This is a genomic window from Rhodococcus sp. BP-316 (assembly GCF_019836105.1).
GTDB lineage: Bacteria > Actinomycetota > Actinomycetes > Mycobacteriales > Mycobacteriaceae > Rhodococcoides.
On sequence record NZ_JABUEE010000002.1, the window covers coordinates 1 to 57,671 of the forward strand.

At 68.4% G+C, this 57,671-nt stretch carries 51 protein-coding genes and 2 tRNA genes (1 of these 53 running past the window's edge); 21 read left to right on the plus strand and 32 right to left on the minus strand.

The features are described from left to right. The 4 genes from HQ312_RS03355 to pknB all read left to right on the plus strand — a co-directional run. A partial coding sequence (locus HQ312_RS03355; protein ID WP_261782032.1) for an FtsW/RodA/SpoVE family cell cycle protein occupies positions 1-1,449 on the plus strand: 1,449 nt, incomplete at its 5' end. Then, positions 1,446-2,933: a penicillin-binding protein 2 gene (locus tag HQ312_RS03360; protein ID WP_222637829.1), complete on the plus strand. Its 1,488-nt coding sequence runs from the start codon at positions 1,446-1,448 to the stop codon at positions 2,931-2,933. The genes HQ312_RS03355 and HQ312_RS03360, both read left to right, overlap by 4 nt. 7 nt (positions 2,934-2,940) lie before the next feature. Then, positions 2,941-4,353: a serine/threonine-protein kinase gene (locus HQ312_RS03365; protein ID WP_222637830.1), complete on the plus strand. Its 1,413-nt coding sequence runs from the start codon at positions 2,941-2,943 to the stop codon at positions 4,351-4,353. After that, positions 4,350-6,284, plus strand: a complete 1,935-nt coding sequence (gene pknB, locus HQ312_RS03370; protein ID WP_222637831.1) for a Stk1 family PASTA domain-containing Ser/Thr kinase — start codon at positions 4,350-4,352, stop codon at positions 6,282-6,284. The genes HQ312_RS03365 and pknB overlap by 4 nt, the downstream gene beginning before the upstream one ends. Positions 6,285-6,302: 18 nt before the next feature. On the opposite strand, the gene HQ312_RS03375 is transcribed toward pknB, so the two are convergent. After that, entirely contained in the window at positions 6,303-6,935 is a 633-nt protein-coding gene (locus HQ312_RS03375; RefSeq protein ID WP_222632479.1) for an aminodeoxychorismate/anthranilate synthase component II, read from the minus strand. A 126-nt stretch (positions 6,936-7,061) separates the two neighbouring features. On the opposite strand from HQ312_RS03375, the gene crgA reads away from it, so the two are divergent. Next, the gene (gene crgA / locus HQ312_RS03380) at positions 7,062-7,325 is read left to right on the plus strand and encodes a cell division protein CrgA (protein WP_027505930.1); all 264 of its coding nucleotides are present in this window, start codon (positions 7,062-7,064) and stop codon (positions 7,323-7,325) included. A 75-nt stretch (positions 7,326-7,400) separates the two neighbouring features. Further along, complete coding sequence (locus HQ312_RS03385) at positions 7,401-7,862, plus strand: PH domain-containing protein (protein ID WP_222632477.1); 462 nt, start codon at positions 7,401-7,403, stop codon at positions 7,860-7,862. Here HQ312_RS03385 and HQ312_RS03390 read toward each other — a convergent pair. Together HQ312_RS03390 and HQ312_RS03395 are read right to left on the minus strand one after the other, a co-directional pair. After that, positions 7,859-8,752, minus strand: coding sequence for a rhomboid family intramembrane serine protease (locus HQ312_RS03390; RefSeq protein ID WP_222637832.1), 894 nt, complete (start codon positions 8,750-8,752; stop codon positions 7,859-7,861). The two genes, HQ312_RS03385 and HQ312_RS03390, sit on opposite strands and share 4 nt — an antisense overlap. Before the next feature lie 39 nt (positions 8,753-8,791). Continuing rightward, on the minus strand, positions 8,792-9,319 hold the full coding sequence (locus HQ312_RS03395) for a peptidylprolyl isomerase (protein WP_222637833.1): 528 nt from the start codon (positions 9,317-9,319) through the stop codon (positions 8,792-8,794). Positions 9,320-9,360: 41 nt separating this feature from the next. Between HQ312_RS03395 and HQ312_RS03400 the strand changes: the two genes are divergently transcribed. Further along, the gene (locus tag HQ312_RS03400) at positions 9,361-9,723 is read left to right on the plus strand and encodes a hypothetical protein (RefSeq protein ID WP_056695686.1); all 363 of its coding nucleotides are present in this window, start codon (positions 9,361-9,363) and stop codon (positions 9,721-9,723) included. A 14-nt stretch (positions 9,724-9,737) separates the two neighbouring features. On the opposite strand, the gene HQ312_RS03405 is transcribed toward HQ312_RS03400, so the two are convergent. The 14 genes from HQ312_RS03405 to dnaA all read right to left on the minus strand — a co-directional run bounded on the left by HQ312_RS03405 (position 9,738) and on the right by dnaA (position 26,618). Continuing rightward, positions 9,738-11,054 carry an alpha/beta hydrolase gene (locus HQ312_RS03405; RefSeq protein ID WP_222637834.1) on the minus strand — a complete coding sequence of 439 codons (1,317 nt, stop codon included), beginning with the start codon at positions 11,052-11,054 and terminating at the stop codon, positions 9,738-9,740. Between the two features lie 110 nt (positions 11,055-11,164). Continuing rightward, entirely contained in the window at positions 11,165-12,160 is a 996-nt protein-coding gene (locus HQ312_RS03410) for a GGDEF domain-containing protein (RefSeq protein ID WP_231476347.1), read from the minus strand. A gap of 121 nt (positions 12,161-12,281) precedes the next feature. After that, positions 12,282-12,354: transfer RNA gene (locus HQ312_RS03415), tRNA-Ala, on the minus strand. 132 nt (positions 12,355-12,486) lie between these two features. Beyond that, positions 12,487-12,560: transfer RNA gene (locus tag HQ312_RS03420), tRNA-Ile, on the minus strand. Positions 12,561-12,658: 98 nt separating this feature from the next. Next, complete coding sequence (locus HQ312_RS03425) at positions 12,659-13,624, minus strand: DUF3566 domain-containing protein (protein ID WP_222637835.1); 966 nt, start codon at positions 13,622-13,624, stop codon at positions 12,659-12,661. Then, positions 13,621-16,143 (minus strand): DNA gyrase subunit A, encoded by a 2,523-nt coding sequence (gene gyrA / locus HQ312_RS03430; protein WP_222637836.1) that lies wholly within the window; start codon positions 16,141-16,143, stop codon positions 13,621-13,623. Before gyrA ends, HQ312_RS03425 begins: the two co-directional genes overlap by 4 nt. Before the next feature lie 37 nt (positions 16,144-16,180). Further along, a complete protein-coding gene (gene gyrB / locus HQ312_RS03435; protein ID WP_027505936.1) occupies positions 16,181-18,220 on the minus strand; it encodes a DNA topoisomerase (ATP-hydrolyzing) subunit B in 2,040 nt (679 codons plus the stop codon). Between the two features lie 253 nt (positions 18,221-18,473). Further along, on the minus strand, positions 18,474-19,568 hold the full coding sequence (locus tag HQ312_RS03440) for a PDR/VanB family oxidoreductase (protein WP_222632697.1): 1,095 nt from the start codon (positions 19,566-19,568) through the stop codon (positions 18,474-18,476). A gap of 26 nt (positions 19,569-19,594) precedes the next feature. Then, positions 19,595-20,458: a metal-dependent hydrolase gene (locus HQ312_RS03445; protein WP_231476351.1), complete on the minus strand. Its 864-nt coding sequence runs from the start codon at positions 20,456-20,458 to the stop codon at positions 19,595-19,597. A 154-nt stretch (positions 20,459-20,612) separates the two neighbouring features. After that, the gene (locus HQ312_RS03450; RefSeq protein WP_027505939.1) at positions 20,613-21,158 is read right to left on the minus strand and encodes a DUF721 family protein; all 546 of its coding nucleotides are present in this window, start codon (positions 21,156-21,158) and stop codon (positions 20,613-20,615) included. After that, positions 21,155-22,420: a DNA replication/repair protein RecF gene (recF, locus tag HQ312_RS03455; protein WP_222637837.1), complete on the minus strand. Its 1,266-nt coding sequence runs from the start codon at positions 22,418-22,420 to the stop codon at positions 21,155-21,157. The genes HQ312_RS03450 and recF overlap by 4 nt, the downstream gene beginning before the upstream one ends. Next, positions 22,421-23,326, minus strand: coding sequence for a phosphogluconate dehydrogenase (NAD(+)-dependent, decarboxylating) (gene gnd / locus HQ312_RS03460; protein ID WP_027505941.1), 906 nt, complete (start codon positions 23,324-23,326; stop codon positions 22,421-22,423). It abuts the gene before it with no gap. 46 nt (positions 23,327-23,372) lie between these two features. Further along, positions 23,373-24,557, minus strand: coding sequence for a DNA polymerase III subunit beta (gene dnaN / locus HQ312_RS03465; protein WP_027505942.1), 1,185 nt, complete (start codon positions 24,555-24,557; stop codon positions 23,373-23,375). A 498-nt stretch (positions 24,558-25,055) separates the two neighbouring features. Then, complete coding sequence (gene dnaA, locus HQ312_RS03470) at positions 25,056-26,618, minus strand: chromosomal replication initiator protein DnaA (RefSeq protein ID WP_222637838.1); 1,563 nt, start codon at positions 26,616-26,618, stop codon at positions 25,056-25,058. A 549-nt stretch (positions 26,619-27,167) separates the two neighbouring features. Here dnaA and rpmH point away from each other — a divergent pair. The 9 genes from rpmH to HQ312_RS03515 all read left to right on the plus strand — a co-directional run bounded on the left by rpmH (position 27,168) and on the right by HQ312_RS03515 (position 33,769). After that, on the plus strand, positions 27,168-27,311 hold the full coding sequence (rpmH, locus tag HQ312_RS03475) for a 50S ribosomal protein L34 (RefSeq protein ID WP_027505944.1): 144 nt from the start codon (positions 27,168-27,170) through the stop codon (positions 27,309-27,311). A gap of 24 nt (positions 27,312-27,335) precedes the next feature. Beyond that, on the plus strand, positions 27,336-27,758 hold the full coding sequence (gene rnpA, locus HQ312_RS03480) for a ribonuclease P protein component (RefSeq protein ID WP_222637839.1): 423 nt from the start codon (positions 27,336-27,338) through the stop codon (positions 27,756-27,758). Positions 27,759-27,823: 65 nt separating this feature from the next. Further along, positions 27,824-28,147 (plus strand): membrane protein insertion efficiency factor YidD, encoded by a 324-nt coding sequence (gene yidD / locus HQ312_RS03485; protein WP_374198278.1) that lies wholly within the window; start codon positions 27,824-27,826, stop codon positions 28,145-28,147. Positions 28,148-28,151: 4 nt separating this feature from the next. Further along, positions 28,152-29,255 carry a membrane protein insertase YidC gene (gene yidC / locus HQ312_RS03490; RefSeq protein WP_027505946.1) on the plus strand — a complete coding sequence of 368 codons (1,104 nt, stop codon included), beginning with the start codon at positions 28,152-28,154 and terminating at the stop codon, positions 29,253-29,255. 71 nt (positions 29,256-29,326) lie between these two features. After that, the gene (locus HQ312_RS03495; RefSeq protein WP_222637841.1) at positions 29,327-29,932 is read left to right on the plus strand and encodes a protein jag; all 606 of its coding nucleotides are present in this window, start codon (positions 29,327-29,329) and stop codon (positions 29,930-29,932) included. 187 nt (positions 29,933-30,119) lie between these two features. Then, positions 30,120-30,824 (plus strand): 16S rRNA (guanine(527)-N(7))-methyltransferase RsmG, encoded by a 705-nt coding sequence (gene rsmG, locus HQ312_RS03500; RefSeq protein WP_222637842.1) that lies wholly within the window; start codon positions 30,120-30,122, stop codon positions 30,822-30,824. Between the two features lie 37 nt (positions 30,825-30,861). Further along, positions 30,862-31,857 carry a ParA family protein gene (locus tag HQ312_RS03505; protein ID WP_027505949.1) on the plus strand — a complete coding sequence of 332 codons (996 nt, stop codon included), beginning with the start codon at positions 30,862-30,864 and terminating at the stop codon, positions 31,855-31,857. Next, entirely contained in the window at positions 31,854-32,846 is a 993-nt protein-coding gene (locus HQ312_RS03510; RefSeq protein WP_027505950.1) for a ParB/RepB/Spo0J family partition protein, read from the plus strand. Before HQ312_RS03505 ends, HQ312_RS03510 begins: the two co-directional genes overlap by 4 nt. Before the next feature lie 212 nt (positions 32,847-33,058). After that, positions 33,059-33,769, plus strand: coding sequence for a hypothetical protein (locus tag HQ312_RS03515; RefSeq protein ID WP_056440849.1), 711 nt, complete (start codon positions 33,059-33,061; stop codon positions 33,767-33,769). Positions 33,770-33,799: 30 nt separating this feature from the next. On the opposite strand, the gene HQ312_RS03520 is transcribed toward HQ312_RS03515, so the two are convergent. The 8 genes from HQ312_RS03520 to HQ312_RS03555 form a co-directional block, all read right to left on the minus strand. Further along, positions 33,800-34,984 carry an N-acetylmuramoyl-L-alanine amidase gene (locus HQ312_RS03520; RefSeq protein WP_027505952.1) on the minus strand — a complete coding sequence of 395 codons (1,185 nt, stop codon included), beginning with the start codon at positions 34,982-34,984 and terminating at the stop codon, positions 33,800-33,802. 187 nt (positions 34,985-35,171) lie between these two features. Then, the gene (gene trxA / locus HQ312_RS03525; protein ID WP_027505953.1) at positions 35,172-35,504 is read right to left on the minus strand and encodes a thioredoxin; all 333 of its coding nucleotides are present in this window, start codon (positions 35,502-35,504) and stop codon (positions 35,172-35,174) included. A 45-nt stretch (positions 35,505-35,549) separates the two neighbouring features. Further along, a complete protein-coding gene (gene trxB / locus HQ312_RS03530) occupies positions 35,550-36,539 on the minus strand; it encodes a thioredoxin-disulfide reductase (RefSeq protein WP_056440853.1) in 990 nt (329 codons plus the stop codon). A gap of 134 nt (positions 36,540-36,673) precedes the next feature. Beyond that, on the minus strand, positions 36,674-37,351 hold the full coding sequence (locus tag HQ312_RS03535) for a hypothetical protein (RefSeq protein WP_222637843.1): 678 nt from the start codon (positions 37,349-37,351) through the stop codon (positions 36,674-36,676). A 60-nt stretch (positions 37,352-37,411) separates the two neighbouring features. Next, positions 37,412-37,990, minus strand: coding sequence for an RNA polymerase sigma factor SigM (sigM, locus tag HQ312_RS03540; RefSeq protein ID WP_056440861.1), 579 nt, complete (start codon positions 37,988-37,990; stop codon positions 37,412-37,414). 76 nt (positions 37,991-38,066) lie between these two features. Beyond that, positions 38,067-41,888 (minus strand): murein biosynthesis integral membrane protein MurJ, encoded by a 3,822-nt coding sequence (murJ, locus tag HQ312_RS03545; protein ID WP_374198279.1) that lies wholly within the window; start codon positions 41,886-41,888, stop codon positions 38,067-38,069. A gap of 126 nt (positions 41,889-42,014) precedes the next feature. Then, complete coding sequence (locus HQ312_RS03550; protein WP_261782034.1) at positions 42,015-44,429, minus strand: DUF6049 family protein; 2,415 nt, start codon at positions 44,427-44,429, stop codon at positions 42,015-42,017. After that, the gene (locus HQ312_RS03555; RefSeq protein WP_222637845.1) at positions 44,426-45,088 is read right to left on the minus strand and encodes an NUDIX hydrolase; all 663 of its coding nucleotides are present in this window, start codon (positions 45,086-45,088) and stop codon (positions 44,426-44,428) included. The genes HQ312_RS03550 and HQ312_RS03555 overlap by 4 nt, the downstream gene beginning before the upstream one ends. A gap of 78 nt (positions 45,089-45,166) precedes the next feature. Here HQ312_RS03555 and HQ312_RS03560 point away from each other — a divergent pair, with 78 nt between their 5' ends. Further along, on the plus strand, positions 45,167-46,618 hold the full coding sequence (locus HQ312_RS03560; RefSeq protein WP_222637846.1) for a CCA tRNA nucleotidyltransferase: 1,452 nt from the start codon (positions 45,167-45,169) through the stop codon (positions 46,616-46,618). Here the strand turns inward: HQ312_RS03560 and HQ312_RS03565 are convergent. Further along, positions 46,563-47,903, minus strand: a complete 1,341-nt coding sequence (locus tag HQ312_RS03565) for an MFS transporter (RefSeq protein WP_308123784.1) — start codon at positions 47,901-47,903, stop codon at positions 46,563-46,565. The two genes, HQ312_RS03560 and HQ312_RS03565, sit on opposite strands and share 56 nt — an antisense overlap. A gap of 73 nt (positions 47,904-47,976) precedes the next feature. On the opposite strand from HQ312_RS03565, the gene HQ312_RS03570 reads away from it, so the two are divergent. Beyond that, complete coding sequence (locus HQ312_RS03570) at positions 47,977-48,582, plus strand: YqgE/AlgH family protein (RefSeq protein WP_027505973.1); 606 nt, start codon at positions 47,977-47,979, stop codon at positions 48,580-48,582. Between the two features lie 14 nt (positions 48,583-48,596). Here HQ312_RS03570 and HQ312_RS03575 read toward each other — a convergent pair whose 3' ends face one another. Together HQ312_RS03575 and HQ312_RS03580 are read right to left on the minus strand one after the other, a co-directional pair. After that, on the minus strand, positions 48,597-49,973 hold the full coding sequence (locus tag HQ312_RS03575; protein ID WP_222632460.1) for a glutamate decarboxylase: 1,377 nt from the start codon (positions 49,971-49,973) through the stop codon (positions 48,597-48,599). 49 nt (positions 49,974-50,022) lie between these two features. Further along, on the minus strand, positions 50,023-50,652 hold the full coding sequence (locus HQ312_RS03580) for a UdgX family uracil-DNA binding protein (RefSeq protein ID WP_222637847.1): 630 nt from the start codon (positions 50,650-50,652) through the stop codon (positions 50,023-50,025). Positions 50,653-50,725: 73 nt separating this feature from the next. Between HQ312_RS03580 and HQ312_RS03585 the strand changes: the two genes are divergently transcribed. Together HQ312_RS03585 and HQ312_RS03590 are read left to right on the plus strand one after the other, a co-directional pair. Next, entirely contained in the window at positions 50,726-51,619 is an 894-nt protein-coding gene (locus HQ312_RS03585) for a glucose 1-dehydrogenase (RefSeq protein WP_204869424.1), read from the plus strand. Positions 51,620-51,701: 82 nt separating this feature from the next. Continuing rightward, positions 51,702-52,103, plus strand: coding sequence for a hypothetical protein (locus tag HQ312_RS03590; RefSeq protein WP_222637848.1), 402 nt, complete (start codon positions 51,702-51,704; stop codon positions 52,101-52,103). Here HQ312_RS03590 and HQ312_RS03595 read toward each other — a convergent pair. Both HQ312_RS03595 and HQ312_RS03600 read right to left on the minus strand, forming a co-directional pair. Further along, the gene (locus tag HQ312_RS03595; RefSeq protein WP_308123785.1) at positions 52,078-53,076 is read right to left on the minus strand and encodes a bile acid:sodium symporter family protein; all 999 of its coding nucleotides are present in this window, start codon (positions 53,074-53,076) and stop codon (positions 52,078-52,080) included. The two genes, HQ312_RS03590 and HQ312_RS03595, sit on opposite strands and share 26 nt — an antisense overlap. Before the next feature lies 1 nt (position 53,077). Continuing rightward, positions 53,078-53,491 (minus strand): SdpI family protein, encoded by a 414-nt coding sequence (locus HQ312_RS03600; RefSeq protein WP_027505979.1) that lies wholly within the window; start codon positions 53,489-53,491, stop codon positions 53,078-53,080. A gap of 66 nt (positions 53,492-53,557) precedes the next feature. Here HQ312_RS03600 and leuS point away from each other — a divergent pair, with 66 nt between their 5' ends. Beyond that, positions 53,558-56,413, plus strand: coding sequence for a leucine--tRNA ligase (gene leuS / locus HQ312_RS03605; protein ID WP_222637850.1), 2,856 nt, complete (start codon positions 53,558-53,560; stop codon positions 56,411-56,413). Positions 56,414-56,470: 57 nt separating this feature from the next. Here the strand turns inward: leuS and HQ312_RS03610 are convergent, their stop codons facing one another. Both HQ312_RS03610 and HQ312_RS03615 read right to left on the minus strand, forming a co-directional pair. Continuing rightward, positions 56,471-57,265 (minus strand): DNA/RNA non-specific endonuclease, encoded by a 795-nt coding sequence (locus HQ312_RS03610; protein ID WP_222637852.1) that lies wholly within the window; start codon positions 57,263-57,265, stop codon positions 56,471-56,473. A gap of 141 nt (positions 57,266-57,406) precedes the next feature. Then, a protein-coding gene (locus tag HQ312_RS03615; RefSeq protein ID WP_222637853.1) for a tripartite tricarboxylate transporter permease crosses the window boundary here: on the minus strand, positions 57,407-57,671 show its end. It continues 1,241 nt past the right edge of the window; 265 of the gene's 1,506 nt are visible here — the last part of the coding sequence; its start codon lies off the right edge, out of view; its stop codon occupies positions 57,407-57,409.

Sequence of the window (57,671 nt, forward strand, 5' to 3'; positions counted from 1 at the left end):
ACCCCCAGCCAGTCGTCCGCCTCGTTCCCCAGCCCGCCCGGTGGGTTCGCCCCCGCCCCGCCGCAGTCGACGAGACGCGGTGTCGAGGCGGCACTGCTCGGCGCGGCCGCGGTCATCACCACGGTGTCGCTGGTGCTCGTCGAGGCGAGCCAGGAGCAGGCCATCACCTGGGACCTGGCGAAGTACGGCCTCGCCTACCTCGCGATGTTCGCGGTCGCCCACGCCGCGGTCCGTCGATTCGCCACCCACGCGGATCCGCTGCTGCTCCCGGTCGTCGCCATGCTGAACGGGCTCGGACTGGTGCTCATCCACCGGCTCGACCTCGCGGCGCAGCAGTCGGCGGTGTACCTCGGCATCGAGGAGCCGTCGGCCGACGCCACGCAGCAGGTGCTGTGGACGGCCCTGGGCATCGCCGGGTTCATCGCTGTCCTCGTGCTGATCCGCGACTACCGCACCCTCGCGCGGTACGGCTACACCCTGGGCCTCGGCGGTCTGGTGTTCCTGGCCCTGCCGGCCGTCCTGCCCTCCTCGTTGTCCGAGGTCAACGGCTCGAAGATCTGGATCCGGTTGCCCGGCTTCAGCATCCAACCCGGTGAGTTCTCGAAGATCCTGCTGCTCATCTTCTTCGCCTCTGTGCTCGTGGCGAAGCGCGAGCTCTTCACCACCGCGGGCAAGCACGTGCTCGGCATGGACTTCCCGCGCGCCCGCGATCTCGGCCCCATCGTCGTCGCGTGGATCGTGTCCATCGGCGTCCTGGTGTTCGAGAAGGATCTCGGCACGTCGCTGCTGATCTACTGCACGGTCCTGGTGATGATCTACGTCGCCACCGAGCGCGTCGGCTGGATCGTCGTGGGTGTGGCGCTGCTCCTGCTCGGCTTCCTGCTCGCGTACCAGTTCTTCGGGCACGTGAAGATCCGCACCGACACATGGCTGGATCCGTTCGCGGACTACAACGACACCGGCTATCAGATCTCGCAGTCGCTCTTCGGTCTGGCGACCGGCGGCATGGGCGGTACCGGGCTCGGCAGTGGCCGGCCGTCGCAGGTGCCGTTCGCGAGCACCGACTTCATCATCGCGACCATCGGCGAGGAGCTCGGCCTCATCGGCCTGGCCGCCGTGTTGATGCTCTATCTGGTCTTCGTGTTGCGTGGGCTGCGCACCGCCCTCGCGGTGCGCGACAGCTTCGGCAAGCTGCTCGCCGCCGGACTGTCCGTCACCATCGCGGTGCAGCTGTTCGTCGTCGTCGGCGGCGTCACCAAGCTCATCCCGCTCACCGGTCTCACCACACCGTTCATGTCCTACGGAGGATCCTCGCTGCTCGCGAACTACGCTCTGGTCGCCCTGCTCATCAAGATCTCGGACGCCGCACGGGCGCCCGTCGTGCCGCAGAAACGCGGACCGGCGGCTCCGATCGGTGACGCTCCCACCGAGGTGGTGAAGCGACCGTGAACACACCTCTGCGCAGAGTCGCCATCGGGGTCATGGCGATGATCGTCGTCCTGCTCGCGAACGCGACGTACGTCCAGGTCATCAAGGCGGACGACCTCCGAACGGATCCGCGGAACTCGCGGGTGCTGCTCGACGAGTACGCACGCCAGCGTGGGCAGATCTCGAGCGGCGGCCAGGTGCTCGCGGCCTCCGTCGCGACCGACGATCGCTACAAGTACCTGCGGACGTACCCCGCCAACCCCGCGGCACCGTCCAGCCCGGCCGCCAACGCACCGGTCACCGGCTTCTACTCGATGCTGTACTCGAGCACCGCTCTCGAACGGTCCGAGGACGCAGTGTTGAACGGCTCGGACAACCGACTGTTCGGCAAGCGGTTCTTCGACCTGCTCTCCGGTCGCGACCCCCGCGGCGGCAACGTCGTCACCACGATCGATCCGGTGATGCAGCAGGTCGCCTACGACCAGTTGACCTCGAAGGGCTACACCGGCTCCGTCGTGGCCATCGAGCCGTCCACCGGCAAGATCCTGACGATGGTGAGCACGCCGAGCTACGACCCCAACGAGCTCGCGACGCACGACGGCGAGACGTCGACGCAGGCGTGGGAGCGACTGAGCAGCGATCCGGGCGAGCCCCTGGTCAACCGCGCGGTCTCCCAGACCTACCCGCCCGGTTCGACGTTCAAGGTGGTCGTCACCGCGGCGGCGCTGGCGGCCGGCTCCACCCCGGACACCCAGCTCACGGCGGCGCCGACCATCACGCTGCCCGACACGTCGACGACGCTCGAGAACTACAACGGCTCCACGTGCGGCGGCGGCGCCACCGCGTCGTTGCGCGAGGCGTTCGCGCGCTCGTGCAACACCGCCTTCGTGGAACTCGGTATCGACGCCGGCACCCAGAACGTCAAGGACACCGCGTCCGCGTTCGGCATCGGCGAGGCGAACCAGGCCGTGCCGATCCCGGTCGCCGACAGCACCGTCGGGGAGATCCCCGACGACGCCGCCCTCGGTCAGAGCAGCATCGGCCAGCGCGACGTAGCACTGACACCGCTGCAGAACGCCGAGATCGCCGCCACCATCGCGAACGGTGGCGTGCGCATGGCGCCGCACATGGTGGCCCAGCTGCAGGGTCCGGATCTGTCGACCCTCGACACCACCGAGCCCACGTCACTGGGCCAGTCGATCTCTCCCGAGGTCGCGTCCACGCTCACCGATCTGATGGTCGGCTCGGAGAACAACTCCGGCGGCGAGGGCAAGATCGCGGGGGTGCAGATCGCATCCAAGACCGGCACCGCCGAGCACGGCAGCGATCCGCGCAACACCCCTCCGCACGCCTGGTACATCGCGTTCGCGCCGGCACAGGACCCGAAGATCGCCATCGCGGTCATCGTCGAGAACGGTGGTGACCGCGCACTCGCCGCCACCGGTGGGTCCGTCGCGGCACCAGTGGCGAGAGCAGTGCTCGGCGCCGGATTGCAGGGGAGGTGAGCCCCGCATGAGTGGAGGCCTGGGTAACGGAGCAGTGGTCGCCGACCGCTATCGACTGCTCCGACTGATCGCGACCGGTGGAATGGGACAGGTCTGGGAAGCGACGGACAACCGGCTCGATCGCCGCGTCGCCGTCAAGATCCTCAAGCCGGAGTTCTCGGACGACCCCGAGTTCGTCGAACGGTTCCGTGTCGAGGCGCGCACGACCGCGCTGTTGAACCATCCCGGCATCGCCAACATCTACGACTACGGCGAGGTGCGGGACGCCAACGGGCAGTCGCTCGCGTATCTCGTCATGGAGCTCGTCATCGGCGAGCCCCTCAACACGGTGCTCACGCGCATGGGTCGGCTTCCGCTGGTCCACGCACTGGACATGCTCGAGCAGACCGGCCGCGCCCTGCAGGCCGCGCACCGCGCAGGCATCGTCCACCGTGACGTGAAGCCGGGCAACATCATGATCACGCCCGACGGGACGGTGAAGATCACCGACTTCGGCATCGCGAAGGCCGTGGACGCCTCGCCCGTCACGCGGACCGGCATGGTCATGGGCACCGCGCAGTACATCGCCCCCGAACAGGCGCTGGGTCAGGACGCGACGTCCGCGTCCGACGTGTACTCGCTCGGCGTCGTGGGCTACGAGGCCATCAGCGGGACCCGTCCGTTCGTCGGCGACGGCGCGCTGACGGTCGCGATGAAGCACGTGCGGGACGCCGCGCCGCCGCTTCCCGGCGATCTGCCGCAGCCGGTGCGGGAGCTCATCGAGATCACCATGACCAAGGACCCGGCCGCACGGTACGAGAACGGCGGGGAGTTCGCCGACGCGGTCGCTGCCGTGCGCGCCGGCCGGCGCCCGCCCGCCCCGGGCACGGCGTCCGGTACCGGTCGGGTCGCCCCGCCCGTCGGCGCCGTCGGTGGGCCGTCCAGCACCCGCATGATGACCACGTCCGCCACCGGCTACGCCGCCGCGGCAGCGGCCACACCACGATCACCGGAACCTGATCGTGACCGCGAATCGGGCATGACCCCCGGGCAGAAGGCCCTGGCCTGGGCTGCCGGTGGACTGCTCCTGCTCGCCGCCGTCGTCGCGTTCGGGCTGTTCGTCTTCACCGAGAGCAACGGTTCGACGCCCGTCGTCACCTCGACCACCACGGCGGCGCCCACCACGGAGCCGACCACCACCACGACGCGGCCGACGACCACCACCACCGAGCCCACGACGACGACCACCACCACCACCACGACCACCACGACGACGGAACCGACGACGACCACCACCGAGCCCACGACCACCGAGCCGACGACCACCACCACGACCACGACCGACGGGGGACTGTTCACCATCCCCGGTCTCGGCGGCGGGAACGGCAACGGCAACGGGGACGGCAACCCCTTCAACTACGCACCGGGAGGATCGCGATGACCACACCGCGCAAGCTCTCGTCCCGGTACGACCTCGGGGAGATCCTCGGTTTCGGTGGCATGTCGGAGGTCCACCTCGCGAAGGACGGCCGTCTCGATCGCGACGTGGCCATCAAGGTGCTGCGTCAGGATCTGGCACGCGATCCCACGTTCTACCTGCGGTTCCGCCGCGAGGCACAGAACGCTGCGGCACTGAACCATCCGGCGATCGTGGCGGTGTACGACACGGGTGAGGCGGAGACCGAGACGGGTCCGCTGCCCTACATCGTCATGGAGTACGTCGACGGCGACACGCTGCGCGACATCGTCCGCGCCGAGGGGCCGATGGCTCCCAAGCGTGCGATGGAGGTCATCGCCGACGTCTGCGCCGCCCTCGACTTCAGCCACCGCAACGGCATCGTGCACCGCGACGTCAAACCGGCCAACGTGATGATCAACCGCGCGGGTGCGGTCAAGGTCATGGACTTCGGCATCGCGCGGGCCATCGCCGACAGTTCGTCTCCGATGACGCAGACCGCTGCCGTCATCGGTACCGCCCAGTACCTGTCGCCAGAGCAGGCTCGCGGCGAACAGGTCGATGCGCGATCCGACGTCTACTCGCTGGGCTGCGTGCTGTTCGAGATCCTGACGGGCGAGCCGCCGTTCACGGGTGACTCCCCGGTCGCGGTCGCGTACCAGCACGTCCGGGAGGATCCGCGACTGCCGTCGTCGGTGAATCCGGACATCCCGCGGGAGCTGGACTCGATCATTCTCAAGGCAATGAGCAAGAACCCGGCCAATCGGTACCAGAGCGCCGCGGACATGCGCACCGATCTCATCCGCGTCCTCGGTGGCCAGCGACCCAGTGCGCCGATGGTCATGAACGATGAGGATCGCACCACCATCCTCGGCTCGATGGACGCGCCGCGGCCCGGCGCTCGGTCGGCGTCCGACAACTCCGGCGAGCCTCGCCGGATCGCCCGCCACGCGCACCCCGACGCGGACGACGACGGAGACCGACCGCGCCGCAAGGGCGTGCGCGTCGCCGTCATGGCGCTCGCCGCCCTCGTGGTCGTCGGCATCGTCGGCGTCTTCCTGTGGAATCTCGGCCCCGGTGCGGAGGCCCGTTCGGTGACCGTCCCGGACGTGTCCGCGCAGACCGCCGACGCCGCCCGCACCACCCTCGAGAACGCGGGCTTCCGCGTCGACGTCCAGCAACGCTCCGACGCGACGGTGCCCGAGGGGTCCGTCATCGGCACACGACCCGTGTCCGGCACGACGGTCGACGAGAACAGCACCCTCGTTCTCGAGGTGTCCACCGGTCCGGAGCAGATCCAGGTCCCCCAGTTGGCAGGACTGACGCAGAGCGCTGCGGAACAGGCACTGGTGCAGGCCGGTCTCGCTCTCGACCCGTCGATCGGCCGGGCCGCGTCGTCTCGCGCGGACGTCGACAAGGTCATCGGTCAGGAGCCGGCTCGCGGATCGTCGATGGCTCAGGGCTCGTCGGTACGCATCACGCTCGGATCGGGACCGCGTCAGGTGCGGGTACCCGACGTGGTCGGTCAGAACATCGAGGTCGCTCAGCCCAACATCGCGGGTGCCGGTTTCCTCGTCGACCGCCAGAACGTCGACTCGACGCTCCCGGCCGGTCAGGTGGTCGCCACGACGCCCGCGGGCGGCAGCAACGCCACCGACGGCGACACCGTGGTGGTGCGGGTGTCCAACGGATCGCAGTTCGAGATCCCGGACCTGGCAGGCCAGACCCCGGTCCAGGCCGTCGACCTCCTCCGCGCCGCCGGCTGGGAGGGCACCATCGCCGAGATCGACCAGGTCGACGTCCAGACGTCGGACCTCACGCAGGTCAACCGCGTTCAGCAGCAGGCGGTCGCGCCGGGGACGGCCATCGCCAAGACGGCGCGCGTCAACGTGACCGTCGGCAAGTTCGGGCTCTGACCCGACGCGGCGCCGTGCTCAGACGCGGGCGGCGCTCTCGAGCTCGGCCACCAGGCCCGGTTCGGGAGCCTCGCCGCACACGGCGAGCCAGTTCGCCAGCATGCGGTGACCACCCTGCGTCATGACCGACTCGGGGTGGAACTGCACGCCGTGGATCGGCAGCTCCCGGTGGCGCATCGCCATGACGATGCCGCTCTCGGTGCGCGCGGTCACCTCGAGGTCGTCCGGGATCGTGTCCTCCCGCACCGTCAACGAGTGGTAGCGCGTCGCGGTGAACGGATCCGGCAACCCTGCCAGCACGCCGTCTCCGGAGTGGTGGACGACGCTGGTCTTGCCGTGCAGAAGTTCCGGCGCGCGTTCGACCACGCCGCCGAAGGAGGCACCGATGGCCTGGTGTCCGAGGCACACGCCCAGCAGGGGCGTTCCCGACGAGGCGCAGGCCTGCACCATGTCCATGGTGACGCCGGCACGCTGCGGCGTGCCGGGTCCGGGACTGAGCAGCACTCCGTCCACCTCCGCCACTGCGGCCTCGACATCGAGCACCCCGGGGTCGTCGTTCCGCAGCACTCGGGCCCGTGTCCCCAGCTGGCCGAGGTACTGGACCAGGTTGAACACGAAGCTGTCGTAGTTGTCGACGACGAGGATGCGCATGTCACAAGACTAATGCCGCACGGGTGGGAGCTCGGCTGCAGGTTATCGTGGACGTGAGCAGTGAGCGTCCCCACCGTGGCTCACACCCGCCCGCCTGCAGTCCGGTACGAGAGTTCGAGGTCATCCATGCCCAAGTCGAAGGTCCGCAAGAAGCCCGACTACACGATCGATCCGGCGTCGCGGACGCCCGTCAAGGTCAAGGCCGCGCCGTCGAGCACGCTGTATCTGTCGGTCATGTTCGGTTTCATGGTGCTCGGTCTGGTGTATCTCATCGTGTACTACCTCGCCCAGGACAGCATCGGCTGGATGTCGGATCTGGGGGCCTACAACCTGCTGATCGGCTTCGGTTTCTGGATCGTCGGTCTCGTCATGACGATGAAATGGCGCTGACCGGGCCCTCCGCCATGCGCGCCGAAATTACACGCGTGTTGTTCATCCACACTGTGGATAACTTCTGTGGATAACTTGTCCACAGGTGGCCGCGAGGCGCCGCAGTCCTGGTCCACACCCCTCGCCGCCGTGGCCGCGCTGGCGGTGGGAGCCGCTGCACTCGCCGCCGCTGCCGTCGCCACGACGGGTGATCCGGCCGGCCGCGCGCTCATCGGACTCGCCGCACTGGCAGCCCTGGCGCTGGCTGTGCTGGCCGCGGTCCAACGTCCGAAGTTGAGTGTCGACGGCGACGTCCTGCGCATCAGAACTCTGCGCGGAACCCGCGACTACGGGCGCGACGACGTGCTCTCACTGCGTCTGGTCCCGTACCCGCGGCTCGGTCGAAGGGTTCCGATGCTGGAGATGGACGTGACCGACGGCGACGACGAGCGACTCGTCATCTTCGGTCGCTGGGACCTCGGGGCCGATCCGCGCGCCGTGTTCGACACCCTCGAGCTGCACGGGTGGGTCGACGCGGGCTGGTCGCAGCGGGACTAGCCCACCACGAGAGTCGGAGCGAGCGTCGCGGCACGCAGACCGATCAGCGCCAGGGCGAGCAGCCCGACGCCGGCGATGCCGAACCATCCCAGTCGGCGTGACCGACGAGCGTCCGAACCGGTGACGAACAGCACCGCGGCCGTGGCGGCGGCACCGGCGGCGAGCCCGCCGAGGTGTCCCCACAGGGAGATACCGGGGATCGCGATGCTCAGCACCACGTTGAGCCCGATCACGACGAGCACCGGGGTGGGGCTGCGGCGCAGTCGGACGAGGATCACGGCCTGTGCACCGAGGAGGCCGAACACGGCGCCGGATGCTCCGACCGTCGCCACCAGGGGGCTGGACAGCCACATCACCGCCGCGGCGCCGCCCAGCAGCGCGACGACGTACACGGCGAGGTATCGCGAGCGTCCGAGCACCAGTTCGCAATCGCGCCCGATGACGTACAGGGCGAACATGTTCACGGCGAGGTGCACGATGCCGGAGTGCAGGAAACCACTGCCCAGGATGCGGACGACATCGCCGTCGGCCACCAGGAGCGGAACGAGCTGCCAGCTGCGGAACAGCGAGCTCGACTGGTTCGCCAGGCCGCCGGACTGAGCGGCCGTGAGGGCGAACACGAGGATGTTCAGTGCCATCAGCGCGTAGGTGACGACGGGGGTGGAGACGGTCCTGCTGACACCGCCGGCCATCGTGCGGGCACGCGGGATCGACCCCGCAGCCTGTGCCACGCACTCGACACAGTGCTGACCCACCGCGGCCGGCCGCAGGCATTCCGGGCAGGCCGGTCGGTCGCACCGGGTGCAGGACAGGCCGGTGGGCCGATCGGGGTGGCGCACGCAGGTAGGGAGGGGCGGCACCGGAGCGCCGCCCCATCCTGGTCCTGTCATGTCACACCGATCTCGCGACGGGGGACCGTGTCGGTCGAATCAGGCAATGGTGACGGATTCGATGACGACGTCGTTCACGGGGCGATCGCCGCGGCCGGTCGCGGTCGAGCCGATCTCGTCGACGACCTTCTGCGACGCGGGATCGATGACCTCGCCGAAGATGGTGTGGCGACGGTTGAGATGCGGAGTCGGGCCGACGGTGATGAAGAACTGCGAACCGTTGGTGGCGGGGCCCGCGTTCGCCATGGCGAGCAGGTACGGACGGTCGAACGACAGCTCGGGGTGGAACTCGTCACCGAACTTGTATCCGGGACCACCCGTGCCGGTGCCGGTGGGGTCACCACCCTGGAGCATGAAGCCCGCGATGACGCGGTGGAAGATCGCGCCGTCGTAGAAGGGTCCCTCGGAGGAGCCCGACGCGTTCTTCGTGCTGTAGTCCTTGGTGCCCTGCGCGAGACCGACGAAGTTCTCGACCGTCTTCGGCGCGTGGTTGCCGAAGAGGGCGATCACGATGTCGCCGTGATTCGTGTGCAGGGTCGCGGTCTGAGTCTGTAGAGGTGAGGTCACAACACCATCGTGCCACCCGGGGAATGTGCAAGGGTGAACGGATGACGTCAACACCCGACAGTGCCACCGCCAAGAAGGCGCTCGGCATCGCCCGTGACACCGCCCTCACGCTCGCGAAGGGCCCCGCAGCAACAGGTTTCGTCGTCACTCGCAAGGGGGTGTCGGTCCTCCGGTCACGACGCGCCCAGCAGCGTGCCGCTCGTCCCGCACCCGTGCGTGCGGCGGCGCCCGTTCGACGCGGTCGGTTCGTGCCCGGCCGCCGCGCCGGCGTGATCGGACTGCTCGTCCTCCTCGGCGCCGGCGCTGTCGCGTTCTCCCGCTCGCGCCGCACCGAGCTGCCCCCTCCCGCCGCCGAGCCGCCGAGCCTGGGCACGCCGACGACCAACGGTCACCAGGCGCCCTGACACTGCTCCGCCGGTCAGAGCATCCCGAGCACGAACCGCGCCACGTCGGCCAGGTCCATGGTTCGTGGGGCGGGTGGGCTCGGCACTCCGGCCACCACCTCGGCCACGGCCCGTGCCGACACGCTGCCCGGTTCCAGGTAGTCGGCATGGCCCACGGTGCCCGCCGTGTCCAGCGCCTCGGTCTCGGGTCGCTCGCTGGGATCGGGCCCGAACCGTCCCAGGTCGGCGACGGGGTCCCACGCCGCCTCGGCGACGTGCACCGGGCCCGGCGCGGCTGCGGCGGCGCGGTCGCTCCACCCGGGCGAGCCCATCACCACCACGGCGTCGACGGGGGCACCGGCCTCGATGGCCTGCGCCGCGACGACGGTGCCGTAGGAGTGCGCCACCAGCGTCACCTCCGGAGCGTCACCACCGTGTCGACGATCGCCGAGCGCCTCGAGAACGCCGACGAGTGCCGGCGCGCCGGCCGCGGCCGGTGCGGTCGAGGCGACGCTGCGCCCGGGCTCGATGAGCTCTGTGTTCCATTGCGGCGCCTCGTATCCGAGCCACGACACACCTGCGGTGACGGAGCTGGGTGACAGCGCACCCGCCTCGGTGACGAGTGCCGCCGTCTCGCCGTCGTGTCGCGCGATCGACCCCGCCACCGTGGTCCCGGCGCCCGGAACCACCACCGCCACCCGATCCGCACCGTCGAGGTCGCCGACGGACACCGCCGCCAGGGTGCGGCGCGCACCCGCCTCGTAGTGCACCAGACGGCGCTCGGGTCGCGCGAGCACCTCGATCAGCGCGTCGATGGCCGCCAGGCGCTGCCGCGTCTCGGCGAGTCCCGCGTCCACGTTCGAGAACGCGCCCCCGAACGCGGCGTCGTCGAGTCGCGCGGACAGGTCCCGTTCGGCGACGACGAGGCGCTCACGGTCCTCGGCCATCCGCGCCCGGTTGGCGGTGTCGAGCACCGCCGCGGCCCTCGTGGGCGCCGAGTCCGGCGGCGCGTCTCCGCCTGCCCTGGTCAGGTCCTCGGCGACCGTGCGATCCAGTTCGGCGAGGGCGCCCGTCCGATCCGCGGGATCCCATCGCGACAGGGCTGCACGGTCGTCACCCGCGCGGGCGAGGACGTCCGCGATCCGACCCAACACGTCCGCTCGCGTCGACAGCTCCTCCGCCGTACCCACGACGGCCGACCGAGCGGCGTCGGCCGCCGCTCCCTCCCACCCGGGCAGCCGCCCGATCGCGGTCGTGCGATCGACCAGCACGCGCAGGCGAGTCCCCGCGGACACCACCCTCGTGTGCATGTTCCACATGTCCGGTGCTGTCCAGACCACCGACTCGCTCACGCCGACCCCCGTCGTTCCCGGACGGCACGTGGAGGCCGCCTCGAGCGGACAGTGGACCAGATGGAGCCGGCGGGCCTGGCTGCGTCGTCCACAGCCCGGGGAACGAGCCGTCAGCGCCGCTCGGCGGGCACTCCGGTGTCCTCGATGACGGCCCTGGGCACCGGCGTGGACATCTGCTGGGCACCTCGGCTGCGCTTGGCCTTGTAGAGCTCGGCGTCGGCGGCCCGGTAGATCTCCGACCACTTGCGCACGGTGGGCATGCAGACCAGTCCGACGCTCCACTCGGCCGAGTGCGCTGCCCGCAGCCGCTCCAGAAGGGTCGCCGCCTCGCCCTCACCGGTTCCCGGCATGAACAGCACGAACTCGTCGCCGCCGAGACGGCCCAGGACGTCGCCCTTGCGCAGCTGACCGCGCCACGCTGCCGAGACCCGCTCGAGCAGTACGTCGCCGGCGATGTGCCCGTAGATGTCGTTCACGGTCTTGAAGTTGTCGAGATCGAGAACCGCCATGCTCACCGGCAGACCACGAGAGGCGAAGACCGGGAGCAGTTTCTCGACGCGGTCCTCGAGGCCCTGGCGGTTGAGGAGTCCGGTCAGGGCGTCCCGCGACGCCGAGTGCCGCATGCGCCGCGAGTGGGAGCCGAAGAACTCGGCGGCGGCCACGATGCCCAGCGCGGTGAGGACGTAACCCACCATCGGCATGGTCGACGGCGACAGCGCGGCCGCCACGACCGATCCCACCGTCAGCACGCTCACCCACACCCAGCCGCCGCGCTCACTCCAGTACCCCGCGAGCTGCATGCCCAGGAACATCGCCGCCTGACTCAGCAGCAGGTACGCCACCGGTCCGTCCGACGTGAGGAACATCGCGCACAGCGACGCGACGGCGCCGCCCGTCACGATGCCCAGCGTGCGAGGCGAGGTCGGACGCGGGCCGAAGTGCAGGACGGCCGCACCGAGGAGTTGGAGACCTGCCGCGAGGACCATGACCACGGTTCCGGTGGTCGTGCCCGAGAACGCGACGGCACCGGCGATGAAGAGAACGGCGGTGGGACAGAGATAGACCACCATCGCGGTGCTCGCTTCTGTTCCTCGTCCGGGGTTCACGCGTCAAGTATCGACGATGAGGCGCGCAGTGGTGGACGAAGCATCGCCGGTGGGCATGGTGACATGTCCAGAGACGAGAACACCCTGCTCCGGCATGCGGAACAGGGTGTGGTCGTGACTGTGGAGCCTAGGAGATTCGAACTCCTGACATCTGCCTTGCAAAGGCAGCGCTCTACCAACTGAGCTAAGGCCCCGGATCGACATCCGGCAGACGATGCCACCGCGTACTCTCCACGCGGATCGCGCGAACAGTGACGGCAACGACGACCGACGTCACGAGGGCGGGGAGAAGAATCCTCACGGACATCCTTTCTCGCTCTCGTTCGTGGGCCTAGGAGGACTTGAACCTCCGACCTCTTCCTTATCAGGGAAGCGCTCTAACCGCCTGAGCTATAGGCCCGCACTCGGCTCGCAGAGCACGGTGGAACGTGCTGTGCTGACCGAGGAACGAGATTACCGCACACACGGCGCGAGACCAAAACGCCGGTGTGCGGTGGGTCAGTCCCGGTCCGCCAGCGTCACTTCCAGGCCACCGACGAGGTCGGAGCACAGGTTGTAGATGAACGTGCCGATGGTCGTCAGTGCTGTGAACAGCACCACGTTGATGAGACCGATGACAGCGGCGTAACCGAAGATCTGGCCGGCCGACACCAATCCGGACTCGCCGGACGTGGCGACGATGTCGGAGAACGCATTGTTCAGTCGATCCCACACGCCCATGCCGTCGAGCACCATGTATAGCAGCCCGACGGCCACCATCCAGACGAAGAACAGCGACACGGAGATCACGAGCGACAGCTTCAACATCGACCACGGATCGATCTTGCGCACCTGGACGGTCGCGCGCAGCGGCTCACCGGACTCCGACGGTCGCGCCGTCATCATCGGGGTGGCGCGCTCGGTGCGCTGCTCCTCCTGCTGCGGGTGACGGACCGTCGAGAGGTCCGGCATGTCGGTGGGCAGGTCGTTCCGCGCGATGTTGCGCGTCGGCCCGTCGATCACCGCAGCCTTGGCCGTCGCCTCGGCGGGACGCCCCTGGCGGGGACGGTCCTGACCGTCCGTCGGACGTGCAGCGGGCTGCACGGTCGTCCGGGCCTGACCCTGGTCCGGACGAGCCTGCTCGGGAGCGCGGCCCGTCGGAGAGGGACGGCTCTGCAGGTTCGTCTGCGGCTGCCGCTGAGGTGGCTGCTGCTCCCGCACGGGAGCCTGCTGGGAGTCCGGTGTCCGAGCCGGACGGGGACCCTGATGGGCGGGGTCCTGCCGAGCAGGGTCCTGTCGAGCGGAGTCCTGCTGCACCCCGTCCTGGCGTGCGCCGTCCTGCTGGGCAGGCGGCCACGCCGCGGGCGGGCGAGGTGCCGGGGGTCCGCCGGCAGGCCGTGGGGCCTGACGGTCGGACGTGGTGCTCGGCGCGGGGCGTCCGTTTCCGGTGGACCCGGGCTGTTCGGGAGTACTCACTGCGCTCATGACTCCTTGGATCCGTCGGCCTCGGCGATCGCGAGGTCCTCCGGCTCGTCCGCGTTGCGTGCGATGGCCAGCAGGTTGTCGCCGTCGCCGAGGTTCATCAGCCGAACGCCCTTGGTCTGGCGTCCTGCCTTGCGAACCTGACGAGCCGCGGTGCGGATGACACCGCCGCTCGAGGTGATGGCGTAGAGCTCGTCGTCGTCCTCGACGATGAGCGCTCCCACCAGGGTGCCACGACGCTGGTCGTACTGAATGGTCAGCACGCCCTTGCCACCGCGGCCCTGCGGGGGGTAGTCCTCCATCGCGGTGCGCTTCGCGTAGCCACCGGACGTGGCGACCAGCAGGTACGTGCCGTCCTTCACCACGTTCAGGGAGAGCAGTGCGTCCTCGCCGTTGAAGCGCATTCCCTGGACACCCGAAGTGGCGCGGCCCATCGGGCGCAGCACCTCGTCGGTGGCCGAGAAGCGGATCGACTGGCCCTGAGCGGACACGAGCAGCAGGTCGTCCGAATTGGTGCACAGCACGGCTCCGACCAGCTCGTCGTCGCCACGTAGGTTGACGGCCACGATGCCACCGGAACGGTTGGAGTCGAAGTCGGCCAACTTGGACTTCTTCACCAGACCGGCCTTCGTCGCGAGCACCAGGTACGGCGCGTCGTCGTAGGTCTTGATCTGGATGATCTGCGCGATGCGCTCGTCCGGCTGGAACGCCAACAGGTTGGCGACGTGCTGTCCGCGGGCCGTGCGGTTGGCCTCGGGGAGCTCGTACGCCTTGGCCCGGTAGACCCGGCCCTTCGTGGTGAAGAACAGGATCCAGTCGTGCGTCGAGCAGACGAAGAACTTGCTGACGATGTCGTCCTGCTTGAGACCCGCGCCCTGCACACCCTTGCCGCCGCGCTTCTGCGATCGGTAGAGGTCGGTCCGCGTGCGCTTGGCATACCCCGTCTCCGTGATGGTGACCACGACGTTCTCACGCGCGATCAGGTCCTCGTCGCTGACGTCGCCGTCGGCCGCGATGATCCGGGTACGACGATCGTCGCCGAACTTGTCGACGATCTCCTTCAGCTCCGAGCGCACGATCTCCCGCTGACGCTCCGGACGGTCCAGGATGTCCTGCAGGTCCGCGATCTCGATCTCGATCGCGGCGAGCTCGTCGACGATGCGCTGCCGTTCGAGCGCGGCGAGGCGCCGCAGCTGCATCGCGAGGATGGCGTCCGCCTGGATCTGGTCGACGTCGAGCAGGTCCATCAGGCCCTGGCGTGCGACATCGGCGTCGGCGGACCGGCGGATCAACGCGATGACCTCGTCGAGGGCGTCGAGCGCCTTCACCAGTCCGCGCAGGATGTGGGCCCGCTCCTCGGCCTTCCGCAACCGGTACCGCGTACGACGGACGATCACGTCGAGCTGGTGGGTCACGTACAGCTTGATCATCTGGTCGATCCGCAGGGTGCGCGGAACGCCGTCGACGATCGAGAGCATGTTGGCGCCGAAGCTCGTCTGCAACTGGCTGTGCTTGTAGAGGTTGTTCAGCACCACCTTCGCGACCGCGTCGCGACGTAGCTTGATGACGATGCGCATACCGACGCGGTCGGAGGACTGGTCCTCGATGTCGGAGATGCCGGCGATGCGGCCGTCCTTGAGCTGCTCGGCGATCGAGGCGATCATGTTGTCCGGGTTCACCTGGAACGGCAGCTCGGTGACGACGATCTGCGTGCCGCCGCGCTCCCCCTCCTCGATGTCGACCACGCCGCGCATGCGGATCGATCCGCGACCGGTGCGGTACGCGTCCTCGATGCCCTGCGATCCGACGATGAGACCGTGAGTGGGGAAGTCGGGTCCCTTGATCCGCTCGATCATCGCCTCGAGGGCGACCTCTTCACTGGCCTCGTAGTTGTCCAACATCCAGTACACACCCTCGGCGAGTTCCCGAAGGTTGTGCGGCGGAACGTTGGTCGCCATGCCGACCGCGATTCCGCCACTGCCGTTGGCGAGCAGATTGGGGAAGCGGGCGGGCAGCACGGTCGGCTCGAGGGTGCGGCCGTCGTAGTTCGCGATGAAGTCGACGGTCTCCTCCTCGATGTCCGCGAGCATCTGCATCGCGAGAGGAGTGAGCCGACACTCGGTGTACCGCATGGCCGCCGGGCCGTCGTTGCCGCGGGAACCGAAGTTGCCCTGACCGTCGACGAGCGGGTACCGCATGGACCACGGCTGCGCCATGCGCACGAGGGTGTCGTAGATCGAGCTGTCGCCGTGGGGGTGGTAGTTACCCATGGTCTCGGCCACCGGTCGAGCCGACTTCACGTATCCGCGATCGGGCCGATATCCGTTGTCGAACATGGCGTACAGCACGCGGCGGTGCACGGGCTTGAGACCGTCGCGCACCTCCGGGAGTGCTCGACCGACGATGACGCTCATCGCGTAGTCGATGTAGCTGTTCTGCATCTCCTGCTGGATGTCGACCAGCTCGATGCGGTCGGACGTGGGTCCGTCGCCGCCGGTGGGGGGCAGGGTGGTGTCTGTCATTGCATTCTCCTAGCGCGGCGCTCGGGGCGCGGAGCGCCTATACGTCGAGGAAACGAACGTCCTTGGCATTACGGGTGATGAAGCTGCGGCGGGCCTCGACGTCCTCACCCATGAGGATGGAGAAGAGTTCGTCGGCGGCGGCAGCGTCGTCCAGAGTCACCTGACGCAGCACGCGCACGCTCGGATCCATCGTGGTCTCCCACAGTTCCTTCGCGTTCATCTCGCCCAGGCCTTTGTAGCGCTGGATGCCGTCGTCCTTGTTGATCTTCTTGCCCGACGCCAGGCCGGCCTCGATCAGTCCGTCGCGCTCCCGATCGGAGTAGGCGAACTCGGGATCCGCACCTCGCTGCCACTTGAGCTTGTACAGCGGCGGCATGGCCAGGTAGACGTAGCCGTGCTCCACGAGAGGCCGCATGAAGCGGAACAGCAAGGTGAGCAACAGAGTCGAGATGTGCTGGCCGTCGACGTCGGCGTCGGCCATCAGCACGATCTTGTGATAGCGCAGCTTCGCGATGTCGAACTCGTCGTGGATGCCGGTGCCGAACGCCGTGATGATCGACTGGACCTCGGTGTTCTTGAGGACACGGTCGATGCGGGCCTTCTCGACGTTGATGATCTTGCCGCGCAACGGAAGAATGGCCTGATACATCGAGTCGCGACCGGACTTGGCGGAGCCGCCGGCCGAGTCGCCCTCCACGATGTAGATCTCGCACTTCGACGGATCGTTGGAACGGCAGTCCGCGAGCTTGCCCGGCAGTCCACCGATGTCGGTGGCGCTCTTGCGCCGCACCAGATCTCGCGCACGACGAGCAGCCGTGCGCGCCTGCATCGAGGCGACGGCCTTGGAGATGATGAGCTTGGCCTCGGCGGGATTCGCCTCGAACCAGTGCGTGAGGTGTTCGCCGGCGGCCTTCTGCACGAAGGACTTCACCTCGGTGTTGCCGAGCTTGGTCTTCGTCTGGCCCTCGAACTGCGGCTCACCGACCTTGACGGAGATGATGGCGGCGAGACCCTCGCGGATGTCGTCTCCGGTGAGGATGCCGTCCTTCTCCTTGACGAGCTTCTTCTCGTTGGCGTACTTCTTCACGACGTTGGTCAGCGCGGAGCGGAACCCCTCTTCGTGCGTACCGCCCTCGTGCGTGTTGATCGTGTTGGCGAACGTGTGCACGGACTCCGCGTACGTCGAGTTCCACTGCATCGCGATCTCGAGTTCGTGGCCCGGGCCCTTGGCCGAGAAACCGATGACCGACGGATGCTGCGGCGTCTTCGCACGGTTGATGTAGCGGACGTAGTCCTCGAGACCACCGGGGTAGTGGTAGGTCCGGGTCTTGATCTTGGCCGGTGCTCCCGACGGCTCCTCGGCGTCCGCCTTGGGCGTCTCCGCCAGCTCGCTCTCGGAGGCCTCGTCGGCAATGCGCTCGATGTCCGAGGCGCGCTCGTCGGTGAGGACGATGGTGAGTCCCTTGTTCAGGAACGCCATCTCCTGCAGGCGACGCGCGACCGTGTCGAACTTGAAGACGGTCTCCTCGAAGATGTCCGCGTCCGGCCAGAACGAGATCGCCGTACCCGTGCGCTTCGTCGGCTCGCCCTTGATCAGCTCGCCGGGGACGGATCGCGTGTAGGTCTGCTCCCAGTGGAAGCCGTCGTTGTCGACCTGCGCGAGCAGGGTCGTCGACAGAGCGTTGACCACGGAGATACCCACGCCGTGCAGGCCGCCGGACACCGCGTAGGAGTCGGAGTCGAACTTGCCGCCGGCGTGCAGCTGAGTCATGACGACCTCGATGGTCGGGATGCCCGAGGAGTGCATGCCGACGGGGATACCGCGACCGTCGTCGACGACCCGCACGCCGCCATCGGCGAGAAGGGTGACCTCCACCGTGGTGGCATGACCTGCCATCGCCTCGTCGACGGAGTTGTCGACGACCTCCCAGATCAGGTGGTGCAGGCCGCGCTCTCCGGTGGAACCGATGTACATACCGGGTCGCTTGCGTACCGCCTCGAGTCCTTCGAGGACGGTGATCGACGACGCGTCGTATTCCTTCGGCTTGTCGCTCTTGCCTGCCTTGGGGTCAGCCACGGTCAGCTGTTCTCCTTCTCGACTACGCTCCCCCGACACTCACCTCGCTCGGTGAGGACGGCAGAGGACCTCGACCCGAAAAAATGCGCTCGGGGACGCATGCCCCTCGCGCTCGGTGGTCTTTACCGGTCCATCGTACCGGTAAAGCGTGGGTCGCGGCTCACGTCGACACCCGAAACGGCCCCTCATTGCGTCGGAGACGGACTTTTCTCGTGTTCCGCGGCTCATTTCGTGGGTACGAGGGCTCCGCGCGTCAGAGATCGAGCGTCAGCCGCTCGCCCGCGGAGCGCGACACACAGATCAGCATGTGATCCTCGCGCTCGTCGTCGGCGAGGCGTCGGTCCCGGTGCTCGGGAGCGCCGGCCAGAACCTTCACCTTGCACGTTCCGCAGAAGCCCTGGCGGCACGAGTACGGCACACCCGGGACGACCTCGCGGATCACGTCGAGTGCCGTCCGGTCCGCCGCGACGTCGAGCACCGTCCCGGACGACGCGAGTTCGACACTGAACGGGGATCCGGCGACGACGGGCGGCGGCGAGAACCGCTCGTAGTGCAGACGCGTCGCCCCCGTCGCCGGGACACCCTCGCGCACCAGAGCCAGCATCGGCGGCGGACCGCAGCAGTAGACGGATCCGCCGTCCGGCGCGTGGCGGAGAAGATCCGCTGCGGTGGGCAACCCGTCGACGTCGTCTGTCCGGACGGTCACACGCTCCTGGTCCCACGTCGACACCTCGTCGAGGAACGGCATCGACTGCCGTGAGCGTCCGCTGTAGACCAGATGCCAGTCCATGCCGAGGGCACGGGCCCGCCGCACCATCGGGATGATCGCGGTGATGCCGATACCGCCGGCCACGAACAACGCGGATCCGGACGCGTAGAACGGAAAAGCGTTGCGCGGACCGGTGACCGAGAGTCTGTCTCCCACCTCGAGGGTGTGCATCTCGGCCGAACCGCCGCCGCCGTCCGGTACCAGTCGCACCGCGATCGAGTACGCGTCCTTCTCGAGCGGGTCACCGCACAGCGAGTACTGCCGGCGACGCCCCGAGGGGAGCACGAGGTCGAGGTGGCTGCCCGGATGCCACGGCGGGACGTCGCCGCCGTCGACTCGACGAAGCGTCAGCCCGACCACGTTCTCGTCCCGGCACAGCGTGAAACGCTCGGAGACCGCCATCGTGTGCGTCCGCGTCTGGACCGGCGCCGCACGCGCCTTGTACTTCGAGTGATCCAGGATGGCGAACAGCTTGTCCAGCCCGTCCGTGATCTGCGCCAGCGACTCGTCCATGCCGCCCTTGCCGAGCAGATCCTCGGGAATCGTCCGGGACGCGCGGTACTCGCGCACGGCCGCCATGGCTCGTGCGAACGTGCGATCGCCCATCAGACCGTGGCGGCCCTCGCCGCCGGGGAGGTGGCGAGGTACGCGACTGCCAACGAGGTGGATCCCTCCTTGGACGGGTGGTAGTCCTTCCGCAGGTACCGCACGGACGCCTTGCCGACGGCCTTGGCGGTGGGGAACAACCCGCGCTGCGTGACGGCCCTGATCTGCTTCAGCGTGTAGCTGCGCTGATCGTCCGTCAGCGTCGGATCGTTCTTCATGAGGAAGCGGAGACCGCGGCCCCACATGACCACGACGGTCGGTGCGACGAGAAGGTAGGTACGCGTGCGGCGGAACCGTCGCGTGTCGAAGTACTGCAGCACGTCGTAGGCCACGGCGCGGTGCTCCACCTCCTCGGCCCCGTGCCAGCGCACGAGGTCCAGCATGCGGGGATCCACGTCCGCCTCGTCCAGGCCCTTCTCCGTCAGCACCCACATGCCGAGGAACGACGTGAGGTGCTCGATGGCGGCGATGAGAGCCAGGCGCTCGACGAGGCTGTTCTTGGTGTTCGTCGACCTCTTGTCGAGAGCGACCCGGAAGACGTACTCCATCTGCTTCACGTACGGCGCCGGGTCCAGGCCCTGGTCGGCCAGGAACGTGTGGATGCCGGAGTGCGCCTGCGCGTGCATGGCCTCCTGGCCGATGAAGCCGATCACGTCGGCGCGCAGCTTCTCGTCGTGGATCAACGGCAGCGCCTCCTTGAACACGCGCACGAACCACTCCTCGCCCTCGGGGAGGAACAGGTGCATCACGTTCATGAGGTGCGTGGCCAGGGGGTCACCGTCCATGTAGTGCATGCGCATGGACTCCCAGTCGAACGAGACGTTGCGCGCCTGCAGGACGACGGGTCCTGGATCGTCGTTCATCATCGGGTCCTTTCGTGGCTGATCATTCGATCATTCGCCGCAGAGCGCGAGTTCGGATCGGATCCACCGTGACGCTGTCCCCGATCACCACGTCCGGTCGTTTCCCCGTGAAACGCTACGCACCCTCGTGACATCGATCAATGGGCCCGGGGGTTCACCCGTAGGTGTCACGAGGTCCGCGACCCGACACGTGACGGTCGCCCTTCTTCCAGCTGGGCGCAGCCGGGCCGGTGATACGGAGCGACGTGACCACACCGTGGCCCACGGACGCGGCGATCTTCGCGAGGATCTGCGACTGCATCAACCGCAACTGGGTCGCCCACGCCGTGGACTCCGCCGACACCGCCAGCACGCCGTCCCGGACGGACACCGGCTCCGCGTGTGCCGCGATGTCCTCACCCACCACCTGGGGCCACCGGCCGAGCACCGTGCCCTCGTCCACCTTCGCCGACCAGCCACGCGACGCGGCGAGCGTCTTCGCGAGCGACCCGAGTGCCTGCGGATCACGGTCGTCGGGCCTCGAGCCGGACCAGGTGCGCGACCGTCGCGGCCGGCGTTGCGTCGACGCGCGACCCTGCCCCACGGCCTTGCCGTTGGCCTTGGCCGCCGCACGCGCGTTCTCGAGCGCACGCCGCGCGATGTCCGCTCCGCGCAGCGGGGGCTCGGCCGGATCGCTGCCGGACGGCGTCTCGTCCGTCATGACTCCTCCTCCACGTGGCTCGTGTCGACATCAGTATCGGACGTGCCTCCGACAGAATCCGACCCGGACACCTCGGTCAGTTCCGATCTGCGTGCACCCTCGGTCTCGTGGGCACGCACGTCCATGCGGCGCGCTCGCAACTCGGGCGGCACGTCCTCGGGCACTGCCGCGGTCACCAACACCTGCTCCGCCGTCACCGCGACCCCCGCCAGGGCGGTCCGCCGCGCACGATCGAGTTCGGCGAAGACGTCGTCGAGGAGGAGCACGGGATCCGAACCCTCGGAACGCAGCAACTCGAAAGCGCCGAGCCGCAGGGACAGTGCGAAGGACCACGACTCGCCGTGACTCGCGAACCCCTTGGCAGGATCGGTTCCGAGTACGAGGTCGAGATCGTCACGATGCGGGCCGACGAGGGTGACACCGCGTTCGATCTCCCGTGTCCGCATCACCGAGAGCTGTTGCAGGAAGGCTGCTTCGAGCACCTCGACGTCGTCCGGTTCCTCCGTTCGATCCAGCGCGAGCATCTCGGGGGGCATGGCGTCGGCGAGACTGCTCCGGTACGCGATGGCCGCAGGCCGCGACGACGGTGCGATCCGGCGGTAGGCGTCGACGACGAAGGGACCGACGTCGCGTACCGCGCGCAGCCGGTGCTCCACGATCTCGGCACCGAAGCCGGCGAGCTGCCCGTCCCACACGTCGAGCGTGGCCAACGCGTTCGCGCCGTCGCTCGACGACGATCCGCGTCGCAGAACCCCGCTCGCGCTCTTGAGTAGCGCGGACCTCTGCCGGAGAACGCGGTCGTAATCCGCACGGACAGCGGCCATTCGAGGAGACCGCGCGACGATCAGCTCATCGAGGTAGCGGCGCCGCTCGCTCGGATCGCCGCGCACCATCGCCAGATCCTCGGGTGCGAACAGCACCGTGTTCAGGATGCCCAGCACCTCCCGTGACCGCCGCACCGGAGAAGTGTTGATGCGAGCGCGATTCGCCCGCCCGTCGTTGATCTCCACGTCGACGGTGAGCTCGCGACCGAGGTTGACGACGGACGCCCGCACGAGAGCGCGTTCCGCACCCGTCCGGATGAGCGGAGCATCGGCCGACACCCGGTGCGACGACAGCGTCGCGACGTACCCCAGTGCCTCGAGAATGTTGGTCTTCCCGTGGCCGTTGGGACCGACGAACACCGTCACCCCCGGCGCGAGATCCACCGAGAGTTGTTGCCAGGAACGAAAATCGACCAGGGTCGCCGAACGGACGAACACTTACGCGCCGGTGCTCTCCGTGTTGGGGGCACGCTGCACCGCGTGTCCACCGAACTGGTTGCGCAGCGCGGACACCGCCTTCATGGCGGGCGAATCCACCTGTCGCGACGCGAATCTCGCGAACAGTGCCGCGGAGATGACGGGAGCCGGCACCGAGTGTCGGATCGCCTCCTCGACGGTCCAGCGTCCTTCACCGGAATCCTGTGTGTAGCCGGAGATGTCGGTGAATCCCGGATCTTCCTGCAGAGCCTTCACCAGGAGATCGAGCAACCACGACCGTACGACGGTGCCCTTGGTCCACGCACGCACCACACCGGTGACGTCCTCGATGAGATCCTCCGCGGCGAGGAGCTCGTACCCCTCGGCGTAGGCGTGCATGAGGCCGTACTCGATACCGTTGTGCACCATCTTCGCGTAGTGACCCGCGCCCACCGGGCCGGCGTGGACGAAGCCGTCCGCCCGCTCGCCCTCGGGACGCAACGCATCGAACACGGGCATGGCGCGCTCGACGTCCGCAGCAGCACCGCCGACCATGAGGCCGTACCCGTTCTCCAGGCCCCAGACGCCGCCCGAGACGCCGGCGTCGACATAGCCGATGCCCTTCGCGGACAACAGTTCCGCGTGCACCGCGTCATCGGTGAAGCGCGAGTTGCCGCCGTCGATCACGAGGTCGCCCTCGGACAGCACGCCGGCCAGAGTGGTGACGGTGTCGCGTGTGACGGGGCCGGACGGCACCATCACCCAGACGATGCGGGGAGCGGGGAGCGCGGCGGCGAGGGCCTCGAGCGACTCGACGTCGGTGACCTCCGGCCGCGGATCGTAACCGGTGACCTCGATGTCGTGGCGCCGCAGGCGCTCACGCATGTTGAAGCCCATCTTGCCGAGACCGACCAACCCGATGTTCATGCGTGGCTTCCTTTCGATGGACCTGCGCCGGTGCCTCGCGAGCGACTCAGCCCGGAAGGCGTACCGGCATGAGCAGGTACGTGTACGCACTCTTCGGTGCGCTGAACGTTCCGGTCTCGTCCGGCTCGAGCTCGTCCTCACCCGCCGGGCGCAGCACTGCGGGCCGGCTCGGTGTGGTGAACCCGAAGGACACCCGCTCGGAGTGCAGCGAGTTGAGACCGTCGATGAGATACCCGGGATTGAACGCGATCACCAGGGGCTCGCCCTGGAAGTTCGCCTCGATCGACTCCTCGGCCCGGCCTGCATCGTCGCCGCCGGCGGACAGAGTGACCGTGTCGGCCGAGAACTCGAGGCGGACCTGCGCCCCACGCTCGGCGAGCAGAGCGACACGCTTGATGGCCTCGAGGAGGGGAGCGATGGGCACGCTGGCGACCGCGGTGTGCTCGGACGGCAGCAACTGCCGGAACTTCGGGAACTCTGCGTCGAGCAGACGGGTGGTGGTGCGGCGGCCGTCGCTGACGATGCCCAGGAGGCCGTCGTTGCCGATGTGCGATGCGGAGCCCAGAGCGAGCTCGACGCCCGATTCCGCGCCGCCACCAATGCTTTTCGCGGACTCGGACAGGGTCTTGGCGGGGATGAGGACCGCGGCGGCCGTGCCGGGTGCGGCCGGAGTCCAGTCGAGTTCGCGCACGGCGAGACGGAACCGGTCGGTAGCGGCGAGCACCACGGAGTCGCCGTCGATCTCCATGCGGATACCGGTGAGCATCGGGAGCGTGTCGTCACGGCCCGCGGCGATGGCCACCTGGCTGATGGCCTCGGCGAACACGTCGACCGGGACGGTGCCCGTCTGCGACGGCAGTTCGGGGAGTTGCGGGTAGTCCTCCACCGGCATCGTGGGAAGAGAGAACTTGGCACTGCCGCACGTGATGAGCACCTTGGTCCCGTCGACCGAGACGTCGACCGGCTTGTTCGGCAGCGAGCGCGTGATGTCGGCGAGCAGCTTGCCCGACACGAGCACCTGGCCTCCGCCGGCGACCTCCACGGGAACGCGTACCTGGGCCGACACCTCGTAGTCGAAGCCGGAGACCGTCAGTCCGGAGTCGTCGACCGACAGCAGCACACCGCCGAGGACGGGAACCGCGGGACGGGACGGGAGCGATCGCGCCACCCAGGCCACCGAATCGGAGAAATCTTCTCGAGCAACTCGAAACTTCACACTGCCAAGCTCCATCGCCCGGTTGATCCTCTCGCTGACCTGCTCCACACGAGTCGGTGGGCAAACCACACCGTATGCCCTCGAGCGCGTGCTGAAAAGTCGGGGTTCGTCTCGATCCGAGGCCTCGGAGGCGGTTGTGAATGGATCCGTCCCCACCCTGTTTTCAAAGAGATGTTCCTAGGAAGAAATACAAGCAGTAGTCATAGGTCCTGTGGAATCTGTGGACCGACCCTGTCCGGTGCTGGTGGCACGGCGTGGCGGCTCGAGGATGAACCCGGGCATCACGACGGGCTCGGTGCGGGTCACATGTGGACGGACGGTGGACTCGGTGCGAACTACAGATTTCATCCCCGGGGTATCCACGTTATTCACACAGTTGTCCACAGGTGTGTATCGAGCAGAATCGGCCCGGATCCCGGCCGAACTCGTCTCCGTTCGGGGCTCCGTACCGACGAGAACGGCCGCCCGCATCGCCGCGGGGGCGAGTCGAACGGCCGTGGACACTCGGAGGGGTCAGCGCTTGGAGCGCTGCTTCACGCGAGCGGTGAGCTCCTGCACCTGGTTGTACGTACGGTGCCGCTCGGCCATCTCCTTGCGGATCTTCTTGTCGGCGTACATGACGGTGGTGTGGTCACGGCCGAACGTCTGACCGATCTTGGGCAGCGATAGATCGGTCAGCTCGCGGCACAGATACATCGCGATCTGTCGCGCCTGCGCCAGCGCGCGGGCCTTGCCGGGGCCGCACAGTTCCTCGATCGAGGTGTCGAAGTATTCCGCGGTGACGGCCATGATCGTCGCCGCCGTGATCTCCAGTCCCGTCGAGTCCGGCATGAGATCTCGGAGAACGGCCTCGGCGAGCGCGGTGTCCAGGTTGTGCCCGTTGAGCGACGCGAAGGCCGTGACTCGGATGAGCGCGCCCTCGAGCTCACGGATGTTCCGCTCGATCCGGCTCGCGATGAGTTCGAGCACCTCGTGGGGCACGTCGAGGCGGTCCATCTGCGCCTTCTTGCTCAGGATCGCGATACGCGTCTCGAGCTCGGGCGGTTGCACGTCGGTGATGAGGCCCCACTCGAAGCGGGTGCGCAGTCGTTCCTCGAGGGTCGCGAGCTGCTTGGGCGGCCGATCGGAGGAGACCACGATCTGTTTGTTCGCGTTGTGCAGCGTGTTGAAGGTGTGGAAGAACTCCTCCTGGATACCTTCCTTGCCCTCGATGAACTGGATGTCGTCGACCAGCAGGACGTCCGTCTCGCGGTAGCGGCGCTTGAACGCCACCTTGCGGTCGTCTCGAAGGCTGTTGATGAAGTCGTTCGTGAACTCCTCGGTGGACACGTACTTCACACGCATGCCGGGAAACAGACGTTGGGCGTAGTGGCCGGCGGCGTGCAGCAGGTGCGTCTTCCCCAGTCCGGACGCACCCCAGACGAACAGCGGGTTGTACGCCCGCGCCGGAGCCTCCGCGATGGCGACGGCGGCCGCGTGGGCGAACCGGTTGGAGGCGCCGATGACGAAGGTGTCGAACGTGTACTTCGCGTTGAGGCTGGTGCTGCCCGTCGGAGTGGACGTCGAGCGCGGCGGCACCGTGTACGAGGTGGGCCACGAGTTCTGGACGCTGGTCAGAGCGTCCCGGTCGTCGTCGACCTCCTCGTGATCGCCGTAGTCACTGCTCTCGGAGTCGGACGGCTCGCCCGCGGTGGACTCGGTGAGCAGGCGCCGGCGATACACGGGTGCACTGTGTGCGGTGTCGGGGCGACGTTCGGTGTCGACGGGCGTGGGAACGTCCGAGAGCTCGGCGTCGGCTCCGGGCGCCAGCCGGACACCGAGTCCCTCGACCGGGCGGTCGAGGTGGCGACCGAGGGCCGCGAGGATGGGTTCACGCAGACCGCGCTCGACCGCCTCCTGCGCGATCGGCGACGGAACCGAGAGCAGAGCGAAACCTTGCGCCAGAGTGATGGGGCGGACGAGAGCGAGCCACGCCTTCTGGGCGCGAGACAGGGAGGACCCCGAATTCGACTCCGCCGTGAGCTCGGCGACGACGCTCGGCCATACAGCGGCCAAGACGTCCGGATCGTCCTCCACGGTGCCTCCCCAGGGCCGTGGCGTGACCGCGGCCGTCGATGATGCTGCGGTGCCTCAAGGGCCCCGCCGACGACACGAATATGCCACTCGACCTGTGTTTCCACATAATTATCCACAGCTGTGGACAAACGACACCGGTGTAGCTCGACGGCATCTCGCACGGAGACGTGCCGGAGCAGCGGCGTTCTGACCTGCGGCGATGCAGAGCCTGGGTGAGAGATCCCCACCGACGGGGCGAGACGTCGTCACCCGCACAGCGAAGTTAGCAGGCTCGTCGGCGCACAACAAGACGAACGGTCCTCTCCTGCCGCCGCGAGGTCGTCGTCGTGCTCGAGGCGTGTCATCGTGACAGGAGCACCGTCCCCGGGGTAGCGCGGTTTGACCTCGTTCGACGCCGTCAGTACCCTCGAACGGTCACCCGCGACATGCGTGGATCGGTCCTGCCGTTCTCCTGCGCGAGTGGCCACCGAACTCGAGTTCGCCGAACTCGCGACCATCAGCACACCACCGGCAGTCCTCGGGACTGCCGATATCTCGAGGAGTACCACCGTGGCCAAGGGCAAGCGGACGTTCCAGCCGAACAACCGTCGTCGTGCACGCGTGCACGGTTTCCGTCTGCGCATGCGCACGCGGGCCGGTCGCGCGATCGTGTCGGCTCGTCGCGGCAAGGGCCGCGCGTCGCTGACCGCCTGATTTCCCGGTAACCGGAACGCTCGGGTGTTACCTGAGCAGCATCGGCTGCACCAGTCGTCGGATTTCCAGGCGACGGTGCGCCGCGGCCGCCGTACAGGACGCCACGACATCGTCGTGCACCTGAGGTTCCGGGGGGACGAGAACGCTCTCGTCTCTTCCGGACACCCGCGTTTCGGGCTCGTGGTCAGTAAAGCAGTGGGGCCGGCGGTGACTCGACACAGAGTCGCACGCCGGCTTCGTCATATCTGCAGCTCGATGCTTCCTCTCGTCGAGTCGGATGTCGACGTGGTCGTGCGGGCACTGCCCGGAGCAGCGACCGCGCCGTCCTCCGAACTCGAACGCCAGCTGGCGTCGGGTCTGCGACGACTCGGAGCGATGCGCGCGATGAACTCCTCTCACCCGGTTCCCGCCGAGCGCCCCCGCGCCCTCGGCCGGTCCGAGACGTGATGACGGAGTCCGCGAATCCGGTCCCGGTCGAGCCTGCGTCCGACCGGAGCCTCCTGCGTCGGCTGATGTCTCTCCCGGCCCGATCGGTCATCCTCATCATCGAGGGGTACCGGTCCTTTATCTCCCCTCTTCGCCTTCCGACGTGTCGATTCACGCCGACGTGCAGTGAGTACGCCGTGGAGGCGCTCCGCACCCGTGGGTTCGTCGTCGGTGCCGTTCTGGCGGTCGTCCGCCTCCTGAAGTGCGCGCCCTGGCACCCTGGTGGGTGGGATCCCGTTCCACCCCCGCGTCGTCTCCGGGGTGGTGCCGACGCGGTGCCCACCGACACCGACCACGCTTGCCCGCAGTCTCGTGACCCCGTGAGGGTGAATCAACAGAGGAGTACATAGAGCCGTGCTCGACTTCATCTACTACCCGGTATCCGGAATTCTCTGGGTCTGGCACAAAGTGTTCGGCGCCGTGCTCGGCGCGGACAGCGGTTTCGCCTGGGCGCTGTCCGTGGTGTTCCTCGTCTTCACACTGCGTCTGATCCTCTACAAGCCCTTCGTCAAGCAGGTGCGGACGACGCGCCAGATGCAGGAACTTCAGCCGCAGATCAAGGCTCTGCAGAAGAAGTACGGCAAGGACCGTCAGAAGCTGGCCGTGGAGATGCAGAAGCTCCAGAAGGAGCACGGCTTCAACCCGATCATGGGTTGCCTCCCCGTGCTCGCACAGGCGCCGGTGTTCATCGGCCTGTTCCACGTGCTCCGGTCGTTCAACCGCACCGGCACCGGAATCGGGCAGCTGGGTCTGAGCCCGGAGGTCAACGCCGAGACTCCGAACTACTTCTTCAGCGTCGAGGATGTTCAGTCCTTCCTGTCGGCACGTCTGTTCGGTGCGCCCATCTCGGCGGCCATCACGTCACCCGAGTCGCAGCTGCGCGCGTTCGAGCCGTTCGGCGGCATCCCGTCGATCGGTCCGATCCTCGCCGTCTCGATCCCGCTGATGATCATCGCCAGCATCGCGACCCACCTGAACTCGCGCGCGTCGGTGGCGCGTCAGAGCGAGGCAGCTGCGGCCAACCCGCAGTCCGCGATCATGAACAAGCTCGCTCTGTACGTGTTCCCGCTCGGCGTGCTCGTCGGTGGCCCGTTCCTCCCCGTGGCCATCCTTCTGTACTGGGTGAGCAACAACGTGTGGACCTACGCGCAGCAGCACCTCGTCTTCGGTCGCATCGACAAGGAAGAGGCGGCGAAGAAGGAAGCCGCTCTGGAGCGCCGGAACGAGAACGCTCCGAAGCCCGGTGCGCGCCCTGACGCTCTGAAGAAGAAGCCGGCACCGGGAGCCAAGCCCACCCGCGCCGTCGCGGCAGAATCGACCACGGACACCGGCAGTGACACGGCATCATCGGAGTCGAACCCGACACCGGGCACCGCGGCCACCAACGGCGCCACCACTCCTCGGAAGAAGAAGACTCCTCCCGGCAAGGTGCGACCCAAGCAGCAGAAGCGCCGCTGATCCGGCCGTCGTGACCCCGCCGGTCCGCCCGCGGACCAGAACCACGTGAAGTGATACGAGTGCGAACGGAAATGGACGACAACGTGACCATCGATTCGAAGACGGACGACCAGAGCACACCCGAGGTCGAGGCCTCGGCAGACGACACCGTGGTGGCCGCTGCTCCCGTGACCCCGGAATCAGACACAGAGGCGGACGAGCCCGAGGGTGACGCCGAGGACTACCTCGTCGAAGAGGGCGAGATCGCGGGCGACTACCTGGAGCAGTTGCTCGACGTCCTCGACTTCGACGGCGACATCGACCTCGACGTGGAGGGTGACCGTGCAGTCGTCAGCATCGACGGCGGCAAGGATCTCAACAAGCTGGTCGGTCGCAAGGGTGAGGTACTCGACGCACTGCAGGAACTGACGCGTCTCGCTGTGCAGCAGTCGACGGGCGACCGCAGCAAGCTGATGCTCGATGTGGCCGGATGGCGTGCGGGCCGCCGCGAGGAGTTGACGCGACTGGGAACCGAGGCCGCCGAGCGCGTCGCGGCGTCCGGTGACAGCGAACCTCTGGAGCCGATGACCCCGTTCGAGCGCAAGATCGTGCACGACGCTGTGGCGACGATCGCCGGTGTGACGAGTGAGAGTGACGGCGTCGAGCCGAATCGACACGTGGTCGTCGTCAAGGAGTGATCTGACGACGGAGTCGACAAGGGGCGCGGTCCACGGACCGCGCCCCTTTCTCGTGCCCGGGGTCGGACGACGTCTCGGCGGGTGAGGAATGTCTGCGGTCCTCACTAGACTGCCTCCAGCGCGTGGCGCCCGGCGTCAGCAGAATTACACGAGTGTGGTTCACGACCACCCAGGACGACGCGAGAGGATGTTTCACGTGGAACAAGAGGAAGAGTCCGCGACTCCAGCGTGGGTCGACGATGCCATCGTTCGAGTGTTCGGTGACCGTGCCGATACGGCTCGGGCGTACTACGACTCCCTGAAGGGTGACGGTGTCGTCAGAGGATTGATCGGTCCGCGGGAGGTCCCTCGGCTGTGGGAGCGTCATCTCCTGAACTGCGCTGTGGTCGGAGAACTCATCCCCGAGGGCGCCAGCGTTGTCGACGTCGGCAGTGGCGCCGGGCTGCCAGGGATCCCGCTCGCGATCGCTCGACCGGATCTGTCCGTGTTCCTCGTCGAGCCGCTCCTACGGCGCACGGTGTATCTCGCAGAGATCGTGGAGCAACTCGGTCTCGACGTGACGGTGGTGCGCGGACGGGCCGAGCAGCCGGGCGTCATCAAGGAAGCCGGCGGTTGTGACATCGTCACGTCGCGTGCGGTTGCCCCGTTGGAGAAGTTGGCGCGCTGGTCCCTGCCCCTCGTGCACGAGGGCGGCGTGATGCTCGCCTTGAAGGGCAGCACGGCGCAGGAGGAGATCGATCGCGACTCCGGGACGCTCACGCGGATAGGCGCGAAGAACTTCCAGGTGTTGCAGTGTGGTGAGGGCGTCGTTCCCACACCGACTATCGTTGTACGCGCGGAGCGCGCTGTGCGTGGTAACCGCGTCCCCAAGTTCTCCGCCGGCTCACGCTGACGTCTGCGTGGATCGATCGTTGTCGAAGGAGCAAGTCATGTCGGGTGAATCCGAAGCCGCTGTTTCACGTGAAACACCCGCCGTCGACGTTTCACGTGAAACACGATCGGCATCGGAGTCCTACGGCTACTCCCCCATCACGTCGGACGACACCCCCATCGGTGCGGCGGCGCAGCGCGCGAGCCAGGTTCTGCACAAGAGCGGCGTCGCTCTGCCGCGCCCCCCGGTCCGGAGAGTGCTGACGATCGCCAACCAGAAGGGCGGCGTCGGCAAGACGACGACGGCGGTGAACATCGCCGCGGCACTCGCTGTGCAGGGACTGTCTGTTCTGGTCGTCGATCTGGATCCCCAGGGCAATGCGTCCACGGCTCTCGGCGCCGTCCACACGTCGGGCACCCCGTCCAGCTACGAGCTGCTCCTCGGTGAGATCACCGCCGTGGAGGCCATTCAACGCAGCCCGAAGAACGATCGCCTGATGTGCATCCCGGCGACGATCGATCTGGCAGGCGCCGAGATCGAGCTGGTCTCCATGGTGGCTCGCGAAGGTCGACTCAAGACTGCGTTGTCCAGCGCGGCGCTCGACGATCTGCAGATCGACTTCGTCCTCATCGACTGCCCGCCGTCGCTCGGACTCCTGACCGTCAACGCGATGGTCGCGGCAACGGAGGTGCTCATCCCCATCCAGTGCGAGTACTACGCACTGGAAGGCGTCGGTCAGCTGCTGCGCAACATCGAGTTGGTCCAGGCGCACCTCAATCCGCGTCTGCACGTGTCCACCGTGATCCTCACGATGTACGACGGCCGAACCAAGCTCGCCGACCAGGTGGCCGACGAGGTGCGCAAGCACTTCGGTGATGCCGTACTCAAGTCGGTGATTCCTCGCAGCGTGAAGGTCTCCGAAGCTCCCGGATACGGAATGACCGTCTTGGACTACGACCCGGGTTCACGTGGCGCCATGTCCTATCTCGACGCGGGGCGTGAGATGGCAGCGCGGAGCGCGAGCATGAACGCAGCAACGGAGGGAACGGCATGAGTTCGACCAAGAAGGGCGGTCTCGGCCGCGGTCTGGCGGCTCTCATACCGACATCCCCCGGTCAGAGTTCCGGCCTGGGATCGGCGGCCGCGGACGTCGTCATCGGTGGCGAGTCCCGCACGGCGACGGCTCCGTCCCCCACTCCGCCGTCCATCGTGGAGGACGACCTCTCGCCCGCCGGCGCGGTCTATCGGGAGATCGCACCCAGCAAGATCGAACCGAATCCGAAGCAGCCGCGCTCGGTGTTCGAGCAGGAAGCGCTCGACGAACTGGTGCACTCGATCCGCGAGTTCGGCCTCATGCAGCCGATCGTGGTCCGCCAGATCGGCGACGAGCGCTACCAGTTGGTCATGGGTGAGCGCCGATGGCGGGCGAGCCAGGAAGCCGGACTCGACGCGATTCCGGCGATCGTGCGCGAGACAGCCGACGACACGCTCCTCCGCGACGCGCTCCTCGAGAACATTCATCGGGTCCAGCTGAACCCACTCGAAGAGGCGGCTGCGTACCAGCAGCTCCTCGAGGAGTTCGACGTGACGCACGATCAGCTCGCTGCGCGGCTGGGTCGATCACGCCCCGTCATCACGAACATGATCAGGCTTCTACGGCTCCCCATTCCCGTACAGAGGCGCGTGGCGGCGGGCGTTCTGTCCGCCGGTCACGCTCGAGCACTGTTGTCGCTCGAGGCGGGCGCCGCGGCACAGGAGGAGTTGGCGGCACGCATCGTGGCCGAGGGCATGTCGGTGCGAGCCACCGAAGAAGCGGTGACTCTCGCGAATCGGGAGGACCCGGCTGCGCCGGCCCCGGCTCCGAAACGCAAGCCGATCCAGATGCCGGGTCTGCAGGACGTCGCGGAGCGGCTCTCCGAATCGTTCGACACCCGTGTCACCGTGAGCCTCGGCAAGCGTAAAGGCAAGATCGTGGTCGAGTTCGGCTCGGTGGACGACCTTCAGCGCATCGTGGAGATGATGGAACGCCAGAAGTCGTCGTGACCGCGTCGATCGCGGGTACGGCCACCCCCGCTCCTTTCGTCACTGTGACGTAACTTCGCCATCGAAACCGAAAGTCAGTGCACTGCTTCGACTTTCGTCTGGCGGGCGACGTGGTGTCCTCGGGAGAGGCCTATCGCTTATCCTGAAGGGGCACACACAGTCGCGGAGGCTCGTCGCCGCCGCGAGTCGGGGTACGGAGGCTGAGTCAACGCGTGTCGATCGTCGTCTCCACACTCACCCTCGGCGGATTCGATGCGCTGCCGGCACACGACCGCCAGTGCGTCTTCTGGACCATGGATCCCGCGGCCCCCTCCACGGCAACTCTCGTCGACACCGAATTCGAGAAGGAAGCGTGGCTGTCGATGGTCATGCTCGAGTGGGGTCCGTGCGGACAGGTCGCCACCGATGTCGCGGGCGCCGATGTACCGGCATCCTCCGACTCGGTGGGGTGCGCTCTGTACGCACCTCCCGGCGCCGTGCCCCGAGTCGCGCACTTCCCCACCGCACCGGTCAGCCCGGATGCAGTCCTGTTGACGTCGCTCTACTCACCGCTGTCCGCGGAGGACGGTGACGGAATTCGGGACACGCTCCTGCACGCAGTGGTGCGCGATCTCGTCAACCGTGGTGTGCGAGCTCTCGAGGCGTTCGGAGTCCGGCTCGAGGATTCCGAGGTCGACGAACGCCGGTCCCTCATCGACACCCCGCCGTGCGGGGAGGCGACCTGCATGATCGACGCCGACTTCCTCGAGAAGTACGGCTTCGAGGTCGTGGCTCCGCATCACCGGTTCCCGCGGCTCCGGTTGGAGCTCGATCGGGACCACGGGTGGAAGGAAGACGTGGAGGCTGCGCTCGAGCGGTTGCTGGAGGCTGCAGCACTCACCGTGGTGGAAGCCGATGCTCGCGTGCCCGTCGGGGCTCGCTGAGCGACGTCCGGCCGGCCGGACGGAGGAGTGTCAGGCGCCCTCGGCGACAGACAGCTCGTAGGCGAGCAGCTCGGCGAAGGTGAACGTTCCCGTCGGCTGATCGTCCTGGCCGAGGAGATACAGGCGCTTCACCGCGACGAGCACGGCCTCCGCGATGATGTCGCGCATCCGCGGATCGGCGAGTACTTCGACGTCCTCGTGGCTGGTGAGGTAACCCAGCTCGAGCTGCACGGTCGGCATGTTGGTCAGACGCAGCAGGTCCCACGTGCGACCGTGACTCCGGCAGTCCTGCAACGAGGTCCGTGCCACGATCTCACGCTGGATGTAGCTGGTGAGCACCTGACCGATGAGCGACGCGGAGCCGTGTGAATTGCCGAAGTGGAAGCTGGCCACACCGTGCGCCACCGGCGACGGGTAGCTGCTGCAGCGCAGCGAGATCATGAGGTCGGCGCCGATACCGTTGGCGGTCTCGGCACGCTCAGCCGTGCTGGGATCCGCGGACCGGGCACGCGACAGGTACGTCTCCATACCGGTCGCCGCCATGCGCCCCTCGAGCCGTCCGGCGAGATCCCACAGGATCGCCTCCTCTGTCAGCGGACCGTCGGGGGTCTGGACGACCATGCCGGAGTTCACGCCACCCAGTCCCGGGTCGATCACGATGCGCTTGCCCGTCAGCTGCGGTCCCGACCGACGGACGAGCTCCTCCTCGGAGATCGCGTGCGGCGATCCGCCGGTGACCCTGGTGCCGAGCAGGTCGAGGGCACGCAGGGTGGCGGGTCCACAGATGCCGTCGGGCGACAGTCCGATCTCGCTCTGGAAGGACGACAGACCCTCGTGCGTCTCGCCACCGAAGTAGCCGTCGACCCGTCCGTTGTAGAACCCCAGGTCCTGCAGGCGACGCTGCAGGGTGGCGACGTCGTCGCCGTACAGCGGAGCGGAGAGCTGGTAGATCAGGGTGCGGGCGCCGAGTCGGAAGGATGCCTCCTTCACCGAGCGGTACGTGGCGGTGTCGACCTCGCCGGTGACCAGGAGGCCGCGCTGCTGTTGGAACGCGCGGACGGCCTCGTCGAGAGCGGCGTCGAACAGGACGTCCGGCTCCGCCCAGGCAGTGTCGCCGTCCACCGCGGCCGAGGGAGGCAGGAAGCCGAGACCCGAGAGGATGTCCCGGACCTCCGCGACGGCTGGACCTCGATCGCCGTGGCGGAGTGGCTTCATACTGTCGTCGACCCTTCTTCGTGACCGGTCGCAACGGCGACCGGCGGTACACGTCCTCGGTGGGTGTTCCTGATGGACGATTGTCTCAGAAGATCATGCTCCTCCCACAATCGTCCCGGCCGCAGAACGCACACACGCCCGGCGTGTCATGGACAGGCCGGGCGTGTGGTGGTGCGGGAATGTCAGGTCAGGCGAGGACGCCGTCCAGGTCGCGCAGCAGCGCGGCCTTGCCCTTGGCTCCGACGATGGTCTTCACGGGCTCACCGTTCTGGAACAGGATCATGGTGGGGATGGACATCACCTTGAAGTCACGCGCTGCCTGCGGATTCGCGTCGATGTCGAGCTTGGCGACGGTGATCTTGTCCGCGTGCTCTCCGGCGATCTCCTCGAGCACCGGTGCGACCATCTTGCACGGTCCGCACCACGTCGCCCAGAAGTCGACCAGGACGGGCTTCTCGCTCTGCAGGACCTCGGTGGCGAAGGTGTCGTCACTGATGGTGACGGTGTTCTTGTCGGTCATGTTCTCGTGCCTCTCGTGTGCCGGACGTAGCGGGATGGACGGTGCTCAGACACTCACGACGTCGACGTCGCGGTCGGCGTTCTCGAGCGTGTTCTCGGTGATGTCGCCCTGGTCGGCGAGCCAGCGCTCGGCGTCGATGGACGCGGCGCAGCCGGTACCGGCCGCGGTGATGGCCTGCTGGTAGACGTGATCCACCAGGTCGCCGGCCGCGAAGACACCGTCGATGGAGGTGGACGTGGTGGGCGCCTGAACCACCACGTAGCCCGCGTCGTCGAGCTCGACCTGTCCGCGGACGAGCTCGGAGCGGGGGTCGTGGCCGATGGCGACGAACACGCCGGTGACATCGAGGACGCGCTCCTCACCGGATCCCGTGTCACGGATCTTCAGACCCGTCACGCCGGACTCACCCTGCACCTCGACGACGTCGGCGTTGGTGACGAACGTGATCTTCTCGTTCTCCTTGGCGCGCTCGAGCATGATGCGCGACGCACGGAACTCCTCGCGGCGGTGCACGATGGTGACCGAGCGCGCGAAACGGGTGAGGAAGGTGGCCTCCTCCATGGCGGAGTCGCCACCACCGATGACGGCGATGTCCTGGTCGCGGAAGAAGAAGCCGTCGCATGTCGCACACGCGGAGACGCCGCGGCCGAGCAGCGTCTGCTCTCCGGGAACACCGAGGTAGCGTGCGGCGGCACCCATGGCCAGGATGATCGCGCGGGCACGGTACTCGGTGCCGTCGACGGTCACGGTCTTGACGTCACCGGTCAGTGACAGCTCCTCGACGTCCTCGGTGCGGATGTCGGCGCCGAAACGCATGGCCTGCTCGCGCATCTGCTCCATGAGGTCGGGGCCCATGATGCCGTCACGGAAGCCGGGGAAGTTCTCCACCTCGGTCGTGGTCATCAGCGCGCCGCCGAACTGGGTGCCCTCGAACACCAGGGGCTTCAGCTCCGCGCGAGCGGCGTACACCGCAGCGGTGTAGCCGGCGGGACCGGACCCGACGATGATCAGGTCGTGGATGTCCGAAGTAGTCATCTTCGCCTTCCGAGATCGTGTGTGGAACCAGGGTCGGCGCTCCAGCGCTCGCCCTCTGATGCCCTCAACACTAGGTCAGGAGACGTTGTTCCCTCACTCGAGGCAGGCGGCCCGAGGCGACGGCACCGGGCGTGTCAGCCGATCTCCGCGCGCGAGACCGTGTCCGGATCGTCCGGACCGCAGGAGTCGCCCACAGCGACCGCGACGAGCGAACCGGGCGTGGTCCCGGCCGTGACGAGAAGGGTCGCCTCGATGCCGTCCAGGGTGACCGGGCCGGATCCGACCACCGTGGCCGACGCCGGGATGCCGTTGGCCTCGAGGCAACCGGCCAGCACGGCGGCATCGACGAAGCGGCCTCGATCGACCGACCCGACGACGGACAACACCGTGCGGTCGTCGAGTGGCCGGGCGGAGGCGATCACCTGATCACCGCCCTCGACCGTCTCGATGGACGCGAGTGCCAGGCCCGCACCGGCCCCCACCAGCGCGACGATCGCCGCGGCCGCCGCGATGATCGGGATCCGAGTGCGTCGGCCCGAGCGTCGTGCCGCCAACTCGTCCCGCGGTACTCCGGTGAGTGCGCCGTGCAGTCGCGCGGCGACGTCGGGCGGCATCGTGACACCGGCGGTGAGATCGGCGCCCCGTGCGCGCACCATGTCGACGACGGCGTCCAGGTCGGCCAGACGGGCCGCTGCCTCGGGATCGGTCTCGACGCGCTGGCGGATGCGGGCGGCCTCGTCCTCCGGGAGCAGGCCCGCGTGCAGGTCGGCGAGGAGGTCGGGAGTGAGGGGAGCGCGGTCGGTCACGGACACGTCACCGCCTCGTCTGTCGCCATGACAGATAGGACGCTCGCGGCGGGTCCCCGGTTCCCCTCACTCGTCCGAGTTCTGCACACGGACGGAGGCGAGGACGACGGCGAGCTTCTGACGGCCCCGGGCGCAACGGCTCTTGATCGTGCCGACGGGAACCCCGAGCGCCGCGGCGGCATCGGCGACGGAGTACCCCTCCATGTCGACGGCGACGATCGCGGCGCGCTGGTCGGGAGGGAGTGAGAACAGTGCCTTCTCGACGACGAGGGAGAGATCGACGTCGGCGTAGCGGTCGAAGGGATCACGTGGCTCGCGGGTCTCCTCCCCGAGCGGCACGGTGGGTCGGACGCGATTGCGGCGGATGCGGTCGAGGCACGCGTTGACGACGATCCGGTGCAGCCAACTGCGGACGGCGGCGTCCGCACGGAACGAGGCGGCGGTGCGGTGCGCGGACAGCAGCGCCTCCTGGAGGGAGTCCGCCGCGTCCTCCGCGGAGTAGCTGGCCCTCCGTGCCGTGAGCCAGAGATGGTCCTGGTGGCGTCGTACGAGCACGGCGAAAGCCGTCGCGTCCCCCGCGATGTGCGCCGCGAGCAGCTCGCCGTCCGTGGCCTCACCACCCGCGACTCCCCCGATTTGTCGCACCCGCGGAGGCTAGCCCAGAAACGAACCGTCCGAGCTGGTCACGAAATCTGTTGTGACAGCGCACGACACGCGGCGATCAGGATGCTGCGGAGACCCCGATGTCCGCGATGGTGCTCTGGTTGCCGCCACCGGCTGTGCTGAGATCCGTGATCCAGAACAGCACGTACCGGACGGGGCCGTCGGGTGTGACGGCGATGTCGGTGAGGCCGTTGCCGAGCGTCGCGGACCCGATCACCTGGGTCTCGTCCAGGCTGGGTGTCGCGCTGGTGGCCGACCGGATCTCGACGACCGTGCCGGGCGACGGCGAGTTCACGTAGACGCTGGCTGGAGTGGTCTCCTGGTCGAGCGTCGCCATGATGCCGACGCCGGACTTGAGGGACGGGAACGGGTTGAAGTACGAGTCCGTCTCCCACACCGTCCCCGCGTCGTTGTCGGCCACGTTGTCGACGGTGCCCGGGTTGTCCGGGGTGCCCTGCGGTGAGAATACGTCGACGGACGACAGAGCGACGGGCACGGTGGTCGGCGCGGGTGCCGCCTCTCCGGGCGCGGCCGGAGCCGACGCGGACGTCGTGAGCCCGAAGTTCTGCTCGGTGAGAGGTTCGTCGGAACCGCCGCCGGCGAACAGGTTGGCGAGCCACCAGCCGACGAGGCCGAGCACCACGACAGTGAGGACTCCGAGGCCCACCAACGCGGCGACCATGACGTTGGAGCGGTCCGCGGGCGGCTCGTCGTCGGGGTCGGCGAGTGCGTGACCGGTCGATCCGGGCGGCCGCTGACCCAGCCGCAGTGCGGGGATCATCTCGGTCTTCTCGTTGACCACCGCGGCCTGGCCGAGGATGTGCTGCACGGTGGCGGCGGTCCGGATGCCGCTGTTCTGCTCGAGGGCACGCACGGCGACGGCGGAGATCTCGAACGGTACGTCGGGGCGGATCTCGCGGGGCTCGACGGCCGCACCGGACGCCGTGCGATCGGCGATGCGCATCCCGCCGACGGTCGCGGGGCCCGACGGGTCGCCCAGGGGCCACCGCGCGGTGATCAGGGCGTAGAGCATCGCGCCCAGTCCGCGTACGTCGGAGCCGGGATCGGCATCACCGAAGGTGGCCGGGAACGCGAGAACGGCGTCACCCTTGATGCTGATGCGCACACGGTCCGGGTGGTCGATGGACAGTGCGCCGCCGCCGCGATGGGCGGCCTCGGCCGCAGCGGCCAGCGACTTGATGGCGTTGGCGGCGCCCAGGGGCGACGGTTCCGTGTCGGCCATCTCGCGCAGGGATCGTCCGCGAGTCCACTCCGCGACGACGATGCCGCCCGAGCTGCCGCGGACGACGTCGAGGACGCGGGCGAGGCCGGGCGAGTTGATCCGGCCCAGGCGCAGAGTCCGGGACAGCACGGCCTGCGGGCCGTCGGCGCGCTCGGGGGCGTCGCCGGTCGATCGTTGGTCGGCGTCGACGAACGTCAGGGCCACCTCGCGGTCGAGCTTGACGTCGTGGGCCTGCCAGAACTTGAGGCCGCGTGCGCCGCCGTGCGGTGCGAGAAGGCGGTAGCGCCCGCCGGCGACCGACGCGCCGGGGATGAGCTTCGGTCCGCGCAACGGTGTGCGGGGCGACTCGGCGACGGGGACGGCCGGGGGCAGCGTGGGCGATCCGACCGGCATGACGCCGGTGTCGACGAGTCCGGACTCGGTCTCGTCGGCCGTGCGCTCGGTCTCGGTGACGTCGGCCTGGCCGGACACGTCGGGGCTCGACTCGATCGGATCCGTGGTGGACGCGTCGTGCTGCCGGTCGGTGTCCTCGGACGACCCGGTGGCGGCATCGGAGTCGGCGACGCGACGGTCGTCGGTGGACACGCCACCGGGCTGAGCGGCGTCCTCGGCCTCGGACGGCGTACGCCCCCGTGCACCCTCGTCGTCGGTCACTGACACTCCTTCGTCACTACTGGTCGTGAACGCGCCGGTGTACGCGGGGATGATCGTCGTCTCCGACTCGTCTCCGGTGTACATCGGCGCGCGGGAACCGCCGTGTGCTCGCGGGTCCACTCGCCTGTCAGGGTACGGGAGCCGACCCGCGCCGGTGGCCCGACCGAACCCCTCGGTCGGCCGACCCACCGGGGGCATGTCGGGGCCGCCGATCGCGGGGATCAACTCGGTCTCCGCGTACATCGGATCGGTTCCGACATGCGCTGTCGTCACAGGTCCGGACGTCACGGCCGGGGCGCGGCCGAGGCGACGCGCCACCGCGACGGTGATGGATTCGATTTCCGGGATCCGTACCCGGTACAGGCACAGACCGGTGATCAGCAGCATGACTGCGCCGTCGAAAGCGACGCGGAGCAGCGCGCCCGGTCCGGTCAGACGGTCGAGCCCGAGGGCCGTGTCGGCCGCGAACACCGCGAGCATGCCGATCGCGGTGGAGATCAGCGTCGCCGCGACCGTGCGCCGGACTCCCGCGAGTCGTAGTTCGCCGAGGCTGCGACGCAGCAGCATCCATCCGATGATCGCCCCGGTGATGTAGCCGAGACCGTTGGCCGCGCCGAGCAACAGGACCACGGATCGATCCGACGTCGCCAGGAACGGCGTCAGGGCGGACAGCGCGATCTTGACGCCGGTGATGCCGAGAACGATCCACGTGGGCGTCCACGCCTGCTCGCGGGCGTAGAAGACCCGCAGGTGGATCAGGACGAGCGAGTAGGGAACGAGGGTGAAGGCCGACCAGCTGACGGCTTCACCGAGTCGCTCGGCGTCGGCTGCGCCGAAGTTGCCGTAGCCGTACAGAGCCTCGCCGACCTGCGGGCCGGCCACGGTGAGGAAGCCGATGACCGGGATGAGCGCGAGCATGGTCATCCGGGTGGCCACCGACAGGTCGTCGACGACGGCCGGGGTGTCCTTGGCGGCGGCGTTGCGGCTGAGCCGGGGCATGATCGCCGTCAGCACCGTCACGCCGAGCACGCCGTACGGCAGCTGCAGCAGGATCCAGGCCTGGTTGTAGATGAGCGGGCCGGCGGGGTCGACGTGCGAGGAGATGCGCGTCGCGAACACCATGCCGGCCTGACTGATGACGACGTAGAGCACGATCGCGACGGCCATGCCGCCGAACTGACGCAGCCTGTCGTCGAGCCCCCACAGCGGGCGCAGATCGATCTTGTTTCGCCGCAGCGCGGGCACCAGACTCAGGGCCTGGACCACGACGCCGAGCGTGATGCCGACGCCCAGCACCAGCAGCTTCGGGTCGCTGATGCGCACCGGATCGAGAGAGATCTCGCCCGGTACGACGAGGTAGATCACCAGGACGGCGAGCACCACCAGGTTGTTGAGCACGGGTGCCCAGGCACCGGGCTTGAAGTTCTGCCGAGTGTTCAGGATCGCCGTGAACAGAGCGGAGAGGCCGTAGAACAGGATCGCGGGCAACAGCAGGAGAAGGAGTGCGGTGGTGAGGCCCGTGTTCACCTGGCCGTCCTCCGACAGGAAGACGTAGCGCGTGAGCAGTGGCGCCGCGGCCGTCGCCAGCACCGCCGCGAGGATCAGCATGGTCAGCGCAGCCGTGAAGAGCCTGCGCACGAAAGCACGGCCGTTGTCGGCGTCCTCGCTCTCCGCCCGCACCAGCACCGGCACGACGATGGCCGTCAGCACGGCACCGAGGACGAGCTCGGCGATCATGTTGGGGATGACACTCGCGACGGTGTACGACGTGGCGACGGTGGTGCCCAGCACCGTCACCAGCAGCAGTTGCTTGGCGAATCCGGTGATGCGGCTGATCAACGTCGCGAACGCGATCGCACCCGTCGCGGAGAGCAGGCGGGAGGAGCTGGAGCCGGACGCCGGCTGCGGTGACGCCGCGGCCGGGGATATGCGGGTCGGGGCGGCAGGACGGACCGGGGGTGCGACGCTCGTGGGCACCATCATCGGATCCTGGGCCGCGTCGGAGCTGCGCTGCTGCGCCCCATCGGAGCTGCGCTCCCAGGGCGCGCGAGGCGCCTGCGGTACGGCGTCCCGTCGCCCGTGAGGAATGCTCCCCGTCATCGAGAATCCTTACTGTTCGTCGGCGGGATCCGGTTGGCCCCGGAACCGGTGCCACAACCGTCGGCCCGCGAGCAGCAGCAGGAGCGCACCGGCGCCTGCTGTGATGATCGCCAAAGCACGACCGTACGCATTGGACCGCACGTTGACGGTCGCAGCCTGCCCGAGTCGCGTCCCGTCGGTGGTGCTCAGGGAGAACTCCACCACCATCTTGCGCGAATCGCTCACTCGAGCGGGAATCTGCAGAGAACGACTTCCCCGTGGGGGCAGCTGCTGCGGGCCGATGTTCTCGATCTGCATCGCGTCGGGCGCGTCGACCGCCAGGTCGACAGTGATGCCGATGGGCAGATCGTTCCGCGCGACCAACAGCAGCGGGCTGGCCTCCGAGGCGAGGGTGAAGACACCGCCGGGCGCGAGGATCGTCACGGATCCGTACAGCCGGTCCAGGCCGGCGGCAACGTCGGCGGCACGGCGGCGCGCGGCCTGTTCCGACTCCCCGCGCTGCCCGCCCCGACGATCCGACGTGGTCATCGCCCGCAGGAGATCCTCCCGCAGCGGAGCGACGTACAGCGCGGGCGAGATCGCGGCACGCGAATCGTCGATCAGCGCGGCCGCCAGCGCACCGATGCGGGCGTTCTGGGCAGCCACGACATCGCGGACATCGGCCGGTGCGCCGTCCTCCACGGCCGCGTCCGGGTAGTCCGACTCGGCCGCCTCCAGCGGAGGCGGGACCGCCAGCAGGTCGGACAGGGAGCGCGGCGTCGCGAGTCCGCTACGGAACAGGCCCGCGATGGTGCCGAGCACCGCGGAGGCCTCGTCGCGGTCGGGAGTCCAGGTCTGTGGCGGCGCGACGGTGAGTGATCGTGGGCCGTCCGTGGCAGCGACCGTGTCCGGGGCGCCGGCGTTCAGCGCGTCGAAGTGCAACGCGCCGAGCGCGTCCTGCAATCGGGCCGTGCGCGAGTCCTCGGCGACGTCGTACACCTGCTCACGCGGTGTCACGGACGGGGTCGTCGGGTGCTCGCCCACCGCGGACAGCGCGGTGGAGACCTCGGTGTCGTAGAGCGCGGCACGCAGCGGAGGGGTGCCCGCATCGGTCGCGAGGGTCACCGTGTCGGGCGTACTGACGGTCTGCACGGCGTCCTGTGCGAGCAGTGCGACCGTCCGGCCCGACGCCGCGACCATGGCCGCCCCCGCATCGTCGAGAGCACCCGCGTCCGGCCACAGGACGTCGCGGCGGGACGTGACTCCGAGGATCGAGTCGGCCACGTCTGCCGGCGTCGTGATCGCGGCAGAGGTCAGAACCGGGTCGGCCACGGCAGCGACGGCCGCGAGATCGGTCTGGGCGAACGGCACCGCGGTGACACACATCGAGGACGCGAGGGTGCGGACGCGATCGAGCCACGACGCGGCGGCGACGGCGCCGCTGCCCTCGGAGGCAGGACCGGTGGGATCGGCCGGGTCGTCGACCACGAGGTAACCCCGCGTCATGCTCGAGACGGTGACCAGCAGGTCGGGATCGACGGCGAGACACGTCGAGGACGCGAGTGCGCCCTCGGTGTCGACGGTCGGTCCGGTCGCGAACTCCAGTGCCGACACCAGTCCTTCGAGTCGACCGCCGGCGGAGAGCGAGGCGGCCAGGTCGTCGTCGTTCAGTCGCACCTCCTCGTCGACGGTGCCGGGCAGGCCCGCCGCCAGGTGTGGGCGGTCGGCCAGCGGCCAGAGCAGCGTCGTGGCGACGGGGCGTCCCGTGTCCGGTGGAAGCGGAACGGCATCGGGAGCGGCCGGATCGAGCACCGTGGTGTCGCGCGGCAGACCCGCGACGGGAAGCAGGAACGCGGCGTCGTCGAGCCGTGCCTCCTGCCCGTACTCGGGGTTGCCGTTGACGTTCACCATCATCGGATAGACACCCGGCCGATCCAGACCCAGCGACGGTCCGGTGGTCGAGCGCAGCGGCAGGGTCAGCTCGAACGGCAGCGTGTCGCCGCGTTGCAGCGCGGTGTCCGATCCGTCGCCGGTGAGCGACTCGAAGGGCCCGACCGTGTCGAAGCGGTCCTGATCCTCGGTGAGAGAGGTCCGGAGCTCGTCGGCCGTGCGTACCGCGGGTGCTCGCTGCAGCCGGACCGAGATGTCGCTGACCGCGCGGTCCCCGACGTTGGTCACCGTTCCCGTGACGGTGACGACCGGCGCACTGCTGGTGGAGACGGTGGTCGGCGTGACCTCGTCGACGGAGATCGACAGGAACGTGCCGTCGATCGAGGTGTCCGGTGGCGCCAGCGTGGCCGTGGGCGACGGTGTGCTCCGCGTCGTGGTGGGGTCGCTGGGCGGGGTGGAGGGTTGCGCTCCCGCGGGGACGGTCAGCCAGGCGAGCACGGCGAGGATCGCCATGACCACGGCGAGGCGCCGGGCCGTCGGTGCGGACCGGGTCATTCGGCGGCGGGAAGGTCGGAGACCGGTCGGGGGGAGGCGGGAAGGTCGGAGACCGGTCGGGATGGTGCGGGAAGGTCGGAGACCGGTCGGGGGTTCTGCGTGTCGGCGGACTTCTCGCGCGCCATCGAGTCGATCATCTCGCCGGCTCGCTCGGCGAGTTTGCGCTCGTCGGCGTACGCGAGCCGGGAGTGCAGCTCGCTGAGCGGCACCCAGGCCACCTCGGTGACCTCGACGTCCTCGTCCGACAGTTCGCCGCCGAGGGATCGCAGCAGGTAGTGGTGGACGGTCTTGTGGACGCGTCGTCCCTCGGTCACGAACCAGTAGTCGATGCTTCCCAGGGGCGCGAGGACGGACCCGGTGATGCCGGTCTCCTCCTCCACTTCCCGCTCGGCGGTCTGCTCGGGCGTCTCGCCCTGCTCGATGTGACCCTTGGGCAGCGACCAGAGCAGGCGGCCTCGTCGGTCGGTGCGACCGATGAGGGCGGCGCACAGTCCGTCGCGGGGTCCGTCGAGTCCGTCGACGACCAGGCCGCCGGCCGAGGTCTCCCGAACGGTGCGCAGTGTGGGTTTGTCGGCCCCTCGTGTTCCGGGGTCGGCGGCGGCACGAGGACGCCGTCGCACACCGCGACGTGTTCTCTTGGCTCGCTCGGCACCGGACACCCGATCGATACTAGTTCCGTCCGCCCTGCTCCCGGTGGGACGCACCGCGAAGTGCGCGCCTCGGTAGGGTGTGACGTCGTGCCTCCCCCGCCTGCCACCGATCCGGACCGCCGCGCACGGCTCCTCGCGTCGGGTGCCGTGGCCCTGCGCGCGCACGATGACATCCTCGGTCCACTGGGGTCGCTGTTCGCTGCGGCGGGCCACGAGTTGTACCTCGTCGGCGGGAGCGTCCGGGACGCTCTCCTGGGCCGCTTGAGCAGTGACCTCGACTTCACGACGAACGCTCTGCCCGAGCATGTGCAGGCGCTGCTGGCGGGCTGGGCCGACCATCAGTGGGACACCGGCATCGACTTCGGCACCGTCAGTGCGGTCAAGCACGGTCGGCAGATCGAGATCACGACGTTCCGGAGCGACAAGTACGACCGGGTGTCCCGGAATCCGATCGTGCAGTACGGCTCGACGCTCGAGGACGACCTGGCCCGGCGCGATTTCACACTCAACGCCATGGCGGTGCGGATCGGGCCGGACGGGGCCGGCGAGTTCGTCGATCCCCTGGGTGGCCTGGACGCGCTGCTCGAGGGAGTCCTGGACACGCCGACCACCCCGGAGGCGTCCTTCGACGACGATCCGCTCCGGATGCTGCGCGCTGCGCGGTTCGTCGCCCAGCTCGGCTTCACGATGCTGCCGCGGGTCCGCGCGGCGATCGAGAACATGGCGGAGCAGATCGACCGGATCACGGTCGAACGCGTCACCGCCGAGCTGGACAAGCTGATTCTCGGCGAGTTCGCCGTCGACGGCATCGACGCCCTGTGCGAGACGGGGATCGCGGCACGCATCCTCCCGGAGGTGCCGGCGATGACGCTCGAGATCGACGAGCATCACCAGCACAAGGACGTCTATCAGCATTCCCTCACGGTTCTGCAGCAGGCGATCGACCTCGAGGACGGCGATCCGGACCTGGTGCTCCGATGGGCGGCGCTGCTCCACGACATCGGCAAGCCCGACACCAAACGCAACGAGCCCGGCGGCGGGGTGAGCTTCCACCACCACGAGGTGGTGGGCGCCAAGATGGTGCGTCGCCGCCTGCGCGCACTGAAGTTCCCGAAAAAGCTGACCGACGACATCGCGCAGCTCGTCTTCCTGCATCTGCGCTTCCACGGCTACGGCAAGGGTCAGTGGACCGACTCGGCCGTGCGTCGCTACGTCACCGACGCCGGCGATCTGCTGCCCCGGCTGCACAAGCTGGTCCGCGCCGACTGCACCACCCGCAACAAGCGCCGTGCGGCGTCCCTGCAGGCGACGTACGACGATCTCGAGCGGCGTATCGCGGCACTCGCCGAGCAGGAGGACCTGGCCAGGGTGCGTCCGGATCTGGACGGCAACGCCATCATGGAACTGCTCGGCATTCCGGCCGGCCCGCAGGTGGGAGAGGCGTGGAAGTTCCTGAAGGAGCTTCGTCTCGACCGCGGGCCGCTCAGTCGTGAGGATGCGGAGAAGGAGCTCCTGGCGTGGTGGGCCGCGAGGTCCTGACGCCGATCCGGAGCGCGATCGCCGCTGCAGCCGCGTAGGCGACGACGCCGGCGACCACGCAGACGATGGCTGCGGACGTGTCGACCGCGATCGACCCCGTACCGATCACGAGGGCCGCGCCCGCCACGGCGCCGACGAACGCCACGTTGAACACGGTGTCCTGCACTCCGAAGACGCGTCCGCGAGTGTCGTCGTCGATGTCCGTCTGCATGGCCGCGTCGGCGGTCAGCTTGACCGTCTGACCTGCGAACCCCAGGAGGAAGGCCGCGAGGATCAGCAGGTCCGGCACCAGTGCGACGACGAGGGTGGCCTGGGTGAGCGTGGCCAGGACCAGCGCACCGACCACTGTGCGCGTGCGGCCGAGGCGCGGCAGGAGAACGGGCGTGCCGAGTGCGGCGAGGAACATGCCCGCCGCGGCGGCGCCCACCGTCAACCCGAAGCCCGCCACACCGCCGGGCAGGACGGACGAGCGCGCGCCCTCGCGCAGCACCAGCACCATCACGAGGGTGTCGATGCCGAAGGCAACCCGGTGGGCACCCACTCCCACCAGCGCGGCGGCGACGGACGGGGTACGGCGCACCGCGACGAAGCCGGACACCCAGTCGGCGAGAACGCGGCGGGTCGGGGCGGACACCGAGGCGGCGCCGGGACCCAGCCGTCCGGAAGCGAAGCCGCGCGCGAGGAGAGTCGCCGCGACGGCACCCACGGCGGACACGGCCGTCGCGAGGGCCGTGGCCCGATCCGACGGCCCGACGAGTCCGAGCACCAGGACCGCCACCGACGCGCCGACGGCGGAGACGACTGCGCCGACGGTGACCAGGGCGGCGTTGGTCGCGACGAGCGATCGCACCGGAACGACGTGCGGTAGCGACGCGGACAGGCCTGCGAGGACGAACCGGCTCACTCCGACGACGGCGAGGGCCGTGATCAGGACGGCCGTCGTCGAGGCGCCCGCGACGAGTTGCCCGGTGGCGCAGAGGATGAGGAGCGACTTCACGATGCCTGCGCGGGCGAGCACGGTCGCTCGATCGACGCGGTCGAGGATCCGCGCGGCGAACGGGCCGATCAGCGAGTACGGCAACAAGAGCACCGCGAAGCCGGCGGCGATCGCAGCGGGATCGCCGCCGCGCTGTGGGTCGAAGAGAATGGCGCCTCCGAGGGCGGCCTGGAACATGCCGTCGCCGAACTGAGAGGCGACACGCAACGCGACCAGACGAGGTGCTCCGGGCTCGTGTCGGACGGATCGCAGCGCGTCGACGGCGCCGGTCCGCTCCGTTCGGGTCACGCGGGTGACACTAACCGCCGCCTCGGCGCGTCATCTCTCGCACTGTCGAGGCTGCCGGTGCCATGATGAGGAGGTGGCACACGCAGAAGAACCGGAGGACCGGACCGCGTCGGCCGATCAGGTGGTGCGGCCGGGATCGCTGCTGGTCTCGTCCACGGAACTCGTCGAACCGACGTTCCGTCGCACCGTGGTCTACATCATCGAGCACAACGACGCCGGCAGCCTGGGCGTCGTCATCAATCGGCCGAGCGAGACCGCTGTGCACAATGTGCTCCCGCAGTGGTCGGATCTCGCTGCGTCCCCGAAAGCGCTCTACGTGGGCGGACCCGTCAAACGCGACTCCGCACTGTGTCTGGCCACGCTGCGGTCCGGCGTGGACGTCGACGACGTGCGGGGCATCCGTCGAGTGGACGGCCGTGTCGTGATGGTCGACCTGGACTCCGACCCGGCTGCGATCGCCCCGCTGGTGGAGGGCATGCGCATCTTCGCCGGCTACTCGGGATGGACGCTCGGGCAGCTCGAGGGAGAACTCGAGCGGGACGACTGGATGGTGGTGTCCGCGCTGCCGTCCGACGTCGTGGGCCCGCCGCGCGTCGATCTGTGGGCGCAGGTGTTGCGCCGTCAGCCGCTGCCGCTGGCGATGCTGGCGACCCACCCGATCGACGTCGACCGGAACTGAGACCGAAGTTCTCGTCAGTGGGCGAAGTGCCGAGCGTGCGAGTGCCCGTCGCCGTCGGTGGAGAGCGACGCCAGGACGGCGTCGATCGCTTCGCACAGCATCCTACCCAGGTCTGCCGAGAAGCCCTCTCGCACAACGATTCTCAGGACCGAGACCGACTCGGCACGGGCCGGCATGGTGTACGCGGGAACCTGCCACCCGCGGGCGCGGAGTTCGTGAGAGACGTCGAAGACGGTGAAGCCGCAGTTCTCCCGCAGCGCGAATGCCACCACCGGGATGTCGGACCCGTCGGAGATGACGTCGACGTCGCCGTGCTCGCGCAGGTGGTCGGCGACGCGGGTCGCGGTCGAGCGCAGCGAGGTCATGACATCCGTGTAGCCGGCGCGGCCGAGGCGGAGGAAGTTGTAGTACTGACCGATCACCTGATTGCCCGGGCGTGAGAAGTTCAGGGTGAACGTCGGCATGTCACCGCCGAGGTAGTTGACGCGGAACACGAGGTCCTCGGGGAGGTCCTCCTTCTCGCGCCACACGACGAATCCCAGGCCGGGGTAGGTCAGTCCGTACTTGTGACCACTGGCGTTGACGGACTTCACGCGCGGCAACCGGAAGTCCCACACCAGATCCGGGTTCAGGAACGGGACCACGAAACCGCCGCTGGCACCGTCCACGTGGATGGGGACGTCCGGCCCGCCGGCCGCGGCGATCTCGTCGAGCACGGCCGAGATCTCCTCGACCGGTTCGAGTTCGCCGGTGAACGTGGTCCCGAGAATCGCGAGCACGCCGATGGTGTTCTCGTCGACGGCGTCGCGCACCTGGTCGGCCGTGACGACGTAGCGGCCCGGCTCCATGTCGAGGTACTTCGGCTCGACGTCGAAGTAGCGACAGAACTTCTCCCAGACCACCTGGACGTTCGTCCCCAACACGAGGTTGGGCCGACCGGTGTCCGCACCGGCCGCGGTCCGACGTGCGCGCCACCGCCATTTCAGTGCCAGACCGGCGAGCATGACGGCCTCGGACGAACCGATCGTCGAGACGCCCGTCGCGCTGGACGGATCGGTCGGGTCGAGCCCGGGCGCGTTCCAGAGATCCGCCACCATGTTGACGCACCGCTCCTCGATCGCCGCGGTGGCCGGGTACTCGTCCTTGTCGATCATGTTCTTGTCGAACGTCTCGGCCATCAGCTTCTCGGCCTCGGGCTCCATCCACGTGGTGACGAACGTGGCGAGGTTGAGGCGGGAACTGCCGTCGAGCATCAGCTCGTCGTGGATGAAGCGGTAGGTGACGTCGGGATCCATGCGGTCGTCCGGCAGTCGCAGCGCCGGAACGGGATCGTTGGCCAAGCGCCCGGTGTAGGCAGGAGAGATCGTTCCGTCGCGCGGGATTCTCGTCACGACGCCACGCTACTGCGGTGACCGGGGCGGTGCCTGTGAACTTCCGGTGTCATTCCAGAAGTGATGCGGCCACTCGCAGATCGGCGACGAGTGCGTCGAACGCGGCATCGCGTTCGTCGTCCGGCGCTCGGAGGACGGCCGACGGGTGCGCGGTGGCAACAGCTCTCGCCTCGCCCACCTCGAGGACGCGCCCCCGGTCGACACCGATCCGGAACGAGGTCCCCAGCATCGCCTGCGCCGCCGTCGCGCCGAGGAGGACCACGACGGACGGGTCGACGGCGCGGATCTCCGCCTCGAGCCACGGGTGACACGCGACGACCTCCGAGCGCAGCGGCTTCTTGTGGATGCGCCGCGGGCCGCGGTCGGCACGCGTGAATTTGAAGTGCTTGACCGCGTTGGTGACGTAGGTCAGCTCCCGGTCGATGTCCGCCTGCGCCAGAGCACGATTCAGGAGCGCACCCGCCGGGCCGACGAAGGGCTGTGCCCGTCGATTCTCCTGATCCCCCGGTTGCTCGCCGATGAGCATCATGCGAGCGGACGGGGTACCGGCTCCGAACACCGTGTTCTCCGCGGGCTCCCACAGGTCGCATCCCCGGCAACTGCGGGCGGCGTCGGCGAGAACGCGGAGATCGTCGGACTCGGGCACGAAGGTGCCTGCGCCGGGAAACTTCGGGGCCATGTCTTCGGTGGTACCCGCCACGGACCCGGTGACACCTGTTTGGCACCCCCCACGGCCGGGGCATGCCACGGCGATGACCGACCAGTACACGTTCACCGATCCCGTCACCCAGTACCGACAGGACGGGTACCCCGAGCAGCACCAGGATCCGCCGGGCCTCGCCGCGGAACTCGAGCCCAAGGCCGACCACGGTGAGGGCAGCTACCGCGGCACCGGCCGGCTGACCGGGCGCAAGGCACTGGTCACCGGTGCGGACAGCGGCATCGGCCGCGCCGTCGCCATCGCGCTGGCCCGCGAGGGCGCCGACGTCGTTCTCAACTACCTGCCGTCGGAGGAGAAGGACGCGCAGGAGGTGGCCGACCTGGTGCGCACCGCCGGGAGGACCGCGGTACTCGCTCCCGCCGACCTCACGGACGAGTCCGCGGCTCGCGGCATCGTGCGCACCACCGTCGAGAAGTTCGGTGGCATAGACCTTCTCGTGAACGTCGCCGGCAAGCAGCAGTACGTCGAGAAGCTCGAGGATCTGAGCCCGGAGCAGTTCGACGCCACGTTCAAGACCAACGTGTACGCGCTGTTCTGGATCATCCAGGAAGCGGTTCCGCACATGCCGGCAGGATCGACCATCGTCAACACCAGTTCGATCCAGGCGTACACGCCGTCACCGGGACTCGTGGACTACGCGACGACCAAGATGGCGATCAACACGATGAGCAAGGCGCTGGCGCAGCAACTCGCTCCTCGTGGGATCCGCGTCAACGTCGTTGCTCCCGGTCCGTTCTGGACGCCCTTGCAGGCGTCCGGCGGACAGCCCACGTCGGCGCTGCCCGAGTTCGGCCAGGAGACGCCGCTCGGTCGTGCGGGTCAGCCCGCCGAGTTGGCCGGTGCCTACGTGTACCTCTCGTCGGCCGAGTCCGGGTACGTCACCGGCGACACGCTGAACGTCAACGGCGGCATGCCGACGCCGTAGTCGCCCGATCGTGGACTTCCGGCCCCGCATTCCGGGGTCGGGAGTCCACGATCACCGGAGCCCTCAGGCCTACCCTGGTGACATGACCGACTTCTCGTCCGACCAGGCCGCGTCGTTGCCCGATGCGGAGGTACTCGATCTCGTCGTTGCACTCACGAGTGCTCGCCCGGCGTTGCGGGCGGTGTACGACGCCGCGCTGGGCCTCACCCCGGAAGCGTCCGTCGACCCCGACATCGTGCCGCGCACGCCGTCGGTGACGGACATCCCGCAGGTTCCGACAGACCTGGGCTTCACCGACGCCGGTGTCCCCACGTTCGACGCGGTGCGAGAGCGAATCGACGGGCGTTCGGGGCGCGCGGTGGGGTCTACCGAGCTGGACGCCGAGAGCGCGGTCGGACGCACCGAGGCGGAGAAGTTCGCCGAGCGGGAGCGTGCCGGCAAGGCGCGCCTCGACGAGATCAGGAAGTCGATGCAGCGTCCCTGATCGCCTCGCGCTCGTAGCGGCCCGCCAGGACGGCGCACACCACGAGTTGGATCTGGTGGAAGACCAGCAGGGGCAGAACGATGACCCCGACGGGTTGCCCCACGAACAGCACCGACGCGATGGCAATGCCGCTGGCCAGGCTCTTCTTCGACCCGCAGAACACCACGACGATGCGGTCGGCGCGAGACATGCGCAATGTTCGCGCGATCCCGGCTGTCGCCGCGAGAACAACAGCGAGCAGTGCACTGCACAAGACCACCACTGCGACGATCTGCCACGGCGTCGTGGCAGCCCAGACTCCCTCGACCCGTGACGCACTGAATGCGGCGTAGACGATCAGGAGGATCGATCCGCGGTCGACGAGCAGCGTGGTGGACCGATGCCGCTCCACCCGTCCTGCGAGCCATCGCCTCGCGAACTGTCCGGCCACGAACGGGAGCAGGAGTTGGAGCATGATGTCGACTATCGATCCGGCATCGATGCTCGCACCGCCCGTCGTGCTCATCAGCAGGACCACCAGCAGCGGCGTCGCGAACACTCCGATGATGTTGGACAGCGACGCGCTGACGACGGCGCCGGCGACGTTGCCGCGGGCGATCGAGGTGAAGGCGATCGACGACTGGATCGTGGACGGCACGAGGCAGAGGTAGAGCATCCCGGTGTACAGATCGTCGGTCAGCAGTCCCGGCGCGAGCACCCGTACGCCGAGCCCGAGGAGCGGGAACAGCAGGTACGTGCAGGCGAGAACCACTCCGTGCAGCCGCCAGTGCCGGACGCCGTCCATGGCGTCGCGAGGGGACAGTCGAACTCCGTAGAGGAAGAACAGCAGCGCGATACCGACAGTGGTGACCCACGACAGCACGTCGGCTGCGGTACCCGAGACCGGGAACACGGTCGCCGCGATAGCGGCAGCGAAGATCGCGAGGACGAAGCCGTCGAGCGCTCTGATGGTGCCTGTCAGGGAGAACGCCACGTCAGGACGGCTGGCACGCGTCCTTGAGGCTGCACGAGATGCAGCTGTGGCCGCATCCACCGGTCTCCTCGACCGGCACTGCGGCCGCGGCGCGGGTGCCCATGGCACCGCCGTACGCAGCGGTGACGAGCGCGGCGACGGTGGTCAGCACGGCGGCGACCACGCCGAAGATGCCGCCCGGCGCGAGGGTCGCCACTGCGCCGACCAGCAGGAAGACCGCGGCGGCGGCCGTCGTCGGGCCGGCGACTCGGTTGGCGACGGTGAACGTCTCGTCCGAGCGCATGCTCGCTTCCGTTCGGACTCCGGCGACCGAGTTGCGCTTCAAGCGGCCGGTCAGACCGAGGAACGCCACCGCGCCCAGCGCCACGGCGCCGACGAGGAGTACGAGCAGAAGGATCACGGACACGACAATCACGAGCACCACTTTACGGCGTCGTGGCCGGGCGTCCGCGTGCGGATCGTCACGCTTTACGCTGGTCGGGTGAGTGAACACGGCGACATCTCCCCCGACACGACCCCCGGCCACCGCTACACGGCGGATCTGGCGGGTTCCCTCGAGTCGCGCTGGCAGGAGCGGTGGGCCGCCGAGGGGACGTTCGACGCACCCAATCCGGTGGGCGAGCTCAGCACCGGCGATCCGGTTCCGACCGACAAGTTGTTCGTGCAGGACATGTTCCCGTACCCGTCCGGCAGCGGTCTGCACGTCGGCCACCCGCTCGGTTACATCGCGACGGACGTGTTCGCCCGCTACCACCGCATGCAGGGCCGCAACGTGCTGCACACGCTGGGTTACGACGCCTTCGGCCTGCCCGCCGAGCAGTACGCGGTGCAGACGGGAACGCACCCGCGCACCACCACCGAGGCGAACATCGCCAACATGCGCCGGCAGCTGGGGCGGCTGGGACTCGGTCACGACACCCGTCGCTCGCTCGCCACGACGGACGTCGACTTCTATCACTGGACGCAGTGGATCTTCCTGCAGATCTTCGATTCCTGGTACGACACCGAGGCCGGTAAGGCACGACGGATCGTCGAGCTCGAGGAGGAGTTCACCTCCGGTGCTCGGACTCTGGACGACGGGCGTGCGTGGGCCGATCTCTCGGTCTCCGAGCGTCGCGACGTCATCGACGGTCATCGTCTGGTCTACCAGTCCAACTCGCTGGTCAACTGGTGCCCCGGTCTGGGCACCGTGCTGGCCAACGAGGAGGTCACCGCCGACGGTCGCAGCGACCGCGGCAACTTCCCGGTGTTCCGGAAGAACCTGCGCCAGTGGATGATGCGGATCACCGCGTACTCCGACCGGTTGATCGACGACCTGGATCTGCTGGATTGGCCGGACAAGGTCAAGACGATGCAGCGCAACTGGATCGGGCGCTCCCGCGGCGCCGAGGTGACGTTCGTCGCCGGTCTGCCGCACGGGTCCGGCACCGCCGACATCGACGTGTTCACCACCCGCCCCGACACGCTCTTCGGCGCCACCTACGTGGTGCTGGCACCCGAACACCCGCTGGTGGACGACATCACGGCGGCGGCATGGCCGACGGACACCGACGAGCGCTGGACGCACGGTGAGGGAACTCCCGTGCTCGCGGTCGGTGCCTACCGTCGTGCGATCGCAGCCAAGTCGGACCTCGAGCGCCAGGAGAACAAGGAGAAGACCGGTGTGTTCACCGGCGCCTTCGCCGTCAACCCCGTCAACGGCGCGTCGGTGCCGGTCTTCATCGCCGACTACGTCCTGACCGGCTACGGCACCGGTGCCATCATGGCCGTCCCGGGTCACGACCAGCGTGACTGGGAGTTCGCCACGAAGTTCGGACTGCCTGTGGTGCAGGTCATCTCGGGTGGCGCTGTCGACGAGTCCGCGTGGACCGGCGACGGCGAGCTGGTCAACTCCGATTTCCTGGACGGCCTCACCGTCGACGCGGCCAAGGCGCGTGTCATCGAGCACCTCGAGTCCGAGGGCCGCGGCAGGGGCACCATCCAGTACAAGCTGCGCGACTGGCTGTTCGCCCGTCAGCGGTACTGGGGCGAGCCCTTCCCGGTGGTGTACGACGCGGAGGGCAAGGCGCACCCGTTGCCGGATTCTGCTCTGCCGGTGGAACTTCCGGAGGTGGAGGACTACGCACCCGTGTCGTTCGACCCGGACGACGCGAACAGTGAGCCGTCTCCCCCGTTGGCGAAGGCGACCGACTGGGTGAACGTCGAGCTCGACCTGGGCGACGGGCTGCAGACGTACACGCGCGACACCAATGTCATGCCGCAGTGGGCCGGTAGCTCGTGGTACCAGCTGCGCTACATCGATCCGACCAACTCCGAGCAGATGTGCGCTCCGGAGAACGAGGCGTACTGGATGGGACCGCGCCCCGACGTTCACGGCGAGAACGACCCCGGCGGCCTCGACCTCTACGTCGGCGGCGTGGAACACGCTGTGCTGCACCTGCTGTACGCGCGGTTCTGGCACAAGGTGCTGTTCGACCTGGGGCACGTCAGCTCGAAGGAGCCGTACCGCCGCCTGTACAACCAGGGGTACATCCAGGCGTACGCGTTCACCGACGCGCGCGGCGTCTACGTCGCGGCCGACGAGGTGGAGGAGCGCGACGGCGGGTACTTCCACGACGGGCAGCCCGTCACTCGTGAGTACGGGAAGATGGGCAAGTCCCTGAAGAACTCCGTCTCCCCCGACGAGATCTTCACCGAGTACGGCGCGGACACCCTGCGCATGTACGAGATGTCGATGGGTCCGCTGGACACGTCCCGGCCGTGGGCGACCAAGGACGTCGTCGGCGCGCACCGTTTCCTGCAGCGCGTCTGGCGTCTGGTGGTCGACGAGGAGACCGGCGCCGTCCGGACCACCGACGCGACGCCGAGCGACGCCACGCTGAAGGCTCTCAACCGGACCGTCGAGGGTGTCGACGCGGATTACGCTGCGCTGCGCGACAACACGGCCGGCGCGAAGCTCATCGAGTACACCAACCACCTCACGAAGGAGTACCCGCAGGGCGCACCTCGGGACGCCGTCGAGCCGTTGGTGCTGATGCTGGCTCCTCTCGCACCACACATCGCCGAGGAACTGTGGAACACGTTGGGACACAGCGAGTCACTGGCTCACGGTCCCTTCCCCACGGTCGACGAGAAGTGGCTCGTGGACGACACGGTGGACTACCCGATCCAGGTCAACGGCAAGGTGCGCAGTCGTATCACGGTGGCGGCCGACGCGTCCCGCGAGGACGTGCAGGCGGTGGCCCTGGCCGACGAGAAGATCGTCGCGCTTCTCGACGGCAAGGATCCGAAGAAGGTCATCGTCGTGCCGGGCAGAATGGTGAACATCGTTCTGTAGCTCGGGAAGTCTCCACCTCCCCCCCGGCGTACTCGCGGGGAGGAGGCGGGACCGACCTCACCACACCAGGTCGTCGGCTCCCTCGATCTCGCGCCAGTCGACGGGCCGGACGCCGGGAACCAGGGCGAGGCGATCGGCCGCCGTCAGCTCGGCCATCGACAGGCTGGTCGCAGCGGCGATGTCGGTGATCGGCACCTGATACGTGCGGTACGCCCCGAGCGGAGGGATGTCGCTCGCCAGGACGCCGCGTTCGAGAATGGGTGCCAGCGACTCCGACTGGTCGAGCACGTAGCCGGTCGCGGCGAGCACGTCGTTCTGCCACCAGGCCGCGATCTTGAAGAAGCGCCGCGGGATCGCGACACCGCGGTAGACGGGATCGTCCTCGGCGAACACGCAGCCGCTGAAGACGGAGATCGTCTGCCCGTACGTCCGCGCGTGCTCGAGCACGTAGTCCTCGAGGCCCAACCACAGTTCCTTGGACTGGTTGAGTGTCGCCGTCTGCGGTCCGCACACGGTGTAGTGGAAGGTGTCCTCGTTGGCCTGCTCCGCGACGTCGAGCGTGCCCCACACGGGATCGCGTCGTCGTACGAGGTGCCCACGGTCGATGTCGTTGTTCGCGTACAGCTCCGGGCCCGCCTGCGCGGTCGCCGGCAGTCGCGGATCGAGGCGCCAGTCGTCTCCGCGGTCCACCTCCTGCAACGCGCCGCCGTCGATGTTCACCGCGGTCACGGCGGCGAGGCGCCGTTCGGGGTCCATCGACACGGAGAAGTGCGTGTAGGTCAGGACGGTCAGGTCCGGCCGGGCGGGGAGCGGCAGCGGGGTGGTGGACAGGAAGGTCTCGTCGTATCCCATGCCGTCATTCAGCCACGGTGGGGTGACACGGGGGTGAACACCCACGAACCCCCCGCGAGTACGTCCTGACTGTCGTGATCAGCAGCTGGATCACGACACTGTCGACGTACTCGCGAGGGGTGAGGGGTGAAGCGGGGTGCTCTAGAAGTCCACCTTCGCCCGCGACCGCACCTTCGTCACGATGGAGAAGACCACCGCGATGACCATCAGCGTGTACAGCACGACGGTGATGCCACTGCCGACGAGGACGGAGACGTCCCCTTCACTGACGGCCAGGGCTCGTCGCAGCGAATCCTCGGCGAGCGGTCCCAGGATGACGGCGATGAGCACCGGCGCCAACGGGATTCCGAAACGGCGCAGCATGAATCCGATGATGCCGAGTCCGAGCATGGCGATGAGGTCCACG

Bases quoted from the DNA above. Each gene is read 5' to 3' on its own strand.
- HQ312_RS03505 (WP_027505949.1), top strand. From the start codon at position 30,862: ATGTCGGGTGAATCCGAAGCCGCTGTTTCACGTGAAACACCCGCCGTC.
- HQ312_RS03590 (WP_222637848.1), top strand. From the start codon at position 51,702: ATGACCGACTTCTCGTCCGACCAGGCCGCGTCGTTGCCCGATGCGGAG.
- dnaN (WP_027505942.1), bottom strand. From the start codon at position 24,557: ATGGAGCTTGGCAGTGTGAAGTTTCGAGTTGCTCGAGAAGATTTCTCC.
- HQ312_RS03400 (WP_056695686.1), top strand. From the start codon at position 9,361: ATGACGTCAACACCCGACAGTGCCACCGCCAAGAAGGCGCTCGGCATC.
- murJ (WP_374198279.1), bottom strand. From the start codon at position 41,888: ATGATGGTGCCCACGAGCGTCGCACCCCCGGTCCGTCCTGCCGCCCCG.
- HQ312_RS03510 (WP_027505950.1), top strand. From the start codon at position 31,854: ATGAGTTCGACCAAGAAGGGCGGTCTCGGCCGCGGTCTGGCGGCTCTC.
- HQ312_RS03550 (WP_261782034.1), bottom strand. From the start codon at position 44,429: ATGACCCGGTCCGCACCGACGGCCCGGCGCCTCGCCGTGGTCATGGCG.
- HQ312_RS03520 (WP_027505952.1), bottom strand. From the start codon at position 34,984: ATGAAGCCACTCCGCCACGGCGATCGAGGTCCAGCCGTCGCGGAGGTC.
- HQ312_RS03580 (WP_222637847.1), bottom strand. From the start codon at position 50,652: ATGGCCCCGAAGTTTCCCGGCGCAGGCACCTTCGTGCCCGAGTCCGAC.
- HQ312_RS03585 (WP_204869424.1), top strand. From the start codon at position 50,726: ATGACCGACCAGTACACGTTCACCGATCCCGTCACCCAGTACCGACAG.
- HQ312_RS03440 (WP_222632697.1), bottom strand. From the start codon at position 19,568: ATGGCGGCCGTGCGCGAGTACCGCGCGTCCCGGACGATTCCCGAGGAT.
- trxB (WP_056440853.1), bottom strand. From the start codon at position 36,539: ATGACTACTTCGGACATCCACGACCTGATCATCGTCGGGTCCGGTCCC.
- HQ312_RS03610 (WP_222637852.1), bottom strand. From the start codon at position 57,265: ATGGGATACGACGAGACCTTCCTGTCCACCACCCCGCTGCCGCTCCCC.
- gyrA (WP_222637836.1), bottom strand. From the start codon at position 16,143: ATGACAGACACCACCCTGCCCCCCACCGGCGGCGACGGACCCACGTCC.
- HQ312_RS03450 (WP_027505939.1), bottom strand. From the start codon at position 21,158: ATGACGGACGAGACGCCGTCCGGCAGCGATCCGGCCGAGCCCCCGCTG.
- pknB (WP_222637831.1), top strand. From the start codon at position 4,350: ATGACCACACCGCGCAAGCTCTCGTCCCGGTACGACCTCGGGGAGATC.
- trxA (WP_027505953.1), bottom strand. From the start codon at position 35,504: ATGACCGACAAGAACACCGTCACCATCAGTGACGACACCTTCGCCACC.
- HQ312_RS03375 (WP_222632479.1), bottom strand. From the start codon at position 6,935: ATGCGCATCCTCGTCGTCGACAACTACGACAGCTTCGTGTTCAACCTG.
- HQ312_RS03445 (WP_231476351.1), bottom strand. From the start codon at position 20,458: ATGAACGACGATCCAGGACCCGTCGTCCTGCAGGCGCGCAACGTCTCG.
- rsmG (WP_222637842.1), top strand. From the start codon at position 30,120: ATGTTTCACGTGGAACAAGAGGAAGAGTCCGCGACTCCAGCGTGGGTC.
- crgA (WP_027505930.1), top strand. From the start codon at position 7,062: ATGCCCAAGTCGAAGGTCCGCAAGAAGCCCGACTACACGATCGATCCG.
- HQ312_RS03390 (WP_222637832.1), bottom strand. From the start codon at position 8,752: ATGACAGGACCAGGATGGGGCGGCGCTCCGGTGCCGCCCCTCCCTACC.
- HQ312_RS03495 (WP_222637841.1), top strand. From the start codon at position 29,327: ATGGACGACAACGTGACCATCGATTCGAAGACGGACGACCAGAGCACA.
- HQ312_RS03365 (WP_222637830.1), top strand. From the start codon at position 2,941: ATGAGTGGAGGCCTGGGTAACGGAGCAGTGGTCGCCGACCGCTATCGA.
- HQ312_RS03425 (WP_222637835.1), bottom strand. From the start codon at position 13,624: ATGAGCGCAGTGAGTACTCCCGAACAGCCCGGGTCCACCGGAAACGGA.
- yidD (WP_374198278.1), top strand. From the start codon at position 27,824: ATGTCTCTCCCGGCCCGATCGGTCATCCTCATCATCGAGGGGTACCGG.
- gnd (WP_027505941.1), bottom strand. From the start codon at position 23,326: ATGAACATCGGGTTGGTCGGTCTCGGCAAGATGGGCTTCAACATGCGT.